Annotated in this window: 44 protein-coding genes and 18 pseudogenes (1 of these 62 running past the window's edge); 35 read left to right on the plus strand and 27 right to left on the minus strand. The window is 58.7% G+C overall.

Translation table 11 applies throughout. The features are described 5' to 3' along the window. Positions 1–27: 27 nt before the first annotated feature. Positions 28–961: pseudogene (locus BHD07_RS23775) on the minus strand (polysaccharide biosynthesis/export family protein). Positions 962–1,462: 501 nt separating this feature from the next. Between BHD07_RS23775 and BHD07_RS23780 the strand changes: the two are divergent. The 6 genes and pseudogenes from BHD07_RS23780 to BHD07_RS23805 form a co-directional block, all read left to right on the plus strand. Then, positions 1,463–2,509 (plus strand): GSCFA domain-containing protein, encoded by a 1,047-nt coding sequence (locus tag BHD07_RS23780; RefSeq protein WP_338283364.1) that lies wholly within the window; start codon positions 1,463–1,465, stop codon positions 2,507–2,509. Further along, positions 2,506–3,294, plus strand: coding sequence for a hypothetical protein (locus BHD07_RS23785; protein WP_338283365.1), 789 nt, complete (start codon positions 2,506–2,508; stop codon positions 3,292–3,294). Before BHD07_RS23780 ends, BHD07_RS23785 begins: the two co-directional genes overlap by 4 nt. 605 nt (positions 3,295–3,899) lie before the next feature. Continuing rightward, entirely contained in the window at positions 3,900–5,504 is a 1,605-nt protein-coding gene (locus BHD07_RS23790) for a calcium-binding protein (protein WP_338283366.1), read from the plus strand. 187 nt (positions 5,505–5,691) lie between these two features. Beyond that, complete coding sequence (gene tnpA, locus BHD07_RS23795; RefSeq protein ID WP_338283367.1) at positions 5,692–6,066, plus strand: IS66-like element accessory protein TnpA; 375 nt, start codon at positions 5,692–5,694, stop codon at positions 6,064–6,066. A gap of 50 nt (positions 6,067–6,116) precedes the next feature. After that, positions 6,117–6,422, plus strand: coding sequence for an IS66 family insertion sequence element accessory protein TnpB (tnpB, locus tag BHD07_RS23800; RefSeq protein WP_338283369.1), 306 nt, complete (start codon positions 6,117–6,119; stop codon positions 6,420–6,422). A gap of 49 nt (positions 6,423–6,471) precedes the next feature. After that, a pseudogene (locus BHD07_RS23805) lies at positions 6,472–6,718 on the plus strand (transposase domain-containing protein); the annotation flags it as partial. A 121-nt stretch (positions 6,719–6,839) separates the two neighbouring features. Here BHD07_RS23805 and BHD07_RS31975 read toward each other — a convergent pair. Then, positions 6,840–6,989 (minus strand): annotated as a pseudogene (locus BHD07_RS31975) (AAA family ATPase); the annotation flags it as partial. Between BHD07_RS31975 and BHD07_RS23810 the strand changes: the two are divergent. Beyond that, positions 6,979–7,924, plus strand: a pseudogene (locus BHD07_RS23810) (IS110 family transposase); the annotation flags it as partial. The pseudogenes BHD07_RS31975 and BHD07_RS23810 sit on opposite strands and share 11 nt — an antisense overlap. A 187-nt stretch (positions 7,925–8,111) precedes the next feature. Here BHD07_RS23810 and BHD07_RS23815 read toward each other — a convergent pair. Continuing rightward, positions 8,112–8,363, minus strand: a pseudogene (locus BHD07_RS23815) (recombinase family protein); the annotation flags it as partial. Between the two features lie 271 nt (positions 8,364–8,634). Between BHD07_RS23815 and BHD07_RS23820 the strand changes: the two are divergent. From BHD07_RS23820 to BHD07_RS23830, 3 genes and pseudogenes are all read left to right on the plus strand, one after another. Then, positions 8,635–9,846 carry a capsular polysaccharide export protein, LipB/KpsS family gene (locus BHD07_RS23820; RefSeq protein ID WP_338283370.1) on the plus strand — a complete coding sequence of 404 codons (1,212 nt, stop codon included), beginning with the start codon at positions 8,635–8,637 and terminating at the stop codon, positions 9,844–9,846. Between the two features lie 80 nt (positions 9,847–9,926). After that, positions 9,927–10,814: pseudogene (locus tag BHD07_RS23825) on the plus strand (integrase core domain-containing protein); the annotation flags it as partial. Positions 10,815–11,321: 507 nt separating this feature from the next. Continuing rightward, positions 11,322–13,307 (plus strand): hypothetical protein, encoded by a 1,986-nt coding sequence (locus tag BHD07_RS23830; RefSeq protein ID WP_338283371.1) that lies wholly within the window; start codon positions 11,322–11,324, stop codon positions 13,305–13,307. Between the two features lie 118 nt (positions 13,308–13,425). Here the strand turns inward: BHD07_RS23830 and BHD07_RS23835 are convergent. The 7 genes and pseudogenes from BHD07_RS23835 to BHD07_RS23865 all read right to left on the minus strand — a co-directional run. Next, positions 13,426–13,731: pseudogene (locus BHD07_RS23835) on the minus strand (integrase core domain-containing protein); the annotation flags it as partial. 147 nt (positions 13,732–13,878) lie between these two features. Continuing rightward, positions 13,879–14,133, minus strand: a pseudogene (locus tag BHD07_RS23840) (IS3 family transposase); the annotation flags it as partial. A gap of 43 nt (positions 14,134–14,176) precedes the next feature. Beyond that, a complete protein-coding gene (locus BHD07_RS23845) occupies positions 14,177–14,452 on the minus strand; it encodes a hypothetical protein (RefSeq protein WP_127711580.1) in 276 nt (91 codons plus the stop codon). A gap of 19 nt (positions 14,453–14,471) precedes the next feature. Then, a protein-coding gene (tnpC, locus tag BHD07_RS23850) for an IS66 family transposase (protein ID WP_338283372.1) occupies positions 14,472–16,108 on the minus strand; the annotation gives its coding sequence in 2 pieces (ribosomal slippage) (positions 14,472–15,784 and positions 15,784–16,108; 1,638 coding nt in all). A 45-nt stretch (positions 16,109–16,153) separates the two neighbouring features. Next, the gene (gene tnpB / locus BHD07_RS23855; protein WP_027997154.1) at positions 16,154–16,501 is read right to left on the minus strand and encodes an IS66 family insertion sequence element accessory protein TnpB; all 348 of its coding nucleotides are present in this window, start codon (positions 16,499–16,501) and stop codon (positions 16,154–16,156) included. After that, positions 16,498–16,893 carry an IS66-like element accessory protein TnpA gene (tnpA, locus tag BHD07_RS23860; protein ID WP_338283374.1) on the minus strand — a complete coding sequence of 132 codons (396 nt, stop codon included), beginning with the start codon at positions 16,891–16,893 and terminating at the stop codon, positions 16,498–16,500. Before tnpA (BHD07_RS23860) ends, tnpB (BHD07_RS23855) begins: the two co-directional genes overlap by 4 nt. A gap of 79 nt (positions 16,894–16,972) precedes the next feature. Beyond that, a pseudogene (locus BHD07_RS23865) lies at positions 16,973–17,375 on the minus strand (transposase); the annotation flags it as partial. A 232-nt stretch (positions 17,376–17,607) separates the two neighbouring features. On the opposite strand from BHD07_RS23865, the pseudogene BHD07_RS23870 reads away from it, so the two are divergent. Continuing rightward, positions 17,608–17,833, plus strand: a pseudogene (locus BHD07_RS23870) (IS630 family transposase); the annotation flags it as partial. A 254-nt stretch (positions 17,834–18,087) separates the two neighbouring features. Here the strand turns inward: BHD07_RS23870 and BHD07_RS23875 are convergent. The 5 genes and pseudogenes from BHD07_RS23875 to BHD07_RS23895 form a co-directional block, all read right to left on the minus strand. Then, a pseudogene (locus BHD07_RS23875) lies at positions 18,088–18,180 on the minus strand (ABC transporter permease); the annotation flags it as partial. A 5-nt stretch (positions 18,181–18,185) separates the two neighbouring features. Further along, the gene (locus BHD07_RS23880; RefSeq protein ID WP_338283375.1) at positions 18,186–19,484 is read right to left on the minus strand and encodes a capsular polysaccharide export protein, LipB/KpsS family; all 1,299 of its coding nucleotides are present in this window, start codon (positions 19,482–19,484) and stop codon (positions 18,186–18,188) included. Between the two features lie 87 nt (positions 19,485–19,571). Next, the gene (locus BHD07_RS23885) at positions 19,572–20,489 is read right to left on the minus strand and encodes a nucleotidyltransferase and HEPN domain-containing protein (RefSeq protein ID WP_338283459.1); all 918 of its coding nucleotides are present in this window, start codon (positions 20,487–20,489) and stop codon (positions 19,572–19,574) included. 812 nt (positions 20,490–21,301) lie between these two features. Continuing rightward, positions 21,302–21,820, minus strand: a pseudogene (locus BHD07_RS23890) (IS110 family transposase); the annotation flags it as partial. A 620-nt stretch (positions 21,821–22,440) separates the two neighbouring features. After that, positions 22,441–22,605 (minus strand): annotated as a pseudogene (locus BHD07_RS23895) (sigma 54-interacting transcriptional regulator); the annotation flags it as partial. Between the two features lie 292 nt (positions 22,606–22,897). Here BHD07_RS23895 and BHD07_RS23900 point away from each other — a divergent pair. Beyond that, positions 22,898–23,001 (plus strand): annotated as a pseudogene (locus tag BHD07_RS23900) (LuxR C-terminal-related transcriptional regulator); the annotation flags it as partial. Between the two features lie 86 nt (positions 23,002–23,087). Here BHD07_RS23900 and BHD07_RS23905 read toward each other — a convergent pair. Beyond that, complete coding sequence (locus tag BHD07_RS23905) at positions 23,088–23,870, minus strand: helix-turn-helix transcriptional regulator (RefSeq protein WP_338283376.1); 783 nt, start codon at positions 23,868–23,870, stop codon at positions 23,088–23,090. Between the two features lie 1,028 nt (positions 23,871–24,898). Between BHD07_RS23905 and BHD07_RS23910 the strand changes: the two genes are divergently transcribed. Continuing rightward, a complete protein-coding gene (locus tag BHD07_RS23910; RefSeq protein WP_338283377.1) occupies positions 24,899–25,336 on the plus strand; it encodes a VOC family protein in 438 nt (145 codons plus the stop codon). A 57-nt stretch (positions 25,337–25,393) separates the two neighbouring features. Further along, positions 25,394–25,581 (plus strand): annotated as a pseudogene (locus BHD07_RS23915) (hypothetical protein); the annotation flags it as partial. 323 nt (positions 25,582–25,904) lie between these two features. On the opposite strand, the gene BHD07_RS23920 reads toward BHD07_RS23915, so the two are convergent. The 4 genes and pseudogenes from BHD07_RS23920 to BHD07_RS23935 form a co-directional block, all read right to left on the minus strand. Beyond that, positions 25,905–26,942: a calcium-binding protein gene (locus BHD07_RS23920; RefSeq protein ID WP_338283378.1), complete on the minus strand. Its 1,038-nt coding sequence runs from the start codon at positions 26,940–26,942 to the stop codon at positions 25,905–25,907. A 1,139-nt stretch (positions 26,943–28,081) separates the two neighbouring features. After that, positions 28,082–28,234 (minus strand): annotated as a pseudogene (locus BHD07_RS23925) (IS21 family transposase); the annotation flags it as partial. A 32-nt stretch (positions 28,235–28,266) separates the two neighbouring features. Next, the gene (locus tag BHD07_RS23930; protein WP_338283379.1) at positions 28,267–28,851 is read right to left on the minus strand and encodes a tyrosine phosphatase family protein; all 585 of its coding nucleotides are present in this window, start codon (positions 28,849–28,851) and stop codon (positions 28,267–28,269) included. Positions 28,852–29,320: 469 nt separating this feature from the next. Next, a complete protein-coding gene (locus tag BHD07_RS23935) occupies positions 29,321–30,433 on the minus strand; it encodes a histidinol-phosphate transaminase (RefSeq protein WP_338283381.1) in 1,113 nt (370 codons plus the stop codon). 128 nt (positions 30,434–30,561) lie between these two features. Here BHD07_RS23935 and BHD07_RS23940 point away from each other — a divergent pair, with 128 nt between their 5' ends. The 11 genes from BHD07_RS23940 to BHD07_RS23990 all read left to right on the plus strand — a co-directional run bounded on the left by BHD07_RS23940 (position 30,562) and on the right by BHD07_RS23990 (position 42,910). Beyond that, positions 30,562–31,329 (plus strand): SDR family NAD(P)-dependent oxidoreductase, encoded by a 768-nt coding sequence (locus tag BHD07_RS23940; RefSeq protein WP_338283383.1) that lies wholly within the window; start codon positions 30,562–30,564, stop codon positions 31,327–31,329. Between the two features lie 305 nt (positions 31,330–31,634). Continuing rightward, complete coding sequence (locus BHD07_RS23945; RefSeq protein ID WP_338283384.1) at positions 31,635–32,768, plus strand: ABC transporter ATP-binding protein; 1,134 nt, start codon at positions 31,635–31,637, stop codon at positions 32,766–32,768. Between the two features lie 33 nt (positions 32,769–32,801). After that, positions 32,802–33,917, plus strand: a complete 1,116-nt coding sequence (locus tag BHD07_RS23950; protein WP_248449160.1) for an ABC transporter substrate-binding protein — start codon at positions 32,802–32,804, stop codon at positions 33,915–33,917. A 68-nt stretch (positions 33,918–33,985) separates the two neighbouring features. Continuing rightward, positions 33,986–34,930 (plus strand): ABC transporter permease, encoded by a 945-nt coding sequence (locus BHD07_RS23955; RefSeq protein WP_338283385.1) that lies wholly within the window; start codon positions 33,986–33,988, stop codon positions 34,928–34,930. Then, complete coding sequence (locus BHD07_RS23960) at positions 34,927–35,727, plus strand: ABC transporter permease (RefSeq protein ID WP_324763982.1); 801 nt, start codon at positions 34,927–34,929, stop codon at positions 35,725–35,727. The genes BHD07_RS23955 and BHD07_RS23960 overlap by 4 nt, the downstream gene beginning before the upstream one ends. A 39-nt stretch (positions 35,728–35,766) precedes the next feature. Continuing rightward, on the plus strand, positions 35,767–37,095 hold the full coding sequence (gene hisD / locus BHD07_RS23965; protein WP_324763981.1) for a histidinol dehydrogenase: 1,329 nt from the start codon (positions 35,767–35,769) through the stop codon (positions 37,093–37,095). Between the two features lie 3 nt (positions 37,096–37,098). Then, positions 37,099–38,112, plus strand: coding sequence for a zinc-dependent alcohol dehydrogenase (locus BHD07_RS23970; protein WP_338283386.1), 1,014 nt, complete (start codon positions 37,099–37,101; stop codon positions 38,110–38,112). 54 nt (positions 38,113–38,166) lie between these two features. Beyond that, complete coding sequence (hutC, locus tag BHD07_RS23975) at positions 38,167–38,898, plus strand: histidine utilization repressor (RefSeq protein WP_338283387.1); 732 nt, start codon at positions 38,167–38,169, stop codon at positions 38,896–38,898. Positions 38,899–39,010: 112 nt separating this feature from the next. Then, complete coding sequence (locus tag BHD07_RS23980; protein WP_338283460.1) at positions 39,011–40,231, plus strand: hypothetical protein; 1,221 nt, start codon at positions 39,011–39,013, stop codon at positions 40,229–40,231. 1 nt (position 40,232) lies between these two features. After that, entirely contained in the window at positions 40,233–41,378 is a 1,146-nt protein-coding gene (locus BHD07_RS23985) for an alpha-hydroxy acid oxidase (RefSeq protein ID WP_338283388.1), read from the plus strand. Positions 41,379–41,998: 620 nt separating this feature from the next. Continuing rightward, positions 41,999–42,910, plus strand: coding sequence for a PhnA-like protein (locus BHD07_RS23990; RefSeq protein WP_338283390.1), 912 nt, complete (start codon positions 41,999–42,001; stop codon positions 42,908–42,910). 468 nt (positions 42,911–43,378) lie between these two features. Here BHD07_RS23990 and BHD07_RS23995 read toward each other — a convergent pair whose 3' ends face one another. After that, positions 43,379–44,575 carry a sensor histidine kinase gene (locus tag BHD07_RS23995; protein WP_338283391.1) on the minus strand — a complete coding sequence of 399 codons (1,197 nt, stop codon included), beginning with the start codon at positions 44,573–44,575 and terminating at the stop codon, positions 43,379–43,381. 475 nt (positions 44,576–45,050) lie between these two features. Between BHD07_RS23995 and BHD07_RS24000 the strand changes: the two genes are divergently transcribed. Continuing rightward, the gene (locus BHD07_RS24000) at positions 45,051–45,233 is read left to right on the plus strand and encodes a hypothetical protein (protein WP_338283392.1); all 183 of its coding nucleotides are present in this window, start codon (positions 45,051–45,053) and stop codon (positions 45,231–45,233) included. A gap of 545 nt (positions 45,234–45,778) precedes the next feature. Here the strand turns inward: BHD07_RS24000 and BHD07_RS24005 are convergent. Next, on the minus strand, positions 45,779–46,246 hold the full coding sequence (locus tag BHD07_RS24005; RefSeq protein WP_338283393.1) for a MucR family transcriptional regulator: 468 nt from the start codon (positions 46,244–46,246) through the stop codon (positions 45,779–45,781). Between the two features lie 124 nt (positions 46,247–46,370). Here BHD07_RS24005 and BHD07_RS24010 point away from each other — a divergent pair, with 124 nt between their 5' ends. The 3 genes from BHD07_RS24010 (at position 46,371) to BHD07_RS24020 (ending at position 48,564) form a co-directional block, all read left to right on the plus strand. Beyond that, positions 46,371–47,549 carry a low temperature requirement protein A gene (locus tag BHD07_RS24010; RefSeq protein WP_338283395.1) on the plus strand — a complete coding sequence of 393 codons (1,179 nt, stop codon included), beginning with the start codon at positions 46,371–46,373 and terminating at the stop codon, positions 47,547–47,549. A 350-nt stretch (positions 47,550–47,899) separates the two neighbouring features. Further along, a complete protein-coding gene (locus BHD07_RS24015) occupies positions 47,900–48,133 on the plus strand; it encodes an AbrB/MazE/SpoVT family DNA-binding domain-containing protein (RefSeq protein WP_338283397.1) in 234 nt (77 codons plus the stop codon). Beyond that, positions 48,130–48,564, plus strand: coding sequence for a type II toxin-antitoxin system VapC family toxin (locus tag BHD07_RS24020; RefSeq protein ID WP_338283399.1), 435 nt, complete (start codon positions 48,130–48,132; stop codon positions 48,562–48,564). The genes BHD07_RS24015 and BHD07_RS24020 overlap by 4 nt, the downstream gene beginning before the upstream one ends. A gap of 47 nt (positions 48,565–48,611) precedes the next feature. Here the strand turns inward: BHD07_RS24020 and BHD07_RS24025 are convergent. Together BHD07_RS24025 and BHD07_RS24030 are read right to left on the minus strand one after the other, a co-directional pair. After that, positions 48,612–48,927, minus strand: a pseudogene (locus BHD07_RS24025) (integrase); the annotation flags it as partial. 99 nt (positions 48,928–49,026) lie between these two features. Then, positions 49,027–49,902, minus strand: a complete 876-nt coding sequence (locus BHD07_RS24030) for a LysR family transcriptional regulator (RefSeq protein WP_338283400.1) — start codon at positions 49,900–49,902, stop codon at positions 49,027–49,029. Positions 49,903–50,007: 105 nt separating this feature from the next. On the opposite strand from BHD07_RS24030, the gene BHD07_RS24035 reads away from it, so the two are divergent. From BHD07_RS24035 to BHD07_RS24045, 3 genes and pseudogenes are all read left to right on the plus strand, one after another. After that, complete coding sequence (locus tag BHD07_RS24035; protein WP_338283401.1) at positions 50,008–50,280, plus strand: hypothetical protein; 273 nt, start codon at positions 50,008–50,010, stop codon at positions 50,278–50,280. A gap of 653 nt (positions 50,281–50,933) precedes the next feature. Continuing rightward, positions 50,934–51,119 (plus strand): annotated as a pseudogene (locus BHD07_RS24040) (hypothetical protein); the annotation flags it as partial. A 37-nt stretch (positions 51,120–51,156) separates the two neighbouring features. Continuing rightward, positions 51,157–51,540: a DUF4112 domain-containing protein gene (locus BHD07_RS24045; protein ID WP_338283402.1), complete on the plus strand. Its 384-nt coding sequence runs from the start codon at positions 51,157–51,159 to the stop codon at positions 51,538–51,540. Between the two features lie 227 nt (positions 51,541–51,767). Here BHD07_RS24045 and BHD07_RS24050 read toward each other — a convergent pair whose 3' ends face one another. The 3 genes from BHD07_RS24050 to tnpA (BHD07_RS24055) all read right to left on the minus strand — a co-directional run bounded on the left by BHD07_RS24050 (position 51,768) and on the right by tnpA (BHD07_RS24055) (position 52,837). Further along, positions 51,768–52,055 carry a hypothetical protein gene (locus BHD07_RS24050; protein WP_338283403.1) on the minus strand — a complete coding sequence of 96 codons (288 nt, stop codon included), beginning with the start codon at positions 52,053–52,055 and terminating at the stop codon, positions 51,768–51,770. A gap of 69 nt (positions 52,056–52,124) precedes the next feature. Beyond that, positions 52,125–52,454, minus strand: a complete 330-nt coding sequence (tnpB, locus tag BHD07_RS31980; RefSeq protein ID WP_445190496.1) for an IS66 family insertion sequence element accessory protein TnpB — start codon at positions 52,452–52,454, stop codon at positions 52,125–52,127. Further along, complete coding sequence (gene tnpA / locus BHD07_RS24055; RefSeq protein WP_338283404.1) at positions 52,451–52,837, minus strand: IS66-like element accessory protein TnpA; 387 nt, start codon at positions 52,835–52,837, stop codon at positions 52,451–52,453. The genes tnpB (BHD07_RS31980) and tnpA (BHD07_RS24055) overlap by 4 nt, the downstream gene beginning before the upstream one ends. Positions 52,838–53,270: 433 nt before the next feature. Between tnpA (BHD07_RS24055) and BHD07_RS24060 the strand changes: the two genes are divergently transcribed. From BHD07_RS24060 to BHD07_RS24070, 3 genes are all read left to right on the plus strand, one after another. Then, on the plus strand, positions 53,271–54,788 hold the full coding sequence (locus BHD07_RS24060) for an FAD-dependent oxidoreductase (protein WP_338283406.1): 1,518 nt from the start codon (positions 53,271–53,273) through the stop codon (positions 54,786–54,788). A gap of 574 nt (positions 54,789–55,362) precedes the next feature. After that, positions 55,363–56,058 carry a GntR family transcriptional regulator gene (locus BHD07_RS24065; protein WP_338283407.1) on the plus strand — a complete coding sequence of 232 codons (696 nt, stop codon included), beginning with the start codon at positions 55,363–55,365 and terminating at the stop codon, positions 56,056–56,058. Between the two features lie 412 nt (positions 56,059–56,470). Continuing rightward, positions 56,471–56,815: the 5' portion of an amino acid synthesis family protein gene (locus BHD07_RS24070; protein ID WP_338283408.1), read on the plus strand. It continues 258 nt past the right edge of the window; the window shows 345 of its 603 coding nt (coding positions 1–345); its start codon is at positions 56,471–56,473; the stop codon falls past the right edge of the window.

Raw genomic sequence — 56,815 nt, forward strand, 5'->3', positions numbered from 1 at the left:
CTAAGCGAGTAATGAGATAGGAGCCCGTTATTTCAAATAAGCGGGTAAATCAATTCCAATGTGGATATCGACAGAGGGGTGGCACGAGGCGTAGATGACGTCGCGATTCTTGACGGGGAAGGTCTGACCGACGATGAGGCTGTCCGGTTTCGTCATGTCGAACCGGTAGACGACCGGTAGCGCCCAACGCGGTCGGCCTTCATGCCCTTGCTCAGCAGCTTGTGAAAACGCTCCTGCCTGAGCAGGCTCATGACGATATCGGGCTCCTCGTAGCGGAACACGAAGTATCCCTTGGCATCCACCGTCCGATCCGAGCCGCCGCCGGCGAGCGCAACGGCCTCCAGCAGGTTGAGATCGTTGGCGCCGAACTCGACGCGCTGATTTGCCCGCACCTGGCCGAGCACGGTGAAGGTGCGCGGACCGAAGGACGGCCGACGGCACCGGACATCGTGACGATGCGCGACGACGTCGACGTCGACGTCACGATCACGTCCGGCTCGACGGCCTTCTGCTTCAATGCATCGAGGATCGCCTGGCGCGCCTGCTCGAGCGTCAGGCCGGCAAAACGGACCGATCCGACATAAGGAATTGCCGCCTTGTCATCGGGCTGGACGACGAGATCGATGCTCGTCTGCTTCGATTCAGTTGTGGAAAACAGCCCGTCGCTGCCCGCCTCGAAGATCGTGACCTTCAACTGGTCGCCAATGCCGATGACCACCTGACCGACGCCGCCGCCAATGCCGAAGCGGCGGCTGAGGGTTGTGGAAACATATTCGGAAACGAGTCGCGCCGACTGGCCATCGACATCTACAATATCAAATACCGTCGCGTTCCTCCTGCCGATCTCCGAGCCGGACTGGCCGGCATCCGAAACGATATCGGTTGTCAGAGGGCCCTCGCCCGGCACGGCCTGGCATCCCGCAAGCGCGGTACAAAGCAGAAGGCCAGTCACTCGTTTCACTACGACACTCCAGTTTCGACAACGCAGCTTGGTGCGAAGAAGCATTCAACTTCCCCGTGACCGTCGCACGGAAGTGCTCACATTAGGATAGGATGCATGGCCCCGGCCGCCCCACCCCTGCGACATTTTGTCCGGATGTGCCACTCCTACGCTGGGCGGGATTTTTATTGCAATCATCAGGCGAGTGGTGACATAGGAGCGAGCTACCAAGCAAAGCATGGAGTTTAATTTCAATGTGGATCTCACTTACGACTACCAAACAGACGCGAACGCTCGTGAATCTTAACTCCGTTCTCCATTTGAATGAACACCCGACAGGGACGCAGATCATTTTTGCTGCGAATTCAGAAAAAATGGCCATCTACGTCCAAGAGCCTATCGAGTCCATCGAAAAGATGCTGAAGGCGCGCAGGCCACGGTATTGATGCGGGCGTTTCTTCATTGAATTTCGCTTCTGCGTAGTGTTATGTGCCGACTATCCAAGAGCCACTGGGGGCGAGAATGTTGCCATACGAAGGGCTGTCAGCGCGGCAGTTTTGGAAAACCGGCGTTCAGCCATTCGCCTCAGACACTATCCAAGAGATTTACAGCCCGAAGTGGCCCATAGACCGCCTTCGCATTGCCACCGCAGGGAGTTGCTTCGCACAAGAGATCGCCAAGGCGATGCGAGCGAGGAAGTATAACGTTCTTGACGTCGAGCCGAGGCCACCGGGTATCCCCGACAAGCTCGCCAATGAGTACGGGTACGGGCTTTATTCGGCTCGGCATGGCAACATCTACACCGCCCGACATCTTCTCCAACTCACGCAGGAGGCCTTGGGCCTCCTCGAAATCTCACCGCGTCTTTACGTGCTGGAGAAAAAGGGCCGCTACTTCGATGCCTTCCGGCCGACAGTCGAGCCAAAGGGCCTTCCTTCGGCGGAAGAAGTTGTTGAGCAGAGGTACGACCACCTGAGCCGCTTCCGATCGCTCCTCTCCCAATGTGACCTATTCATCTTCACACTGGGGCTGACGGAAGCATGGTTCCATAAGCATGCCGATATCGTCTACCAGATCGCTCCCTCCCGCACCTCCGGCACTTACGATCCGGATCAGAACGAGTTCAGGAATCTGCGTTTCAGCGAGATCGTGAGCGATATGCTTGCGTTCCGTGAATTGGCGAAGAGCGTTAATCCCGGCATGCGCTTCTTGCTAACCGTTTCTCCTGTACCCCTTGTCGCCACAGCCGTCCCGCAGCATGTGCTGGTTTCCACGGTCCGCTCCAAATCGGTACTTCGCGCCGTGGCCGGGGAATTATCCGAGAGCTTCGACGATATCGATTACTTCCCCTCTTTCGAGCTCCTAAGCACGCCCTTCCTAGGGACTGGTTTCTTCGAGGAAAACAAGCGGTCTGTGAAGCGCACGGGCGTTGAGGCGGTGATGAGGTCATTCTTCGCTGCTCACGAAGGAACTGAACAGAAAACGACGACAGGCACGGCCACAGCTACGAAAACCGTGGAAGACGTTGTGTGTGAAGATGCACTTCTAGAGGCGTTCGCTCCCCGATGATTAGAATTGCTTGCCTAGGAAATTCTCATAACGCTGCCTTCAAACTAGGCTGGGACGAGATAAAGGCTTCCTACCCAAATGTGACTATCGACTTTTTCTCTGGCGCGGCTACCGCCATGAAACATCTTGAAGTTCGAGAAGGCTGCATTTTCCCGACCAAGGAGCCCGTCAGGGAGATGTTCGTCGCCTATGCTGGTCGGGATTACATCTCGCCTGACTATGATATGTACCTCCTCGTCGGCATGGGGTTCGGTCTCGTTCCACTAATGAGCCTATATTGCATGCACAGACCTCCTCGTCTCTATTCTCGCGGGAGCGGGGTGCATTTGATCTCCGAGGAACTCTTGGCTGCCTCCAGAGCCGCCCTCATCGAGGGTTCTCCGGCCGTTAGAGCCTTGGACCTCGTTAGAAAAATAGTTGACCGTGCGCCGGTATTCATGGTGCCAAATCCACTTCCCAGCGTCGAGATCCTGAGCAGCCCAGATGCATCCCACTGGGGGAACGGTGAAGTCCTCGAGGATTGCCGTGCCTACCTTGACCAGGCTATTTCACGGCTGGCCTCTGTCCATTACATCCCTCAAATCGCGATGACGAGGGAAGGCGACTATTTCACGAAGCCGCACTACACCAAGGACGCGCGGCTCCTGAAAGCAAGGTGGACGAGACCCACCAACGAAGGCGACCTATACCACATGAACGCTGCTTATGGTGCCGATTTTCTCTCGGCGATATTCAGCCGTGCGGGCGTTTTGGCGTTAAAGCTGACGGATGCGCAAACGACGTGAGGCGCCAGTTCTGCTCTCAACGAACAGGTCGCGGTTGGTCAGCCCGATCGTAAAGTTTCCGTCCACTCCCGCGGTGCGGTTGGGTGCACTTGCCGTCTACGACGGCTGCGCTGATGGCACCCATCAAGGAAAGCATTCACTTGCACAACGACGATAAAGCTGCCGTAGCTCTTACCTTATGGTCGCTGATCCGTACAACGACGCGATCCCCAAATTGCTTCGATTAGGCCTTCTGCGCCAACCAGCCAACCAGCCAACCAACGCTACGTTGATGATCTTAGGATTGGCTGAATCGTGTGAACCTGGACCCGGCATCTTGAATGACTTCAGGCAATTCGCTTTGTCCAAGCGGAGCTCCGCGGTGGACCCCTGCTCAATGCTCATTGACCCCGGTGATCGGGGGAGTTGCAAACCGTCACGAAACGACGCACCGAGCGGTCCAGTGTGTGCGGTCCTTTGCTTATAGGCCCTCACCCGATTGGACTATGTGACAAAGACAAAGATTTCTGTTATTAAAACAACTATTAAGTGCGTGAAACGAATGCCAATATTTTACTTATATTACTAATTATATTAGCCGGGACACCCGGCTCGCGGAGGAAAACATGGCAACCATTACTTATCATTTCCCAGGCGGAATCTATCCTAATCAATATAATCCTCCACTCGCAGGCATTGCTGTGAACCCTTCCTTTGCCGAGCTCGTCGATATGAGCGCAGCTAGCCGCTCGACCACCAGCAGCTCGGAGGTGCTTTATAGGCTCGATAACGGTCTAAAAATAAAGCTGGTCGGCACTGGGATCAGCTTCAGTTCGACCGGGGATGCTATAGGCGGGACAATTACCTCCATCGAGGTCCTCCTGAATAACGGAACAACTCTGATTCAGTCGATCAACGGACTCACTTTGTCGCTCGAAGCTTTTGCAGACGCTGCAGCGGCATTCGACCGGTTCGACCTTGAGAACTGGCTTCTGAGTGGCACTGATACCATCAATGGGTCGGCCGGAGACGATGAGATTTCAGGCCGCCTTGGCAATGATATTCTGAGTGGCAATGGTGGCAACGACTTAATCACCGGAGGCGAAGGCGACGACACCTACGACGGCGGAGCTGGATTTGATGTTCTCAACTTCCAGGACGCTTACGATGCTCCATCGGCGACAAGGGGCATCAACCTGAACGCCGAAACTGGCGCGGTTATAGACCAGTTCGGTTTCTCCGAAACCTTCCAAAATTTCGAAGAATATCGAGGCAGCCAATTTTCGGATACGATGATCGGATCCTCGATCGATGAATCTTTTATCGGCTTTGGGGGGCGCGACACGATCGATGGGGGCGGGGGCATAGACACCATTCGGTACGACCGGGACTTTCAGCAGGGCGCCACCAAGGGCATCAGCATCAATCTCACCATGAGAGTTGCGACGGACAGCTTTGGGTCTCAAGATACTTTGTCCAACATCGAGAATGTCCGCGCCACGAATTTCAAGGACATGCTTGTAGGAAGTTCAGGCGCCAACTTGCTCCGAGCATTTGCCGGCGCTGACACTCTCAACGGGGGGCGCGGTGCTGACAATATGCGCGGCGGTCTTGGAGATGACTTATACTACGTTGATAATAGCGGCGACATCGTTGATGAGAAATCAGACAGTGGCGCCGGTCTGGATACAGTCCGATCGTATATTTCCTTCAGCCTTACCAATAGCAGCGCCGTGGTAGGAGCCGTCGAGCGGCTTGCACTGATAGGCAACGACGCAATAAATGGCACTGGAAATGCCCTTAATAATAAGCTGACAGGAAATAACGCGGCGAACACAATTGACGGCGCCGATGGCAACGACTTCATCGATGGCGGCCTCGGCAATGACACTCTAATCGGTTCTGCCGGGCTAGACACATTCTTTTTCAACACTGCGCTCGATGCAGCCTTAAACGTCGACGCCGTTAGCGACTTCAGCGTGACCGATGACACGATTAGGCTCGAGAATGGGGTTTTCACCGCAATTTTGGCCACAGGAGTTCTGTCGACGGCGCAATTCACCAGCAACACGACGGGTTTCGCAGAGGACCTCGACGACCGCATAATTTACCAGAGCGACACAGGAAAATTGTTCTATGACAGCAACGGCAATGCCGCCGGTGGTTCGGTGCATTTTGCGACGCTAAGCGCAAACCTAGCCCTCACTTCTGCGGATTTCTTCGTCGTATAACTCGGGTTGTCTCGGCCCTGCAAAAGCGCCCTTTCCACTCAGGAGGGGGCAATATAGCGTTTGGGGGTAAGCGTCCGGTGGTGGGGTTGGTTGTAACCACCCGATTGGCACCGCCTGCCGGATAGCACCTTGATGGCCTAAGACACGTCATTAGCGACTTAGCGACGTGTCTTAGGCGAGGTATGGGATGCGTGTCGAAATTCTTGGTCAGGAACGGCGGCGGCGTTGGGGTGACGCGCAGAAGCTCGACATTGTCATGTCGATTGGGCTCGACGGTGCGACGGTCACTGAGGTTGCCCATCCGCACGATGTGAGCCGGCAGCAGATTTACGCCTGGCGGCATGAGCTGAAGAAGAAGAGTTTGCTGCCGTCCACGGCCGATACGGTCTTCCTTCCCGTAGACACGTCCGCCATTCACGGCGCCCCGCTTGTGCGTGAGGAGGTTGCGCGCGTGGCTGCAATGATCGAGTTGCGGTTGAACGATGGGCGCAGTCTTCGCTTCGACAGTGGCGTCGATGCCGCCGTTCTGACTCGGCCCATCCGGGCGGTTGAAGCAGCATGATTGGACCCGGAACCGGTGTTCGAGTGTATCTCGCTTGCGGAGCCACGGACATGCGCAAAGGGGTGGATGGTTTGGCTGCGCTTGCGCAGGATGTGCTGCGCCAGAAGCCGACGGGAGGTGCAGTCTTCGCGTTTCGAGGACGACGGGGCGATCGTTTGAAACTCCTCTATTATGATGGCCAGAGGTTCTGCCTGTACTATAAAATTTTGCAGAGGGGGCGTTTTCCATGGCCTTCAGCAGCCGATGGAACGGCCCGGCTGACTTCTGCGCAACTGGCCATGCTTTGGGAAGGATTGATTGGCGACGGCCCAACTGGGGCGCTCCGCCGGCGCGTGTCAGTTGATTTATCTCGCTGAATCTGGTTGTTTTTATAGATACTCGTCCTGACCTATGGCAGTCAGGATCATGTCGAACGCGGGCCAAAATCTTCCCGACGATCCGACCTTCCTGAAGGCGATGATCGCCGCCTTGCAGGCGGAAAATGCGAAAATGTCGGCGACGTTGCAGGCGCATGACCAGGTGATCCAGACCTTGCGGCTGCGCATTGCCAAGCTGAAGAAACAGGTCTTCGGCAAGTCCTCGGAGAAGATCGAACGGGAAATCCAGCAGCTGGAACTGGCGCTGGAGGATCGTTTAATCGCCGCATCGGAAAGCAGCACCAAGCCGCTCGATGAGGTCGATGAGGCAGTGCCTGCCGCGCCTGTGGCAAGCACACTCGAAAATGTCAATGCCGGATGAAATTTCCCCAAAAGTGCCGAAGTAAAATTCCCCAATTACGCCGCCCCGGACGACGTGGAGAATTGGGTATTTTTCGGCGGCCTGCCGCGTGGGCGTGACGGCGGGGCGAAGGACGGTGGTGCTATCAATGCTTTTGAACGGACGTGTTCCGGCATCAATTCGGCATGCTGGCGCAACCCGGAAGATTTAGTCACTATCCTGAGCAATCCCGCACTCAGCTTGGAGCGTATTGGCCTGGAGGCGGGACCAATGTCCCAATGGCTTTTCGACGGACTGGCGAAGGCCGGCCTCCCCGTGTTCTGCATCGAGACGCGTCATACGAAGGGCATCCTAAAAGCTTCGCAAACGAACAAAAGTGACCGCAACGACGCTCGGGGCATTGCGCACATGATGCGGGTCGGTCTTTTCAAGAATGTGCACGTGAAGACGCTCACAAGCCAGAAGCGTCGTGCCCTGCTGACGGCTCGCTCGCTGCTGCAGGAAAAGGCGATCGCGCTCGAGAACGATAAGCGTGGGCTCCTGCGCAACTTCGGGCTTAAGGTCGGCGTGGTGTCCGCAGGGACGTTCGAGGAGAAGGTACGCGAGCTCGTTGAGGCGGACGCCGATCTGCTGGAGATCATGGAGCCTTTGCTCGCTGGACGGCGCAAACTGCGCGAGGAATTCGCCAAACTGGACAAGAAGGTTGTCCAGGAGGCGAAGCGTGATCAAGTTTGCAAGCGCCTGATGACAGTGCCCGGGGTTGGGCCAGTTGTCTCGTTAGCCTATGTCGCGACGATCGACATTCCCAGCCGGTTCCACAATTCGCGGTCGGTGGGAGCCGCTCTAGGCCTCACGCCGGTGCTCAACCAGTCCGGCGAAAGCAAAAAGGATCGGCCATATCTCCCTATGCGGAGACGCGATGATGCGATCGCTTTTATATGAGGCGGCGCAGACGATGCTGACACGTTTGGTGAAATGGTGCTGGCTAAAAGCATGGGCAATGAACATTGCCAGGCGGCATGGCAGAAAGAAAGCCAACGTTGCATCGGCGCTCAGACTTGCGGTGGTGATGCATCGAATGTGGGTAGACGGCACAGAATTCCGGTGGACGCGGGAAGCGGCCGGCCCCATGCCCGTGTAAGAAAGTTGGGTCTCACGAAATCAGGGAAAGCATATTCAAAGTTCCGCCTCGCGGCGGAAGACGTCCTTCGCGGACGATGGTGATGTGAGTTCGTGCGCGGCGCTATACCGATGATGACACGTCATCAGGTTGCAGCATAGATTGGACCACTTCATCTACTGAACCCCATGGTGGGAGGGCTGATTGCCGATCCCGGAGAGATGCACGGGCCGCGAAGAAACGTCGAACGCCGCACCAAGCTCGAAAAGCGCTTGACCTCGACCCGCCGATTAGAGAAGCGCCGCTCGGCAAGGCTAGCCTCGTAGCGCGCCTGCCGCAGTTCCAAATCGTGAATATGGCGCTGATCTTCCTGCCGCTCCCGGTGCATCCGCTCTGCTTCAAAGATCGCCTCGATTGCTAACGGTTCTACCGCGCGCAACAACTCGCGCGCAACCGCTGCGGGAGAGTATCGTGCCGGCGGGCAATCTCGGCGACGCCAGAACCGCTCGTCTCAACCTTCCCGTTGAATCCATTCAGGCCCACCGCTCGGTATGAGGCGTCAGCTATAGGAGCGCTTCATCGATTATTAATACCTGAGTTACGGCGCACGGCACCTGAAATTCCGCAGCCCAGGGCGCATGCTCTGCGGCTCATCGCAGTTCACGGTGTGTGGGGGAGTTGTTTTAGGAGGGCGATCCCTGCTAGACGTCCGACCGAACACGGAGGCGCGCATGGTCCAGGCATCCACGATCGCGGTTGAAGCGGCGAAGACACCATTCCGAGTTGTCGGCGGTATCGCATCGCGGTACCTGCCGAAGCGCGGCAAGCCCCCGTTGTACTTATTTGGGTTTAACGATTGGAAGACATTCGTCCATGACTGGTTTCCAGAACGTAAGGTGATCTTCGCCCCGATGAACCTCTGGCCCGTCGAATTCGAGATCAATTGGAAGTGGCGGATTTTGTCTGACCCGCGCGCAGAGGTGCTAGCTTGGCAGTACAAAGGTCCACCACAATTGAAGGTCTTTTGCCAAAGATACGGCGTCCCTTTTCACTATGTCGAAGACGGGTTCATTCGCTCGATCTCGCTTGGAGCACTCCACACGGCGCCGCTGTCATTGGTATTCGACAAGCAGGACATGTATTTCAACTCAAACGCGGCCAGCGACCTGGAGACCATCCTCAAAAGTTACGACTTCGAGACTGATGTGACATTGGCTGACCGCGCTCGATCGGTCATGGGCAAGCTGCAAGCAACCAAGCTGAGCAAGTATAATTCGTCAGACTTCGTTGACATCGAAGCGGTCTACGGCCCGAAAGACCGCAAGCGCGTTTTGGTGATCGGTCAAGTGGAGCGAGACGCGTCCATAGCTTATGGTTGTTCCAAGCGCTACTCGAACAATGACCTTGTCTGGTTAGCGAAGCGCGAAAACCCAGATGCGCAGGTCATCTACAAGCCGCACCCAGAAGTGCTGCAAGGAACAGCTGAGGCCGTGTCCGACCCTGATCTCGTCCGCGGCGCTGCGCTCGTCATCGACCAAGACGTGACGCTAGCAGATGCTATGCAGACGATTGATCACGTTTATACCATAACTTCTCTGGCAGGTTTCGAAGCATTAATGCGCGGGATCAAAGTCACGACATTGGGGTGCCCGTTCTATTCCGGCTGGGGCTTGACGGATGACCGCCAGCCAAACAAAAGGCGAGGCCGCAAGCTTACAGTCACACAGTTATTCGCCGCCGCCTATATCCTCTACCCCCGATATTTCGATCCCATAACTAAGAAGTTCATCGAGATCGAGGACGCGATAGAGCTGCTTGCATGGATGCGAACACACCAGCCAGCGCAGAAAGCTCCATCGAAAATCGAGCAGCGATCCAACGATACGCTTCGCTTGTTGGCCGAAGCCTTGGCTCCGGAGATTCTGCGCATCGTAAAATCCTGACAAGCACCCGTTGACAAACCCAGGTGATTGATCGCAGGTTTGATGGTGCATTGTTTTCCCGGGATGGAAGGATGCACTAGGGGCAGCTTGTTCAGGGCAGCGCCACAACGACAGAGGCGACGCGTCGAGAAAAACAGAATAGTCAAGGGAGCCTGAGGGATCGGCAAAGCGCTACGGCATCAACCAGAAGACCGTCTCCAATGGAAGAAGCGGACGTCGGTTGCCAATTTGCGACCGGCCCGCGGGAACCGAGATCTACGATGTTCTCGCTCGAGGAAGAGGCAATCATCGTTGCTTTTCGCAAGCACACGCAGCTGCTGCTGCTGGATGATTGCCTCTACGCCCTCCAGCCGACAATCCCGCACCTGACGCGCTCCTCGCTGCATTGCTGCTGCAACATCACGGCATTTTCCGCCTGCCCGAGGTCGAGGGCGACAAGCCAGGCAAGAAGAAAATTCCGAAATTCAAGCGCTACCCGATCGGCTATTTCCACATCGACATCGTCGAAGTGCGCACGGCCGAAGGTAAGCTCTACCTCTTCGTGGCCATCGACCGGACCTCAAAGTCCGCATATGCGGAACTGCATGAGAAGGCCGCCAAGATAGCCGCCGCCCAGTTCCTACGCGACCTCGTGGCTGCCGCACCGACGACGGCATCCAGTTCACCAACCGCGAGTAGGACCGGGCATGGCTTCGAGCACATCTTCGGCCGCGTCTGCCATGACAACGGCATCGAGCACCGGCTCACGAAAGTGAAGCATCCCTGGACGAACGGGCAGGTCGAGCGGATGAACCGCGCGATCAAGAGGCCACCCTCGAGCCGTTCCACTACGACCATCACGATCAACTCCGCCACCACCTCCAGGACTTCATAACAGCCTACAATTTCGGCCGCAGACTAAAGACGCTCAAGGGGCTCACCCCTTCAAATACATCTGCAAACGCTGGACAAACGAGCCCAAACGCTTCAGGCTTGAACAATCCATCAAATGCAGGACTAAACACTTACCTGGAGCTTGCTCTGGCTTATGCGAGCAGCTAAAAATCGCGATGTCTGTGAATTCGAACGCTCAGACGCGGGGCCCCTTCCTTCGTCACGAGAGAAGGGGCCCTTTTCCTTCTAAGCAGAGACCCGTAATCTGGCGGGTTTTTGGCCCGGGATCCCACTGAGTTGCGGCTCTCTTTGAACTAGCTTCGAGGTACAACTCGACAGAGGTGGGACTTCCTGCAGACCATGCTGCGGCTCGCGGTTAGACGAACGGGAAAACAAACTCTTCCCATTCAGAGGTCTCTTTCTCTAAGCTAGTCACGCATGAGCGCGATGGGCTACCAATGACCGATCATATACGCCGACATTTTCTCCAAGGGATAGGCGCTGTAGCCGCAATACCCATAGGGTCCAAGCTCACGAGCCAAGCTTCATCTCTCGAACGGACAGCTCTGGGCAATACGCTTCACGTCCCTACCAGAAATGCAATGAAGGCCATTGCTCCTGTGAAAGACGCAACGATTGTTCTTACCGAACCGGGTCGGGAAGGGATATTCAAGTTGCGTTCCGGCAACTACTCCTCACACATCGCCGCCGACCCTCTCGAAGGGGTATTCATTAAAGTCGATTCTGCTGCTGCCTCAGAATGCGCTTTGGTGCGAATATGTGACGAACTGGACGTCTCCTGGTTTGGAGCTGTGGGCGATGGCTCCGATGCGACACCAGCGTTTGCCGCTGCTATCTCCCTCTCACATTTCCTTGGGCTGAATCGCATCGTCTGCAAGGACGCCACAAGGCAATTTAAAATTGTAGGGCTTAATATCGCAACTAACATAGTGATTGATCTTGGCGGCGCTACGGTGTTGGGAGACTTCGGACCTTGGGGCAGACACTCCAGCAATGGAACTCCTATCTACTGGACCAGGAACATCTTCCATTCCGTGGCGGCGGAAGCTCCTTCCGTGAAACTTAAAAATATGACGCTAAACGGTCAGTCTGATCCGGGATTCCAAATGATTGGCGGCGTGCCAATGATCGACTTCCGAGGCGGGGCATCGCCTGGTCGTTGCGTCATTGAAATTGAGAGTGTGACCGTCACTAGAGGATCGAACCGAATTTATACTGCGGGCAGTGGCACTAGCTATCCAAGACTCTTGCTCGATGCCAGAAACATGGAAATCCTTGTCTACAATGCGGATGAGTTGTGGATCAACGACGTGGAGATCCGTTCTTGTCCTGGCGAAATGATCCAAGTTCAGTCGGATGACGAAAGGACGAGAGTTCGCATCGATAAGCTCTTCGCTACCAAGGCCCGCGATAGCAACCCGTCGTCCCGGTGGTCCGGCTCCGCTCTGAACGTTCTCAACTGCCATCCAACGAGTGCGATTAGGAATAGCCGGTTTTATTATCTCGCTAAGTCAGCACTCAATTGGGAGTCCGCCGGAGGGCTTATAGAAACCTGCGAGTTCGAGAACGTCAGCGACAGCAACGCAATCGATTTCAACGAAGCATCTTCTTATAGATTCAACCAAGTCGTGGTTCGCAATTGCTCCTTCCAGGACATTTCGGCGGTGGGTATTCGCGCATCGTCGTCCAATGCTCTGTTCGAGAGCAACACGTTTGAGAAAGTGAATATTTGCATTTCGTTTGAAGGCGACGTCGTCGGTGAGGCCACTAGAGGAAGCTGGCTGAAGACCAACGATATCACGCTTGCGAACAACTTCGTTCGAAACTGCTGGATAAAATCATTCGATCCTAGTCACCCGGACAGGGTGGGAATCCGAGTTCTGGGCAAAGACTCCACCAACCCCATTTCTGTTGCAATCGAAGGGGCGGCCATCGTCGACCGGCAACCTACGGACGGTAAAGCCCGGTATGGTATATATGCAAAAAATGCCCGACTTCGACTCTCAGGCTACTTTGGAGACGGTGTTGCTGCGCTGATCTATCTGAATGGAACGGTGGTCGTAAGAGGCCAAGATATGATTGTAGCTCCTGAAGTCGGGCAAACGGTTCATACATTTCAACTAGCGAGTGTAACACTCGGCAGAAAGGCATTAATCCTCGATAACATAGTTCGCCAGACACCGCTTGGCGCAGGCAATTACGATTTCTGCGTGGGCTCCTCTAACGTGGATGTTGACGCAATCCACATAAATAGCTCTCCTGATTTCGCCGGCGTTTCAAATTACAATGCTGCGATTTCAAGAGATGGCAAGCTAGCCGGAACCGCGACCTGCAGCTCAACACGTACGGAGGCTGGACTATCGATAAGCACCACGGTAACGGTCACCGGCGCTCGGCTTGGGGATAGGGCGGAGGCTTTCGTCAGCTCGAACCAGAATGGCCTGGTCATATCGGCTTATGTGAGTTCCAACAACACCGTCACAGTTATCTATTTCAATCCAACCGGTAGGGCTATCGATCTGGCCGCTCATAAGGTAACGGCGTGGGTATGGAAGCCGCCAACTTAAGGTGGGGCATCAGCGTCAGTGATTTCTGAGCGTCCAACGTGAAGTGTGAACACGGTCAATCGGCCGACAAAAATCGCAATGGCAACTTAGGAGGATAAAGCGAATCTAGTGCAATTGTATGATCGAGACCGAAGAACAGGCTTTCGTCGCGCATCCGCCCGTTGAAGGACTCGATATAACCGTTCTGCATCGGCTTTCCCGGTGCGATGTAGCGCCACTCGACCTTGTGCTCCTTTGACCACGCGAGGATTGCGTTCGACGTGAATTCCGCGCCATCGTCGGAGACAATCATGCCGGGCTTGCCGCGCCGCTCGGGGAGCGCCGTCAATTCGCGAGCAACACGACGGCCGGAGATCGAGGTGTCGGGGATCGCTGCCGGGCATTAGCGCGTCACGTCATCGACGATGTTGAGCACGCGAAATCTGTAAGGCCGTATGTCCTTCTTCGGGAGTGAGGCGGCTCGCCCTAGACTGTTCTTCCGAGGGTTGCTCGGACAGGCCGGGCCGATCCTCATAACAGGAGGACGAGCCGCCTCACTCCCGAAGAAGGACATACGGTCTTACCGAAATCTTCTTCCGCAGGCGAACTGATCATGGACGAAATCCAGCGACCAGCGGGAATTGGCCTTCGCTTCGACCAGTATCGGCGCACGCGTGCCGACAGCACGCCGCCTGGCTTTCCGCTTGCGAACCGAAAGCCCTTCCTCGCGATACAGCCGATAGATGCGGTTGACGCCGGACGGCTCTCCCACCCGCCTGAGCAGGACGAACAGCCGCCGGTAACCGAAACGCCGTCGCTCGTTGGCGAGGTCGCGAAGCTTCTTCCGCCGTTCGCCCTCTGACGTATCCGTCCGGTGAGGACCGCGGGGGTTACTGCTTCGAACCTTCGGTTTTTGTGACAGGCTTGGGTGGCGCGTCACCCATTTCTCTGCGCACGTTGATGATGTGCTGAAGATTATCGATGCCGTCCTCCGTGAAGACAACGATAGGCTCGCTCAATTCTGAGGCTGGGAAGCTGTCGTAGGCGCTGAGGCGTCCGTCCTCGGAGAACATTCCGATGGAGCAATCGTGGAGAAAGTCCTCGTCCTCCTCGAGCATTTCGGCCACGTATTTGAGGGTGTAGAGAGAGGTGTTGCGGTATCCCATCGTCGGTCCAATTCTTCGGTCAGGCAGCCTTTTCGGTAGCCACTTTCAAAGAAGACCAGTTCCACGGCAACAACTCTTCGAGCCGTGCGACCGGCATGTCCGCAATGCGGGCGAGAACATCGGCAAGCCATGCCTGTGGATCGACGTCATTGAGCTTAGCGCTCGTGATCAGCGTTGCCATGAGGGCGGCGCGGTCAGCACCACGATCGGAGCCGGCGAAGAGCCACGACTTCCTGCCGAGAGCGAAGCCACGCAGCGCCCGTTCGGCGGCATTATTCGTCAGGCAGACCCGGCCGTCACCAAGGAATGCCGTGAACCCGTCCCAGCGCTTCAGCATGTAATCGATCGGCTCAGTGACCGGTGAACTGCGCGACAGCTTTGTTCGCTCAGATCGAAGCCAGGTCTGAAGCTCATCAACGAGCGGACGGCTGTCCTTCTGACGTCGTTGCAGGCGTTCGCTTGGGGCAAGTCCGTTGATGTCACGTTCGATATCAAAGAGAGCGTCGATGCGCTTGACGGCCTCGAGCGCAACCGGCGAGATCGCGGCAGCATTCTTGCCGCGTTTGGCGTTGGTGGCGATGTCGGCGAGCACGAAGAATTTGCGACGCGCATGTGCCCAACACAGCGCCTGCGTCAGCGGAACGGGATCGCGATCCACCTTGAACAGCGGATTGTAGCCGCCATAGGCGTCCGCCTGCAGAAAGCCGGTGAAGTTCTTCAGATGGCGTTCGGGATGCTCCTGCCGCCGGTCGCGCGAGGCATAATAGAGTGCCGCCGGCGGGGACTGTCCGCCGAACGGCCGGTCATCCCTGACGTAGGTCCAGATGCGACCCGTATCGGTCTTGCCCTTCGCCAGGATCGGCACGGTAGTGTCGTCGCCATGCAGCCGCTCGGCGGCCAGCACATGCGCCTCGATCAGCGCATGCAGCGGCTTGAGCGCCGCGGCGCAGGCCCCGACCTGGTCGGCAAGCGTCGACAGGCTGAGATCGATACCCTCGCGGGCATAACGCTCGCTTTGTCGGTTCAGCGGCTGATGCTGACCGAACTTCTCGAACAGGATCATTGCCAAGAGGTTCGGCCCGGCAAAGCCGCGCGGCGTCACATGGAAGGGTGCCGGCGGCTGGGTGATCTTCTCGCATTCGCGGCAGGAGTACTTCTCCCGCACGGTCTGGATCACCTTCCACTGACGCGGGATCACCTCCAGCGTCTCGGTGACGTCTTCACCCAGCTTCGCCAGCTTGGCAGAACCGCAGCACGGGCAGCTCGCCGGGGCGGCAATGACGACGCGCTCGCGCGGCAGATGCTCGGAAAACGGCTTGCGCGATGGACGCTGCGCTCGAAGGCCCTGACCGTCGAGGAACGTGCCGCCATCTCCGCCGCCAGTTCGTCTTCGCTGGCGTCGGCCTCCAACTCCTCGAGCTGCAACTCCATCTGTTCGAGAAGCCGGGCCTTGCGCTCCGAGCGACTGCCGTGGATGTCGCGCTTCAGCTTCTCGATCTCGAGCCGCAGCCGGGCGATCAGCGCATCCGAGTGTGCGTTCACGGCCTGGGCGCGGGCGGCAAGTGCTTCGGCTTCGCGGCGGGCTGCACGCTCGGCGAGGATCATCGCGTGCGCACTGGCGAGGTCGTCGGGAAGCAGATCGGCCGCATCGGTCATGGCGGGATGGAATCATATTCGCTCCCGCCATGCCAGCGGTTTTGCTCATCCCGCCGACGTCGGACGCCAGGTTTTTTGCGGCATTCGCCAGTCGATGCCTTCAAGCAGATAACCGAGCTGCGCCGGCGTGATCACCACCGTGCCGTCGGCCGCCGACGGCCAGATGAAGCGACCGCGCTCGAGCTTCTTTGTGAACAGGCAGGCACCCTGGCCATCGTGCCAGATCACCTTGATCAGGCCGCCGCTCCGGCCCCGGAAGACGAACAGATGGCCGCTCATCGGATCGCGCTTCAACGTCTCCTGTACCATCAGCGACAGGCCGGGAAAGCCTCTGCGCATGTCGGTATAGCCCGTCGCCAACCAGACCTTCACACCGCTCGGGACCGGGATCATCGCCGCTCCAGCACATCGAGGATGCGGGCCAAGGCTTCGGTGTCGACGTCGCTCTCGACGCGCAGGCGACGGCCACCACCAAGCTCGATTGTCACTAGGCTGGTCTTGTTGCGCGGTCGGCAGATCGGTGGCGGCTCCGCGGGCGTCCGCGGCGCTGGCAATGCCTCGACCACCTCCACCGGAACGAGATGCGGAACGGACGGCGCGGATATCTGGCAGAGTTCCTTGCGCCAGCGGAAAAGCTGGCTCACATGAATGCCGGCCGATCGCGCGATCCCGGAAACGCGGGCCCCCGGCTCAAATGTCGCCGCGACCAGCCGCTCCTTCTCCTCCCGCGGCCAGCGCCGACGCCGCTCCACCGACGTAATCACCTCAACAAGCTGCTTTGTCATAGGACTACTCCTAGTGTTTGCACTAGGACTTGCAGCCTTCAACCGGCCTCATCAAGACGGCACTCACCGGAGGGGTACCCTCTGACGGTCGGCGTGACCGATAGCGCACCATCTTCCGGTCAGCGGAGATGATCTGGCAGGCCCGCCGCTCCGAGAGGCCGATGACGGCCTTCAGATGCGCGACGGCTTCACGCTTGGCGGCGGGCCCTACCATTTTTTTGCAAGAAGCTTGCGGAGTGCGGCGGCATCCAGCCATCCAGCATCTGCTCGGCGAGCAGCTTCTTCAGCTTGGCGTTCTCCTCTTCGAGCGCCTTCAGGCGCTTCGCCTCGGAAACCTCCATGCCCCCGTATTTGGCTTTCCAATTGTAAAATGTCGCGTCCGAAATCCCATGCTTGCGGCAGAGGTCCGCCACCTTCGCGCCAGCCTCCTGCTCCTTCAGTACCGCAATAATCTGCTCTTCCGTAAATCTCTGCTTCTTCATGCGTCCGTCCTTCAATAGGCCGGACTCTAATCCCAAACTGGAGGAAATTGCCCGTGGCAGGTCAGCGCCAGAGGAGGGGGCGGGCACTCTCAAGAGGTTTGGGACCTAGTGCCGCATTAATTCGCGGCGCCACGATAATACGATCTCTGAATGACGCGGATGCATCCGAGCTTCCATGGTTTCGATATGCCGACGATGGGCTCGTGCATTACCGGAACAACCAACAAGCCGAGGCCCTCAAGGCGGAGCTGAGTTCTCGGGTAAGCGACAAGGACACATCTATGTCCAGCAAGTTCTGGTGCCAGAACTCAAAATCGGCGACATCGTCATCCTCAACAATCTCGGCTTCCATAAAGATCAGGAGATCCGCGTTGCCGTCCGCAAGGTCAGCGCCCGTCTATTCTCCCTGCCGAAATATCCCGATCGGAAAGCTCTTCGCCAAGATCAAGCACTGGTTGACTGGTTGACTGGTTACGTGAGGCACAGGCCAGATCACTGGCCCTGGCTCAAACGTTGCCGCGGCTAGTCGCTCCTTGTCCTCTCGAGACCAGCGCCGCCGCCGTTCGACCGACAAATCACCTTAACAAGCTGCTTTGTTATAAAACAAGTGCTAGTGCTTGCACTAGGACTTGCAGTTTTCAGCCTAGGTTAGCAAGGCGGCCGTCACCGGAGGGGTACGCAGGATGTGGGCCGTCGAGTCGAGCAGCGCCTAGACATAGCCGCCGGGCTTCGAGCCGAAGCGCGTCGCCATTTCGTGAACCAGAAGGGCGCCGACGACGCGGAAATGGGTGGCGAGATCGCCCATGTCAGTCACCCGAACGGATAGAGTATGCGGCCGATGATCCGGTACTTCCGCTCAGATAGGCTGCGGAAGAAGCGGATCGGGTCGGCCCTGAAGTCTTCGACATCGCGATCACTGCCAATCTTGCGGATCACCGGCGTGACGAAGGCGGTCAGCAGATGGCGCCAACCGAAAAGGCCGTAAGGCCCCCAGGCGCGCCATTGCGGCCGCGGCGGGCCAAGGCCCTGCGGCGAGTCGAGCTGTCTTCTGATCGCGGCCACGGTTGCTTCGAATGAGGTTTGCGCTCCAGTCTCGGGATCGAAATAGCGAGGATAAAGCAGATAGGCGCCAGCGAAAAGCGCTTCGATGCTCAGGCATCGCCCGCGGCGCGGGTTCGGCTGGCGGTCATCCGTTAAGCCCCATCCGGAGTAGAAGGGACAGCCGGCGGTCGTAACCCTGATGCCGCGCAGGAGCGCCTCAAAGCCGCCAAGCGAGGTGATCGTATAGACGTGGTCGACGGTGCGCATCGCCTCGGCCAGCGGCAGGCTCTCGGTCACGAGTTCGCAAAGATGTGCCACTTCGGTGGGGTCGGACCTTGCCGGGCGGGCGCGGCTCAGCACGTCCGGATGCGGCTTGTAGAGGATCTGGGCGTCCGCTTGCTCTGAAGCCGCGAGCCGCACCAGGTCGTTGTTGGTCATGCGGCTGAGGCAGCCGTAGCGGATCGAAGCATCGTCCTCCACCTGGCCGACGACCAGCACCCGCCTGCGCGTCTTCTCGCCATAGACCTCCTCGGCGGTGCGCCGGCGCGCGCCGTTATATTTGCTAATGCCGCTTTCGATGAGAAGCGCGATGCCAGCGCGCGCACGCTCCATCAGTGCCGCATCAGCTTCGAAGTCATAGGTCTTCAGCAGCACCTCGAGGTCGGAGGCATGCCGGCAATCGAAATAAAGCGCCCTGCCGTCGAGCGCCAAGGAGAGCGGAGGCGTGCGGCTGGCGCTCGGCCGGGCCGAGCGAAGGAAACCGTCCTCAATGAAAGTGACGGGAATATTCCGCGCTTTTGCCAGAGCCTCCACTGGGCCCGGCAGCTCCGGCCCCCAGGCGAGAAATTCGGCGTCCTTCTCGGCCAGGATCCGCGGCTTCCAGACGCGCTCGAATTCGCGCTCGCCGACATTCATGGGGAGAAAGCGGAAGTGCCTGTCGGGGAAATATCGCTCGAAAGACTCTCTCTTCCATCCGATGATCTGGACGGCAAAGGTCGTCACCGGCTCCAGTGTGGGAGCGGAGGGAATAGTTGCGAAATCTTCCCTTTGTCGTCGCGTTACCGCCATCGGCGCCTTGGATCCGAAAAAGCAGACTGCTATCTACACACCCTGCGGTCGATCCGCCAGTCTCAAGCGCTTACCAATTGTCACAAATTATTGGTCTCGGACGGTCGCCCGTTCAAGCTCTCCGAGTCGTTCGGTGCAAATCATCTCGACAAGGCTGAGGAGGTGTTCGGTTCGCTCGAGCAGCCAGCTAAGCGCCTCCTCGCTTATCTCGAAATGCTTCGAATAGCGTGCTTTTACATAGGCCTCGTTTAGAATGTTGAACCAGCCAATATGGCGCTGATGATCGCGAGGCCATACCTCTGCGATGCGTCGGTCTTGCCCGTCTGCGAGGCCGCGCAAATGCTTCAGATTATGGGAAGCAGGGCTATAGTTCGTCAAAACAAGCAACAGAGCGGCATAGGCTTGTTCAATCGATTGATGTAGCAAGAAGGCCGCCTCCTTCAAATCATTCTCGCCGACGCAAAAGGCTGCCGTTTTTATAAATACCCTGGCATGAGGCAGCCGATCGTCGAAATGCTCTTTGGCTAGTCGGTAGGCCTCGGTTGGCGTTTGTGGCTTGGGCTCTGCGAGTGGCGTGTCGTCCAACTCGTAGATCGCGACGCCATCGCGGCGGATGTCAACGAAGAAGGGTTGCCCTTCGTATAAGGCCGTATTCACCTCCCGACGCGAATGGACAATGAGGCTTACCGGCGTCTGAACGTCCGACAGATGCATCAGCCGGTCCTCAGCCTTTGACCAGTAGGTAGCAAAATCCGTCAGCCGCCGGTCGTTGACCACGACCAAAAGATCGTAATCGGATTTGTAGCCCTTCCTCGTGTGCGGTTCGTCGACCCAAGTACCGCGGGCGTAAGAGCCATACAGAATGATTTTGAGAAGACGACCGCGTTTCTTGAAATTGCTCGTCCCGCCCTTCAGCGCGTCTTCGAATTCCTCGTGAATGACTTCGACGATACGAGCGAGCTCCCGCTGCTTCTTCTCCGGCAGGTGCTCAAGGCTCGATCTCATCGATGACTGTGCGTTTTTCTCTTCGGCCATTCCCTTGAATCCACTGACTGAATCACTGCCATGGTAGATCGCAGTCGGTCTTGTGCATACCCGTAAATTCCTGTTGATCACGCGATACCCGGCGATCTGCGGTGGCCGCCGCGCGAGAGGCTGAATGCAGCCGTTGGCGGTTTGCGGTGTTAAGCGATGCTGTTCTCGGAGGTCTCCTTATGAAGGAAAGGGGGCAGGAACTGTCAATTCAGCCTCGGGCGTTGCGCCGAATGGACGCATCATTTGGCGCCCCGAACTGAAGCTTAGAAGCGTGGCGATCGCCGGATCGTCTTCGCGCCTTGAACAAGTAGGAACGCATGTCGGCCGCTACGATCATTGCAGACATTGCAAGTTGTTAGTGCAGCGTAGACGGGGTAGACCTGGACGCCAAGCGGAGCAACTTGCCGGGCGCAGTCGGTCCCGGCTTCCGCCCTTCGGGCGGCGCTTCTCTAATCGGCGGGTCGAGGTCAAGTGCTTTTCGAGCTTTCCACTTGGTGCGGCGTTCGACGTTTCTTCGCGGTCCGTGCTTCTCTCCGGGATCGGCAATCAGCCCTCCCACCATGGGGTTCAGTAGATGAAGTGGTCCAATCTATGCTGCAACCTGATGACGTGTCATCATCGGTATAGCGCCGCGCACGAACTCACATCACCATCGTCCGCGAAGGACGTCTTCCGCCGCGAGGCGGAACTTTGAATATGCTTTCCCTGATTTCGTGAGACCCAACTTTCTTACACGGGCATGGGGCCGGCCGCTTCCCGCGTCCACCGGAATTCTCTGTCCCGTCTACGCACATTCGATGCATCTCCTCGAACGTCCCTGCAGACACCACGCCGACCTTAAGCCCGAAGTCGCGCAGGAGCCCACCCATATCGTTCTCGAGCGCGATCGCCTTTTCCTGCAGCAGCGAGCGAGCCGTCAGCAGGGCACGACGCTTCTGGCTTGTGAGCGTCTTCACGTGCACATTCTTGAAAAGACCGACCCGCATCATGTGCGCAATGCCCCGAGCGTCGTTGCGGTCACTTTTGTTCGTTCGCGAAGCTTTTAGGAAGCCCTTCGTATGACGCGTCTCGATGCAGAATACGGGGAGGCCGGCCTTCGCCAGTCCGTCGAAAAGCCATTGGGACATTGGTCCCGCCTCCAGGCCAATACGCTCCAAGCTGAGTGCGGGATTGCTCAGGATAGTGACTAAATCTTCCGGGTGAGATACCACCTTTTTCTCTTGGCAGGTCCTTCCGCTTGCATCGACAATACAGACGCTCGTTTCTTTGACAGAGACGTCGAGGCCGGCGTAATGTTGCATGGCTGCGCTTCCTCTTTCTGATGCTTGTGGCTGTTACGAACAGGCCACGTTTTATCATCAGCTCGGAGCGCAGCACCTTCCTTCTGGTCGGCGAAGATGGGGCACGAAGCCGATTACCCCATCTATGCTAAGCCTCCTGCGGCTGCGCTGTTAACCGGTCAAGTTGCGCGCGAACTGGCTTCGACGCTGAAGCGTCTGCGCCTGGTACGCTCATTTCACTTGGCCATGGCCCTGGCGGGCCAGCTGCAGCATCCCAGGTCATCACGGTGCTGCGGGGAGGGGGCAGGTTCACTGCTCTCGCAAACAGGCTGGAGCTCGGTTTCGTCGTTCCGCGGCAGGCTGTATGAGGCAAGATAGGCGGTGACTTCTCCCAGCCAGCAGTCCGGTTTTCGATTTCTTGGCTCCGGCCACATCGATCAGATCGGCGCCAAGATTGGCACCCCGCACTTCGATGACGGAGTTGCAACCAACAAATCGGTTTGGAGGCCATCACCTCTTACGGCCTAAGGTATGCGAGGAGAGGCCGGTCGTTGTGTGGGTCACTCCGTCGTGGTTTGAGAAGTCGTGGTCAGACGAAGCAGGTCTCGCTCCGGTGCTGCCCGGCGATGCGCTGACCGGCATCAGGACCGTCTTTGAGGAGTTCGTCGGCATCCCGACGGGAAATCGCATGGGACGAGCCGACACTCGCTGCATGCGCCTTTCAAGTGGCCGAAGAGCTCGCTCTCGATCATATCGGGCGAGACGGCACCGCAGTTGATCGGGGATAGCAAACAACGAGAGCGGGGCTGTGTGGACGATACGTTGACGGCGCTGGGCGCGACGCGTCATCCCGACCGGCCCAGCCTGTCGCGGCTTCGCCACGCACGGGCTGCCCGCAACACGCTTCTTGACCGTTGGGTGGAAGGTCAGAAAAAGATGACCTCAGGGTTAGCATAAACTGGAGCGGCGACGATCGGCTTGGATGTTGCTCCTGCTGAAGTTCACCGAAGGCTCATATTCGGCGCAGAGGAGAGAGATGCGTCCAAATAAATGGGCGGCATTTTTTTCTCGTTTCGGTCAGCTCTTGGTTTTGATGCGATCGCCCGCAAGCTGAAACTCGGCGAAGGCACCGTGAAGATCCACAGGGCAGCACTGTTTCGAAGCCTGCAGTCAGGAACCGCCAGGAGGCCGCCGCGGCTGGGAGACCGGCACTTCGATCTTCGCGAAGGCCGAACGTCATTTTCCGAGATCTTTGGCGATTTGAGTTCGATTGGGAACGCGTAGGACGTTACCGAAATTCACGTCCGCCGCCTGAGCGGTGCGGAGCGTGATCAGCGTTACTCCGGAAGTGGCGCGACGCCGCCTCCGTCCGGTTGTGAACATTCATCTTTCTATAGATGTTGCGGATATGCACTTTGACAGTATTTTCGGAAAGCCCGAGACGATCGGCGATGTTTTTGTTCTGCGTGCCAATACAGATGAGATCGAGAATCTGCATCTCGCGCATCGTCAGAAGGCCTTCGCCAAAGTCGGTCTTGCGTTCCAGATCGCTGTCTTCCGAAGACGCCTGCTTTTGCGCGACAAGGCCGCACTCTGCGGACCCTCTCGGCGCCTGGCGCCGAAGCAACGCGGCGGGAAAATGCTCACCGCCCTTCATCAAAAGCTCGATGGCGGTAAGGCATACGTCGAGATTGAGATTCAGGGGCAGCACGCCGTGAATCAAACCTGCGTTGACAAATCCCGCGATCGACGAGTCGAGCTCGTCCCCATTCTGCACCATGAGACCGATCGCGGCCCTCGGATGGTACTCCTGGATCGTCCTCAGTATCGATGGAAATGCTGCCACCGGCAGGCGATAGAGCAAGACCAGGCTTACGTCGATAAGATCGCAGTCCAGGAGACGGTCGGCATCGGAAAGGCTTATAACGTCCTGACCTTGAAAATGCACGCTGATCGCCTGCGTCAGACATTCGGCGAGCAGGTCGGATTTCGCGAGCATTACAATCTTGCTCTTCTTCGACGATACCTTTTTGTTATCTTCAGAATTGCTCAAGGTCGAGTTTATTCGCATTTACCCCTCCTTGTAGCTAACTATTTATTAGGTAATATTGACCTCAACCTAAATATGTAAAAATGCCATCGAGCATAGCTCTAGATGCGCTATCGAATTGCTTATTGCAATAATTCAGATGATGGCAACAATTATAGTAATTTAACGTTCAGTAGACCGCTAGTGCCGCGACCCAATACTTGGCGATAATTGCATTTTATAGATACAACTATCGACCACCATTGTCATTATCGCCCAGTTTCGAAAGTTATCGGGCCGTTCATTTCTACTCAAAATGGACTAGCTCAGATCGTCGGCAATCAGGGTACAGCGCCTGAGGAGCGATTTGCTTATCCCCCTCGCCTTGGACGGAATCGTACGAGCGTATTGAACCGTCCAAGGAAACCGTCGCGGTATTCCTCGGCCGAGCGACCTCGACGGAGGTTTGGCGCGCATCATCTGTACCAGAGCGCGCAGGTTCTTCATTCGGTGCCAGTGTTCGCCGGCAAGAATGTCGTTCTGTGCCTCGCGCTCCCGGCGCGCCGTGGCATCCACATGGAGAGAAGCAAGGTGCGGCTGTTACCGTCGGGGTGGACCAGCCGGTGCGCGCTCACGAGCATCGTCCTGCGACCGAGGCTCGGAAGATCGTGCTTGACCTCATACTCTGCTAAAAGTTCGCCCGACTGGCGCATCTCCTTATGTGCCGTCCCTCACAGCGGAAGTCCCATTACAGCGACACCATGTTTGATTTTGCACGCGATAATCTCCTTTTCATCGCACCGACGCCGACCAGATCACCGTGTTCAAGAACAAAGGCGGTGCACATCTCGACCTTTTCACCGCCTCCGCGGTGGCACAGACGCTCAACTCGAGCCTCAGAGGCCGTTTGAAAACAGGGTGGCAGTTCAAGGCGATCCATGAGTCAAGCTTCTGATGCGGACAGCCCGGATGGCCACTGCCGGTGTTGGGCACCTCAAGCATGCGTTGTAAGGCCAGGCGACACCCTGTAGTTAGACTAAGACTAGAACTACACCTTGGAGATTGGAAACATGGCGCTCAAGCGGATGGACAACGTTGGAATCGTCGTTGAAGACCTCGGAGAGACGATTGATTTCTTTCTCGAACTCGGGCTCGAGCTCGAAGGGCGGACCACGATCGAGGGAGAATGGGCCGGACGTATCACCGGACTGGGCCATCAGCGTGTCGAGATTGCCATGATGCGCACGCCGCACGGCCACAACCGGCTCGAGCTCTCCTGCTTCCTCACGCCCCCTGTCGTCGCAGATCACCGGAACGCACCGGTTAACGCCTTAGGCTACCTCCGCGTCATGTTCGCCGTGGACGACATCGACGAGACGCTTGAAAAGCTCCGCACGCGCGGCGCGCAGCTCGTGGGCGAAGTAGTCCAGTATAAAGAAGCGTATCGGCTCTGCTACATCCGAGGGCCTGAAGGGCTTCTCATCGGGCTCGCCCAAGAACTCAGCTAAGCGCAGACGAAGACAAAGGGCGAAGAGTAACCAGTGTCAGCGAGCGCGTCCGGAAATGTTCTGGCGCGACGCTGGGGCGTCGAGCGGACCCTCGGCTGGATGACACGATGGCAGCACCCGTCCGCGATCACGAGGCCCGGATCGACGTGCAAGAAGCCATGACGCCTTGGGCGGTCTTCTGCTGCGATGTATCAGCCACTGACGTTTTTCAAAGGGACTGTCAGGCGAGGCCTGCATGCCGTTGAAGCCACCTTGCGGCCCTCGATCGAACTCTTCGACAGGTTGGTCGGGCATCCTCATCGCCTAAAAGCGCAAGCTTGCAGCCTTCGGCGTATAATGCTTTGATTAATTCAGCCATTCGAGCCTCCTGTCGGCTCCACAATCTGAGTTTTGGCGTTCGCATTTGCTACCTAATTTCCGGATTTGTGCCGCTTTCCCAGTCCGGAGGACGGCTCACTTCCACCTCAGAGGCTGTTTCGCACAAACGGTTTGGTGAAAATCGGCGCGGGAGTTGATCATTGCACCGCGCCAGCCTGATTTGTCGCTGAGTTACCATTTCGGCCTGCGATCAAAGGAAGAAATCGTCGACGCGCAGGCTCGTGACGCCGTTCACCCTGATCTGGAAATCGGCGTAGCCGTCGCCATTGACGTCGCCCGAGATGATCCCCGAGCGGAAATTGAGCTCTCCGGCCTCGCCCGAGAAGGCGTTGCTGCCGACATAGGTAAAGCTCTGATTTCCGCTCCAGGTCGTATCGGCGTCGATCGTTGAAAGGTCGATGACGTCGTATTCGGCCCGGCGGAAGTCGGTGATTACGTCGCGGCTGCTGCCGACCGCCGTTTCCCCGATCGCGTTGAAATCGAATGTGTCCGTCCCGGTGCCGCCTGCCAGATAGTCGAAGCCGCTGCCGCCGCGCAGGATGTCGGCGCCCGAGCCGCCATAGAGATCGTCGGCGCCGGCGCCCCCATCCAGGAAATCGTTGCCGCCGAGTCCCTCGAGAATATCGTCGCCGCCGAGCCCGCGCAGCGTGTTGGCAGCGGCGCTACCAGTTATGTCGTCATGGCCGTAATTCGTGCCGGTGGCGTTTTCGATGCTGATCAGGTCTTCGCGGCGACCGGTCGCGGTGGTTGCGTACTGGTAGCCAAGGTCGATGGTGACCCCTCTGCCACGTTCCGAGCTCCAGGTGTCCTGGAATTGGTAGCTGATCGTGTCGATGCCGCTGCCGCCGTTGAAGTAGTTGTTGAAGCCGACGGAGAGGAAGGTGTCGTTGCCACTTTCGCCGTAATAGTCGCTGGCGTAGCCTTCGATCTCGAAGCGGTCGTTGCCACTGCCGCCATAGACGATGTCGTGGGAGCTCGCATCACGTGCACGGATGTCGGCAATGTAGAGATCGTTGCCGCCGCCCAGATAGATGTCGTTGCCGCCTTCGAAGGAGTTCACCACGAGGTCATTGCCGTAACCCGCATCGACGAAATTGTATCCGCCGTAGCTGTCTGTCCGGTTCAGGTAGATGTCGTCGTCGCCGTCATAGGCGTAGATCTCGACCGCGATATAGCCGTTCTGCTTGATGATGTCTGCGTAGTTCGTTCCGTAGATGCGCGCAGCCATTGCTGGACCTTTCACAGAAGCCGTTGAAATCAATAGCTGATCATCGGGCAGCGAAGCTGAATGGCCGGTGAACCGATTGCGGCGCTTTCGTGATTGATGGGCCTAGGATTGCGGGACGCCGAAGTGCAGACCAGATGGGCAATCTTGCCGGAAGATCATTTCTCGGTCAGCTCAAACCTCCTGAAGCGAAGCTGTCTTTCAGGCAACTCCCAGCGCGGGCCCGATCGAACATCGCGATGCGCCAGGATGGACACCTGGGACTCAAACGATGGCGCCAGTCACTATTGCGACTTCTGAAGGAGCGACCGCACTTTCGGCCTGACGACCTGCAGGGGTGTCTGCCGACCGGCATGTGTTGGTCTTCTTGGTCGTCCGTCAGCCTGCTCTTTCGCACTTGATCCGGATCTGAGGGATCGCTCACTCTCAGCTCGCTTCGGATGAGCTTGTCGGTCCTCATCGGAGCCTTTCCCATTCACCACAAACCGTCGCAGCGATTGCCGCCAAGGAACGCGGTCTTCATCGCGAGCCTCCAAATTACGTCTTTATCCCGAAATGCAGAGGTGTCGAGAATTGCTGCCGCTGCATATCGATGTCGTTTAGCCGCAAGCGTTCCGCGGGCCGCGCCACGCTTGCACTTCGCCTGCCTGGCAGGGCAATTGAACTTGCCGCGCCAGACACCTCATCCCGCGAACGCAGAACGTCTTTGCGTCGGCAAAGGCGGGCCTTGCTGCCTATCTGCCAATCAACGGCGTTGGTGCGCTCGGCAAGCCGCGATTGGCCTCTCGGTCATGGCCATCCATGGGTGAGTTTGGCCATGCTCGAGTCCTGTTCATAGCTATTTCAGGCAGCGCCTATTGAACGGAAAGGCCAGCCGATAAGCTCGGTGGAGACGGAGCAACTTGCCGGGCGCAGTCGGTCCCGGCTTCCGCCCTTCGGGCGGCGCTATACTAAGCCTCCTGCGGCTGCGCTGTTAACCGGTCAAGTTGCGCGCGAACTGGCTTCGACGCTGAAGCGTCGGCGCCTGGTACGCTCATCACTTGCCATGGCCCTGGCGGGCCAGCTGCTGCATCCCAGGTCATCACGGTGCTGCGGGGAGGGGGCAGGTTCACTGCTTTCGCAAACAGGCTGGAGCTCGTTTTCGTCGTTCCGCGCAGGCTCTGTGAGGCAGATAGCCGCGCATTGAAGCGCACCTCCCGCGTAGCTGCGTCGTAGTACTCAACCAGCGGCTTGGCATGATCCAGCAGTACCTCACGGGGAACACCGCCAAACCGCAGGAAAGCTCCTTCCAACCCCAAACTTGTTCCCAGTGGCCGCGCATGTGCGGTCAGTTCAGAACCGCCATTTGCAACTCGGCCTGTCGACCCAGCGTTGTCATCCACTCGGTGAACTGCGGTCGGCTTTTGATTTGCCGGCCATAATGGCGGCCGAGCGCTGTTGTCAGGTCGCCCTTGCGTCCAAGTTGCTCGTCGGCGAAACGGATCATCTGCGAATTCGGCCACGCTTGCGGCCGGATCACGATCAAACGGGCAAACAGGTCCTCGGCAGACTCATCCGGGTTCGCCTGCGCCATCAGTGACAGCATGGCGGCCGTCGAGCGTGACACGCCCATATGGCAATGGACGAGCAGATGGCTTGAGCCATTTGCATCCTGCCTTGACTGAAAATCCGTTCCGAAGCGGAGGATCTCTGCCACATGGTCCGGATTGGGCGTCACACGCCCAGGCGCCTCCGCAATGATGTCGTGGAAGCGTAGCGTGGTGCGCTGGTGTTTGCCGTAGGTCTGGAAGGCGTCCAACTCCGGATACTCGGGATCGATCAGGGACAGGACATGGGTGACGTTGCGTGTGCTCTGGCCCGGCAGTTCCTCAATCCCGCAAACTGTCAACTCCGGTGTGAAAATGACATCCATATCCGTTCAATCCCGTTTTCTGCGGTCTATCAGCGCCATCGCGCTCCTGAGCGACAAGCTAACGAATTTCACATACATCGGTTTGGGCGGCCGCGATAGGCGGGATCCAAATACTCACCCCGATCTGTTTTGCGAATCAGTCCGGCCGGACCTGTCGGTCCTCAATGTCACGGCGACGTTTAGAAATAAGAACCGGACTTGGCGGGAATGCTCCGCCCGAAACGCGCGCCATTTCAGGCGGTGCAGGGTGTGGCCAGCCTTCCCTCGGCATGTCGCCGCGCTGCAGCGATCAGAACTGCCAGCCAAAACTCGCCGCGGCCACGCTCAAGAAACGCTAACTGGCCGCGCGGAGATAGGGCAGGGAGGTTGAATGCACCGCACTCGAAGTGCGGCATGAGCGAAAGCCAGTAAAGGTTCCAATCACTTATCCGGACGACCATCTGTGCTTGCCGTCCGCTTTACGCCTGCCTCACCCGGCGGCCTCAGCCTTCTTCAACGCGTTGATGAAGTGATCGTTTTCCGCAGGCGAGCCGATGCTGACGCGAATATAGGTCTCGAAGCCGGGTTGTTTCCAGGGTTTGACGATGACGCCTTGCCGGAGCAGTGCTTCGGCCAACCGGGTTGCATCTGTGCGTGCGTCGAAGAACAGAAAATTGCATTTCGACGGTGCAATCCGGTAGCCCATCGTCGCGAGCTCTGTCTTCATTCGTTCGCGTTCGACCAGAGCAAGCTCGACAGAACGGTGAAGGTGATCGGTATCATCAAAGGCGGTGAGGGCGGATACCTGGGCGATCGCATTGGTGTTGAACGGAGTGCGCGCACGATTGAAAAAATCGCAAAGGCTGCCGTCGCTGACAATACCATAGCCGATGCGCAGGCCTGCCAGTCCGTAGGCTTTCGAGAAGGTACGTAGCACGACCCAGTTCAAGCCCGTCACCTTCAGCATGTCGGCCGCACTTGGATAGTCGTCTCCGGCTGCATATTCCGCATACGCCTCGTCCACCACGATGAGCGTTTCCGGATCGAGCGCGGCGATAAACTTTTCCAGTTGGAGCGGTGTCAGCCATGAGCCGACCGGGTTCATTGGGTTCGAGAACATCAGCATGCGAGGCTTGCGGGCAATTGCGGCGAGAACGGCGTCCATGTCGACGGTGAGGTCCGGTGCAACGGTGACGCGATCGACTTTTCCGCCCATCAGGGTCGTATAGTCTTCATGCAGGGGGAAGGATGGATAGAGCGTTACCACAGTGTCGCCCGCGCGCACCACGGAGCGGCAAATCACGGCGATCAGATCTTCCGAGCCGTTGCCGAGGATAACCTGATTGTTCTCGACATCGAAGCTGGCAGCCAGGCGGGCGCAGAGCGCGCGGCCCTGCGGATCGGGATAGAGCCGGGCTAGTTCGCCGATGTCGGGAAAAAGCCCACGCAAGGCGGGCGAGGGGCCGAGAGGGTTCTCGTTGGAGCCGAGCTTGGCGACTTCGTCGACATGATACTTCGACCGCACCTCTTCGAGCGTCAGTCCGGCATTATAGGGGGCGATCGAGCGGATTTCTTTCCGTATGGGGGTTGATGGGTTTGCCATTTTACCGTCTCCATGAGGTACCCTTGCTATGCGCTATTCATAAGCCGGGATTCATGATCTGTATATATGTATAGACATGTTGTCGAGATAATGATGTCATCCAGGTTGGAACCAGGACAGGAGCCGTCATGACCCGCCCGATCTTCGACCTTTCCGGCCGCCGCGCCCTCGTTACGGGAGCAAGCCGCGGCATAGGGCAGTCTATCGCTTTCGCTCTGGCCGAGGCCGGTGCGCACGTGGCGGTGACCGCGCGAACGGTAGAGGGCTTGGCTGAGACCCGGGCACTGATCGAAAAGGCCGGCAGCCGCGCGGTGGCGCTTGCCCAGGACGTTCGCGACGTTGAGGCTTGCGCAAGCGTCACGAGAGCAGCGGCTGAGGGTTTGGGCGGTCTCGACATCCTGGTCAATAATGCCGGGTTCGAGAATGTCCGGCCTTCCTTCGATGTGGACGAGGCGCTCTGGGAAGCGATCGTCTCGACCAATCTGAAGGGCGCCTTCTTCTGTGCCCAGGCGGCGGGCCGGATCATGGCGGACGCAAACGGCGGAGCGATTGTCAATCTCTGCTCCCTGACATCCTATGTCGGCATTCCGACGGCGGTACCCTACGGCGCCTCCAAGTCCGGCCTACTCGGCGTAACGCGTGCCCTGGCGACCGAGTGGGCAGCGCACAACATCCGGGTCAACGCCATAGCGCCCGGCTATTTCCGCACCGCCATGACTGAGGGCTTCTACGAGGACGAGGACTGGCAATCCCGCATGCTGGAAAAAATCCCTCAGCGACGCTTCGGCAAGGAGAGTGACATCGGCGGTGTCGCGGTTTTCCTCTGCAGCGATGCGGCTGCCTATATAACGGGGCATTGTATTCCTGTCGACGGCGGCTATCTCGCCTCCATCTGATCCGTGCGCGAGCCTGCATGAATGCTCCGTGTGGGGTGCAAACCGTACGACGGACCCGTCTTGACTGCTTGTCATTCTGTCCGTCGCTAGCCAAACTGTCAGCGGCATTGCGCCTTCCTTTCGCATCTGCACAAATAATTGGCATGTAGAATTGCAGTGCAAAAAATGCGCAATGCCGGTTGACGACACTTGTACTGATATGTATAGACAACTAGACGTAAAGGCTCGTCGAGTGCCTTCCCGCCGGGCCAATAGAATAAAGCTTCGCCGCGGTTTCATCGGTCGGAGCAAGACAGGGGAATTTGATGGGCGTTGTTGCTGCTGGTCTCCGTCCGCCCGGATCCGTCAATCCGGTCGCTGTTTCCGTCAAGGACGTCGGCATGGCTTTCGGCGATGTTCACGCTGTCAGGAATGCCTCATTCGACCTCCCGAAGGGGCGGTTCCTGACCATTCTCGGCCCGTCCGGATCCGGTAAGACGACACTGCTGCGCATGATCGCCGGCTTCGACCGGCCGACCCACGGTGAGATCTTCATCAATGGGCGGCCGGTCAGTGCCGTGCCGGCGCACAAGCGCGCCATCGGTATGGTGTTCCAAAAGCTCGCGCTTTTTCCTCATATGACTGCGGCCGAAAACGTCGCCTTTCCGCTCAAGATGCGACGCCATGACGCCCGCACGATCCCGGAAAAGGTCGCGCGCTATCTCGATCTCGTGCGCCTCGGGGGCTATGGCGGCCGGCGGATCAATGAGTTGTCCGGCGGTCAGCAGCAGCGTGTCGCTATCGCCCGTGCGTTGGTGTTCGAGCCGGACCTGCTTCTGCTTGACGAACCGCTTGCTGCGCTCGATCGCAAGCTGCGCGAGGAGATGCAGCTCGAGTTCCGCCGCATCCAAAAAGAGCTCGGCGTCACCACGATCAATGTCACTCATGACCAGCGAGAGGCGCTGGTGGTTTCCGACGAGGTCATCGTCATGAATGGCGGTTCCATTCAGCAAAAGGCCCGGCCGGTCGATGCGTATCGCGCGCCGTCGAATGCTTTCGTCGCAAACTTCATCGGCGTGACCAATTTCATTGAAGGCAACGTTGTCGAACTTACTTCAGCGCGAGCCGTGTTCGAAGCCAACGGTGTGCGTCTCGTCGGGATCCCTGCCGATGCTGCCCTTGCGACCGGCATATCCTGCAGCGGCGCGGTTCGTGCGGAACAGATCCGCATCGCGCCGAAGGACAGGCCACTCGAGGGACTCGAAACGGTGGTCGACGGCCAGGTCGTCGATTGCATTTTCGAAGGCGAACGCGTCGTTTACGAAATTCAGGTTCCGAGGCTGGCCGGCGTGCTGATGCGGGTCTTCGACCACGATCCAGAATCTCACTTGCAGTTCGGTCCGGGCGACGAGGTTCGTCTCGGCTGGAATGCCAGGGATATGCATGTCTTTCAAAAATGACCCCGAGAAGGTCCAGCCAGAGGAGAATGTCTAATGCCGCATGAAAAATTCCTGTCCGCGCAGATCCGCCGCCGGACGTTGCTTGCGTCGATCGCCGCGGCTGGCGCCTCGGCGGGTCTCTCGACGCTCGGCGCCAGTCGCGCCTTTGCCCAAGAACCGGAAAAGCCGGCCGAGATCATCGTTCGCGCCTGGGGCGGCAGCTGGGTCGATGCGCTCAAGGCTGGCGTGTCCGACAGCTTTACCAAGATGACCGGGATTGCCGTCCGTCACGACCTGACCGAGGACAACGAGATCCAGCCGAAGGTCTGGGCCGCTGTTGCCCAGAAGCGTGTCCCGCCGATCCACATCAACTGGGATACGACCACGAACGCGACAAAGTCGGCGCTGCGCGGGGTCACCGAGGACCTGTCGGACCTGCCGAATCTCAAGAACGCCACGGATCTTGCCAAGCCGGTCGGTCTCGACGGCTATCCGATCGTCAATACCTACGGCTATGTTTACGTGCTCGCCTATCGCCCGTCGGCCTTCCCGAACGGCGCACCAAAGTCCTGGAAGGATCTGCTCGACCCCAAGCTCAAAGGTCGTATCGCGCTGTATAACGACGGCATCGGCTTCCACTTCCCGGCCCAGGTCGCCGGCGGCGGTAAGCTCGAGGACATTCCCGCCAACATGCAGCCGGCCTGGGATTTCATTTCGAAGATCAAGGAGCAGCAGCCGCTGCTCGGCGAGGACCCGGATTTTACCACCTGGTTCCAGAAGGGCGAGATCGACGCCGCCTGCACCATCTCGACCAATGCGCGCGAAGCCAAGAAGAACGGCATCGAGATCGCCTGGGTTGTGCCGGAGGAAGGCGCAAAGTTCGACACCGACGGCCTTTGGATCCCGAAAGGTCTGCCCGAAAATGAGCTTTACTGGGCCAAGAAGTACATCAATCACGCCCTGACCAAGGAAGCACAACAGATCTGGCTCGACGGTCTCGGCCTTCCCGGCGTCATTCCCGGCATCACGCCGCCGGCCGATCTCGTGGGCGATCCGTCCTACCCGACCACGGAAGAGGACTTCAAACACCTGATCCGTATTTCGTCCAAGGTACAGGTCGAGAACGAGAGCCAGTGGTTCGCCAAGTTCAAGGAAATCATGCAGGGCTGATGCCTTGTGTGCCCGCCGCGTCCCTTCTCACGGCGGGCAACATTCTCTCGTGAAACAGGATCGATGCCATGCGCGCTTCCCGTGCCGCATATCCCTTGACGTGGCGCGTCATGGATATGCTCGAACGCCTTGCGGCTTTCGTCTGGCCCTCGAGCTTCCAGCGAGGCTTACCCTACCTCATGCTGATGCCCTCGATTGTGCTCGTGGGGCTGCTTGTGCTCGGCCTCGTCCAGATTGGCGACACGAGCCTGAGAACGCTCGATACCAATACCTTCCTGATGTCGGAGAGCTATACGCTCGCCAATTATCAGCGTGTTCTGACCGAGAGCTTCTTTGCGACCGTGGCAGGCCGTAGCCTGATTGGTTCGATGATCGTGACCGTGATCACGCTGGTGTTCGCGTTTCCATATGCTTATCTCATGGTGCGCACGCCCTCGTCCACGCTTCGCAAGTTTCTGCTGGTTGCGTTGTTTTTGCCCTTCTTCATCGGACAGGTTGTGCGCGCCTATGGCTGGCTCATCATTCTCGGCAATCAGGGCATGGTCAACGAGGCGCTCGGTCTCGTAGGCGTCCCGCCGATACGGCTGCTCTACAATTACCCTGCGGTACTGTTCGGCCTCATTCAGTACATGCTGCCTTTTGCGGTGCTGATGCTCGCACCGGCTCTGACCGCGATCCCCAGCGACCTCGAGGCGGCAGCGGCCTCGCTCGGCGCGGGCTGGACCCGCACTTTTCGCCACATCGTTCTGCCGCTTTCCCGACCGGGGCTCGTGGGGGCCGGCCTAGTCGTGATGACACTGTCGCTCACCGACTTCGCTATCCCCGCCATCCTCGGCGGCGGCACGCAGGACTTTATCGCCAACGCGATCTACGACCAGTTCTTCCGCACCTCCGACCAGGGCATGGGTGCTACGCTGTCAATGATGCTCGTTGCGGTCGGGTCCATGCTCGTCGGCGTCGTGTTCATGGTATTCGGCGCAGGCACGCTCGCAATGACAGGAGGCCGTAAATGACGGGCAGCAAGAGTAAATCCTTCGTTCTATGGGCTTTCGTTGCGACTGCGCTTGTGATGTTGTCTGCGCCCACTGTCGTGGTGCTCGGAGCCTCGTTTACGGCCGGAAACATCATCACCTTTCCGCCGGACGGCCTATCGCTGAAATGGTACGGGGCGATCGCCCAGGCAAGTGACCTCAGGCAGGCTTTCCTGCGTTCGCTGATCGTCGCCACGATATGCACCGTGGTCTCGATCCCGGTCGGCACGCTCGCCGGCATCGCGTTGGCCAAATATCGGGTGCGGTTTGCTCGATCGATCCAGATCTATCTGCTGTTGCCGTTCACCATCCCGCTGATCGGTTCCGGCATCGGCATGATGCTGGTACTCGGCAACATAGGCGTTCTCGGGCGGTTGTGGCCGGTGGGTATCGCCTGCGCCGTCATTAACCTGCCCTTCATGGTCTGGGCTGTGACGGCCAGTGCCAGCAATCTGTCGCCCGACCTGGAACTGGCTGCGGCCAATTGCGGAGCGCCGCCGCTGCAACGCTTCCTCTATATCACGCTGCCGGCGGTCCTGCCGGGCGTGATCACGGGATCGCTGCTGATGTTCATCCTCGCGCTCAACGAGTTTCTGGTCAGCCTCCTGCTGGTGGATGCTCGAAGCGTGACGCTGCCGGTGCAGATCTACAATTCCATCCGCTCGATCATCACGCCCGACCTGGCCGCCATCTCCGTGGTGTTCATCGCCTGCGCGGGTGTTGCGATCGCGCTGCTCGACCGGCTCGTCGGTCTCGACATCTTCCTGAAATCGAAATGACCCTTCGGCCCTGCGAGGGCTAGATACAAGGACAAGACGATGACCAACGTCTCTTTCTACGAATACTCCAAGCTGAACCTCGAAGAAAAGGCCGCCCTGCTGCGCCGTTCGGAAACCGACATATCGACCTTCATCGAGAAGGTCGCGCCGATCCTGGAAGCCGTCCGCACCGAGGGTGACAAGGCGCTTGCACGATTTGGCCGCGAACTCGACAAGGCCGATGTCACGGAAGCCAATCTGAAGGTTACCGCGGCCGAGTTCGATGCGGCCTTCAAGCTGGTTGATGCAAGCGTGATCGAATCCGTTCAATTCGGCATAGACAACATCCGCAAATTCCATGAGGAGCAGAAGCCTGAAGCCATGTGGCTGAAGGAGATCCGTCCCGGCGCATTTGCCGGAGACCGCTTTACGCCCATTCAGTCGGTCGCGCTCTACGTGCCGCGCGGCAAAGGTTCTTTCCCGTCGGTGACTATGATGACATCGGTCCCGGCCGTTGTTGCGGGCGTCTCCAATCTGGCCATCGTCACACCGCCGGCACCGGACGGTTCCGTCGATGCTGCGACGCTGGTTGCCGCACGCCTGGCCGGTGTCGAAACCGTCTACAAGGTGGGCGGCGCGCAGGCCGTTGCTGCCGTCGCCTATGGCACCGAAACCATCAAGCCGGCGCTGAAGATCGTCGGTCCCGGCAGCCCGTGGGTGGTCGCCGCCAAGCGCTTGCTCTCCGGCGTCATCGATACTGGTCTTCCTGCCGGTCCGTCCGAAGTGATGATCCTCGCCGATGATACGGTCCATGGTGGTCTTGCCGCGCTCGACCTGCTGATCGAGGCGGAACATGGCCCGGATTCCTCCGCCTATCTCGTTACCCACAGCCGCCGCGTCGCCGAGGAGGCGCTCGCAGCCCTTCCAGAACACTGGGCGAAGATGACCGAACAGCGCGTCGCGTTCTCAACGGCCGTGCTGAGCGGAAAGACCGGCGGCATCGTTCTCACGTCGTCCATCGAGGAAAGCTACGAGTTCGTAAACGCCTATGCGCCGGAGCATCTGGAGCTTCTCTCGGAAGAGCCCTTCATTCATCTCGGCCACATCACTGAAGCGTCCGAAATCCTGATGGGTCCCCATACTCCGGTCAGCATCGCCAACTTTTCGCTTGGGCCGAACGCCGTATTGCCGACCAGCCGCTGGGCCCGAACGTTCGGCCCGCTGTCGGTCAGTGATTTCGTCAAGCGCAGCTCGATCGGCTATGTCACGGCACCGGCCTATCCGGAATTCGCCAAGCATTCCCACAATCTGGCGATCTACGAGGGTTTCTCCTCGCATGCGCTTGCCGTATCGCCGGTGCGCGATCGCTATCTGAAGCAGGGCGCCTGAACCATGAAGGCTGTGCGGCTCTACGACGCCAAGGACTTGCGGGTGGAGGAGGTCGCCGAACTGTCGGCTCCGCCGCCAGGCTTCGTCAACCTTGAAGTAAGGGCTGCTGGCATCTGCGGTTCCGACCTTCACAACTACCGAACCGGCCAATGGATCTCGCGCCGGCCCTCGACGGCAGGCCATGAATTTTGCGGTCGCGTGAATGCGATCGGAGAGGGCGTCAGCCACGTGGTGCGGGGAGACGTCGTCTCTGCGGACTCGCGCATGTGGTGCGGCACCTGCCCGGCTTGCACGAGCGGCCGCAAAAATGTCTGCGAGGCCTTGGGTTTCGTCGGCGAGATCTGTGACGGTGGCTTTGCCGAGGCGGTGCAATTGCCAGCCCGACTGGTCGTGCGCCACGATCCTGGGCTTTCGCCCCATATTGCCGCTATGGCCGAACCGATGGCGGTCGCCTTGCATGCCGTGCGTCGCCTCGCCATTCCGGCAGGCGAACCGGTTCTCGTCATCGGCTGCGGCACGATCGGCGGGTTGAGCGCCCTTCTTCTCTCCCGGTTGCACGCCGGTCCGCTGCTCCTGGCCGATCTGAACGCCGACAAAGCCGCTCTTGTCGCCGATGTGACTGGTGGCGCGGTCGTTGCTCTCGACAGGGCGGTGATCGAAGAAGCACTTTCCGGCGCAAGGGTGCGCTATGCGCTGGATGCCACCGGCAGCATTCAGGCGATCGCCCGGGCTCTCGACATCCTGTCAGCTGGCGGAGCGCTGGCGCTCGTCGGCATTGGCCACGGCAGGCTCGATTTCGACCCGAACATCCTAGTGGAGAGGGAGATGTCACTCGTCGGCTGCCATGCCTTTGCAGACGAGTTGCGCGAGAGCGTCGGGTTACTGGTCGATCTCGCACCCGCGCTGCGACGTTTCATCGAGGTGCTGCCGGCGCTCGACGATGTGCCCGAGGCTTACGAAAGGCTGCTGCGGGGCGACAGCAAGGCGCTCAAGACGATCATCGAGGTGGCGGGCTAAGTCCGGTCCGCCATGTCATTCCGGATGCCGAGGCGGCGGTGGAGGCAGTGAACCATGAATACGCTTTCAGATTCTGCATCGCCGCTCTACGCCAAGGTGAAGGACTTCGTCCTTAGCAACATCGGCAGCGGCAAGTGGGCCCGCAACAGCCGGCTTCCGTCCGAAAACGAGCTCGTCTTGGCACTCGGCGTGTCCCGTATGACCGTTCACCGGGCGCTGCGGGAGCTCACTTCGGAGGGGCATCTGCGCCGCATTCAGGGCGTCGGCACCTTTGTCGCTCCGCCGCGGCCCCAGTCGACGTTGATCGAGATCAGCAACATCATCGCCGAGATCAGAGCACGCGGTAGCCGGCACCGGGCCGAGGTGTTCGTGCTCGAGCGCATAGCACGACCGGAACCAGAGCTTCTGCTCGCCTTCGAGTTTGATGCAGTGAAGCCCGTCGACCATTCTGTCGTCATTCATTTCGAGAACGACCTGCCGGTCCAACTCGAGGAGCGCTACGTCAATCCCAACCTCGTTTCCGGCTATGTCGACCAGGACTTTGCCGCAGTCGCCACTTATGACTACCTGCAGAATGCAACGCCGCTGACCGAGGTGGAGCACCTCATCAGCGCTCTGCCGGCCAGTGCTGACCAGGCTCGCCTGCTGAACATTCGCCCGGGTGACTGCTGCCTGGTCCTGCACCGCAAGACCTGGACAGGTCCGGTCGTCGCAACTGTGAATACCTTCACCTATGTCGGCAGCCGTTATTCGCTCGGCAGCCGCTATCTGCACGGCGGCAAGTGACCGCCGTTCCTATCCAAAAGACCCATTCGGAAAGAACGCTATGAGCCAGGCCACGAGCCGCACCGCGCAAATCAGGAAAATCGCCAAAGCCAGAGACGGCATGGCGGAACAGTTGCTGGCCGAGCTGCTGCGAGACCTTTTCAGGATCGAGGCAAAGAACGTCGCGATCAATCACGACCAGTATAGTCTCAATTCCCTCAATGGATTCTTCGATACCGAAGATGGCGCGTTCTTTTTCAAGTTCCATCAGGAAGAAGGCGAGGAGGCCATGAGCGGCGAATATTACCGCGCCGACATCCTGGCCCGCGCCGGACTTCCCGTAGATCAGCCATTGCTGATGTCGACTCTTCCGGGCGAACAGATCCTCGTCTATCGCCGACGCACTGACCCGCGTTTTTCCGATGTGCTGCGAACGCTGGATCTGAATGACGATGCTGCCGCGAGAGAAAGGGCTGTTGAGGCCGAACGCAGGCTGAGCGAAGCCGTGCTTCAGGTCTATCTCGATACGCTGCATCCGGTGAACGCGGGGGAGGTTGCGGCCGAGCCGATCCACCGGCTTTTTTACGAACGGCTCATCGACCCGTCGGCAGGTACCTATCCGGGCGGGCGAATGGCGAGCTTTTATGTCGGCAAGGAGTTTACCTTTCCAAACCTGACGATCGATTGGGAGACGCTTTCGCGCTGTCGTTTTGTGGTGAACGGCATCGAATACCGCGACAGCCTCGGTGCCCTCTTCGATGCCGCGCATGAGCGGTTGAACCCCTTGCGGCTGACCGATGCCGGAGGAGTGGTCGCGCATGGCGATGCCCACAACGCGAATGTCTGGTACGAGGAGCGCGATGACAGGGCACGCTTGTCTTTTTTCGATCCCGCCTTTGCCGGCGAGAACATCCCGACATTGCTCGCCGAAGTGAAGACGACCTTTCATAACACCCTCGCCCATCCGCTGTGGCTCTACGATCCTGCCATGGCGGCTGAGCACTACACGGCCAGCGTAATGCTCGATGGTAGTCTGCTCCGCGTCACGACCGACTTCATGCCAAGTCCCGCCAGGCGGGCGCTTCTCGACGTGAAGGCAGAGGCACTATGGCGTCCACTGCTCCACGAACTGAAGGCGCGGGGCATGCTTCCGGCCGACTGGCGCCGGGTCATCCGGCTTGGCCTTTTCCTCTGCCCGACGCTGGTGATGAACCTGCGGGCCGGCGCAACGACTCATAACGCGATTTCCTCCCTGATAGGCTTCTCCGTCGCGGTGATGGCCGGAAGCGAGCCGGCTGCGGGAGACGATTTAATTTCAAGATTCATCGACACAATCGATCCGGACAACGGCTGACATGGCGCTGGTCAACATCCACGACTTTCGCGATCTCGCCCGACGGCGGCTGCCGAAGATCTTCTTCGACTATATAGACGGTGGCTCCTTCGAGGAGGAGACGATGCGGGCGAATCGCTCGGACTTCTCCCGCATAACCCTGCGCCAGAACGTGCTAGTCGAGCCGCAACCGCAGGACCTTTCCACGGCTTATCTCGGGAAACGTCATCCCCTGCCGTTCATGCTCGGGCCGGTCGGCTTCCTCGGCCTCTATTCCGGCAAGGGCGAGGTCAAGGCCGTGCAGGCGGCGCATGCCGCGGGCATCCCCTTCTGCCTTTCAACCTTTTCCATCGCTTCACTAGCCGACCTTCGCACCGTCACGGAAGGGCCGCTGCATTTCCAGCTCTATGTGCTGGAGGATCGCTCGCTATGCGAGGAATTGCTCCAAGCGGCAGAACAGGCCGGCGTCGATACCCTGTTCGTAACGGTGGACACAGCCATTACGGGCATTCGCGAACGGGATGTGCGAAACGGCTTCCGATCGCTGACGCGGGTGACGCCGGACCTCTTCGCCCGCCTCGCGCTGAAGCCGCGCTGGCTCGCACAGGTGGCCCTTGCCGGCATGCCGTCGGTTAGGGCTATTGAGCACCGGCCGGAATTCGGTCGCGGCGCGTTTGAGCAGGCGGCCAATCTCTCGCGCCGAATTGACAAGACGCTGTCGTGGAGGGACATCGCCTCGCTACGCGAACGCTGGACGGGCAAGCTCGTAATTAAAGGCGTTCTCACGCCCGCGGATGCCGTACGCGCTCGCGATCTCGGTTGCGATGGGGTGGTGATTTCCAACCACGGCGGACGTCAACTCGACGGTGCCCCGAGCACGATCCGCGCCCTGCCGAGCATTCGCGCCGCCGTGGGAACCGACTTCTGCCTTATGCTTGACGGCGGTATCCTCCGGGGCGCGGACGTCATCAAGGCGATCGCACTCGGCGCAGACGGCGTGATGCTTGGCCGAGCTTATACCTATGGCCTCTCGGCCGCCGGGCAGGCGGGCGTGGCCGAGGTGATCGCCATCCTCGAGCGGGAGATTGCGATCAGCCTTGCATTGATGGGGATTGCCTCCATCGAGCAGCTCAAGGCTCTCGGCGCGGAAGCCGTCTCGACATTATGATGGGAGAGCTGCGCAGCTTGCCGGCGACGAAACGCTGATGCTGGTGGAAATTGAAGATGCGTTCAGCAGTGCTGGATTCACCTACCGGTTAGGGGGACGCGCGTGTCGCCGGGACACGGCTTTCTAAGCTTGGGCGTCCAGAAGTGTCCCGAACGGCATTATGCTAGAAAAGCCGTTCCCCCCAGCAAAACTGGTAGAGACTGTGTCCAATTTTCTAGGAACGTAGCCACATCGTCATCGCTGTAGCGAGACCGCCCTGCAAGGACGTAGCAGGTGCCCATCCGGGAAAACCCCGATCTTGCGGAGCAGGTCCTTCGCGCGGGCCCAGACTGACACAAAAACCAACCTCTTGGTGAGGAGCTCAGCGGCTTCGCAACTACGGCGGAGCCCTTCCTCGATGATCATTTCAGGTGGGGGCGAGTATCGGGCGTGGGACCGATGAGCGGAAGTTGAGGCATCCCTCGTTTGAGGGGATCAGGGAGAGGGCCGACGATAGACGGTGTTTGGCATAGCAGCCTGCTCCCGGATCGATCTAGGTGAGCTTGCCCTCCACCGCGGCCAAGGAACTCTTTCGCAGGTACTTAGTTTAGACAAGCTGCATAAAAGGGAGGAGCACCATCATGAGCGATCCTGTCGCCGTTCATCAAACCCGCGAGACCGTTTACGCTCCTGATCTCTCGGCAAATACGGTCATCAACGAAATCTCTTGGGGAGCGGTGTTTGCGGGCGTCGCGCTCGCGCTTGCGGTCCAATTTCTGCTGAACCTCTTGGGCGTCGGCATCGGAGCCGCCGTGATCGATCCGACAACGAACGACAACCCGAACCCAAGCACTTTTTCGATCGCCGGCGGTCTCTGGTTCGTCGTCTCTGGCATAGTTGCGGCCTTCGTCGGCGGATATATCGCCAGCAGGGTTTCCGGCCGCCCTAGCAAAACGACGGGAAGTTACCATGGGCTGACGAGTTGGGCCGTCACGACATTGATCGTTCTTTATCTCCTTACGACCTCCGTCGGCGCGTTGGTGGGTGGCGCCTTCAGCGGTCTGAGTAGCATCATCGGGGGCGTCGGCAAGACTGCCGCCACAGTCACCTCTGCCGCCGCACCGGCAATCGCCACGTCCGCGGATCCAATGGCCGACATCGAGCGGCAGGTCAGGAGTGCGACGGGAGGCAACGATCCGGCAGCACTCCGCGACGCAGCAGTCGCCGCTGTGCAGGCAGCAGTCACCGGCGACGAGGCGACCGCGGAAGAAGCACGAAATCGCGCTGCTGATGCCATTGCAAAGGCACAGAACATTCCGGTGGACCAGGCACGCGCGCAGGTTCAACAATACGAAGAGAGTTACAAGGCCTCGATCGAACGGGCCAAACAACAGGCGACCGAAGCCGCGGATGCGGCCGCCACCGCAGTTTCTAGCGGGGCCATCTTGGGCTTCTTCTCCCTCGTTGTTGGCGCGGTCGCGGCTTGGTTCGGTGGTGCGTTTGGAACGCCGCGTACTCTGGTCACGACTGATGCCACGCGTCGTGCCGGCTAGTAAGTGGCCCCGATCTCCCGCAGCTGCGGGAGATCGGCGGTCGGAAACGCGTTTGGCTCCCCGCGCTGGAACGGGGAGGGCCGAGTGCTCACCATCAGGTGTCGGCGGCTATCAATGTTCCGCAAGAATTGGCGTAGTCGGCTGGAAGAACTTCCGACCGAAGAACGTCGCGGGTTCGTGATCGCCCCAGCCGACTCGAAAACGAGCGATGGAGCGATGCTCATCTCTTGTTTGGAGGGCATTCTGGTCTCTGCCGTGCCTAACTGGCAGCGGTTAAAGGATAGCCCCCTGGTAGCTCCACTTCTCCTGATTGGTCGGCCTAATATAGCCCGCAAGTGCCGCTTCAGAGGTTGGGATTCCCCCGCTTCCAGGAGATAATGAAGTCCTCTGTAACAGATCTCTTGATGAACCTGTGGGGCGCTCACATACGCGGATGTCAGCTTAATTTTCGAAGATAGCTGGACGGTGCTACTGTGCCAGACGGGACAATGGCAAGATGATGTTCACTGATAAACCGGTCGGACGCCAGTCATAGTTGAGGGCACCGCCGAATTGGCGGATCACAGTCTGCTCCACCAACGTGCTGCCGAAGCCCTTGGAAGCAGGAGGGGAGGATATTTCTCTCCCCCCCTCTTCACTCCAAGTGACGCTCAGGGCGTCGCCGTTGATCTGCCAAACAATGTCCACCCTGCCATTGTCGCCGCACAGCGCCCCGTATTTGGCCGCATTGGTCGCCAGTTCATGGAAGACTAGCGCAAGTCCGTTGACCGATTGCTCGCCGCATAGAATGGTAGGGCCTGCAAGAGAGAACCCGCTCTTGCCGGGGATTGCCGCAGGCTCGTGAGGCGCGATGACGATGCTTATTAGGTCCGCAAGATTGGAGGCCGCCCCTTGGACGTCGCTAAAAGATGGCTTCACCAAGGAATGGGCAGCGGCGAGCGCATGCAACCTGCCAGACAACAGCGCGACTAAGTCATCCTTACTGTCCGTGCTGCGGGCGCTGATGCGGATTATGCCGTCTACGATAGCGAAAAGGTTTTTGAGCCGGTGGCTCATCTCTCTGGTGAGCAGTTCCTGCTGTTCAAGCGCCTGCTGGAGTTCCCGTTCGGATCGGGCCATCTTCAGTGCTACGCCGATGAAATCGGCAAGCTCCTGCAGCGTGGCTCCGTGACCGCGGTGGAAATACCCGATCCTGTTGGCGACGACCCAAAGGGTCCCGAGTGGCTCCGTCCGTCCTATATATAGGGGAACGAGCAAAACCTCTGGCAGCGACAAGCCCGCTGGTATCCAGTTATAGACGCGTTCCGGATGGATCGCCAGTGTTGGTGCGCTGCGGTCGAGCGTAATACCACACGGCGAGTAATCGCGGGGAGTAGTCGCCCCGTTGAACGGCGACAGAATTCCCTTCAGATTATGCCAGCGGAACACCGGGAACGACTCTGTCTGTTCGAGCAGGCTGACACCGGCGGAAATCGCGCCTGTCAGTTCCATGGCGAGTTCGACGAACTTTGGGAGCATTTCTCCAGGCGCATCGTGCATGCGTCCGGCGAGCTGAAGTAGTGCGGCCTTCTCCTGCGCGGCATCGCCGCGTGGCACTGGCCGCTCACTCAGGTCGACCGTGTAGACCGCCGAAACGTCGGGCTTGGGCACCTTCACCGCTTCCATCTTCTCGCTTCCCTCTCGGTGCGCGCAGACCCTCAAGCGTCATCGGTATCCTATTTACACGATGGAGGCAAAACAGCAGACATGGGGCCGAGTCTTCAAGACGCACCTGTTTGTGACGGTCATCTGCGCTCGCTTAACTGCCCCAGTCACGCCACTTGGGCACGTGTGGCATTGTGCAGGAGCTTGCGAGACGGTGCAAGCGCTTGCGCGCCAACATGCGCTGGCGCCAAAAGATGGAAGTGGTTGAGATTAATTCGCTGTTCAACCTTTAAGCATAGCGTGCCGAGCACATTGGTTTAGATCCGCGTTTGTATTGATGAGCGAATTTCAGAACAAAACTATTAGACTTATGACGGTCTGCGACGGCGAGGATTCAGTGACTGATCCTTCCCAGCGCCGGCGAAACCTTCTTTCGTCGACCCTGGAACTTTACCGGGCTCTGGGAGGGTCTTTTGAGGAACTCGAGTCAGCCATTATGAAAGAGGAAACAGGCACCCTCCGGCGCCTCGACCTCGTAGTAGGCGATCTGATGAAGGAATTGGCGGCTATCTGTCACATCTACGACATGGACATCATGCAGGCCGGTCACAACACACTCGACAAGCTGATATATGAGGAACGGTCTTTTCCAACGACGGAATTGGACCGGAGCATCTAAAGCAGCCGTTGGGCGCGCTCGTCAGGCGCTGCAACAGGTTTCGCCCACCTACGTCTCCGAATCGGATGTCACTGAGATCAACAAACTCAAGACGCATAGATGAAGCCCTGACCGTTTCCGGTCAGGGAATTTCGTTGGAACTGTCGTTCTGCAGTATGAAGCAAGGACACGGAAATACGGTCCGCCGCAAAGCCCACTACAAGCATTGGCAATGCTAGAGGGTGTGTCAAGGCATGGTCGATCTTATACGAAGGTATTATCTGCACCAGTAACAATTTAGGGGTTTTTGTATTCTTGTTTACTCTGCGACGAATCGACCGGAGCGCGCTTGTCCGGCGAAAATAGCCCAAGCAAAGGCTTCATCGAACGGCAAACGTTCAGTGCCAAGCGTGCCCAACACCATGGTCGACAGGAGGATCCAAGGATGCAACCCAGAACGGTCAGGACCGGTCTTCCTGATGTGCTGGCCACCACCACTAGCATCGCGCGAGCGGCCGAGGCGGAACGTTATTGTCGCTGGCATGCGACCCGCATCCTCCACCGCGTTAACCGAACTTCAAACTTATCTTCTTGCGAACAGGCGCAGGGGCATCAGCCGGCGTTGATGCGTGTCTCTTTCCGAGCCCCATCGCCCGTGCGAGTTCCGAGCGCTGCAGAGCATAGTTGCGGGCGGTCATCGGGTAGTCGGATGGAAGCTTCCATTTTTCGCGATATTGCTCCGGCGTCAAACCGTATTTAGTCGTTAGATGCCGCTTGAGAGATTTGAATTTTTTCCCATCCTCCAGGCAGACGATGAAGTCGTCGGTCACGGACTTCTTGATCGGAACTGCGGGGCGTTGCTCCTCAACTCCTGACGGGCTCTGCGCTGACGCAGACGTCTCGCCCAGTGAGACGTAGGTTTGCTGGATAAGGTGGGGGAGTTCGTCTGGGGCAATGATATTGCGGCTCAAATAAGCCGATACGATGCGACTGGTGAGCTCAAGCCTTCGTCCATTTGCGTGCGCTTCTGTCAATGATCTTCTCCGCAGCCTGTTACAAAAGATCGAGCCACCAGCGTGCAGATATTTCGGTCGGAACGAAGGCACCTGACCCAGCGCTGCGCTATATATCTCTGCTCTCATCGTTTCGAAGGGTTACATGGCCGAAAACAAAACGCACTGGCTCCGGAAAGAAAATACAGATCAGACGAAGGCGAGCTTTCCTGAGCTCTTTTTCGATCTCGTTTTCGTTTTTGCCCTGATACAGCTTTCCGAGAGCCTTTCGGATGAATTCAGTCTTGGCATCGCCGCCGAAGCAGTACTCTTCATCTTCGCGCTTTGGTGGGTATGGATCCACACGACGTGGGTCATGGATCTTCTGGATACCGGGATCTCACCGGTCCGCCTGCTGCTCTTTACGCTGATGTTCTGCGGCATGGTAATGGCCATCGCGCTGCCGGAAGCCCTCGCGGGCATGGGACTTGTCTTTGCGGTAGCCTATTCGGCCATGCAGGTCAGCCGCTCGCTGTTCAGCCTCTATGCGTTCCGAAGAGGCGACTTGGCCTCGTTCATGACCTTCTTCCGGATTACCGTCTGGCTTATTATTTCAAGCATCTTCTGGATCACGGGAGGTCTGTCCGAACCGAATCTGCGCGTCGTCCTGTGGATCGTGGCACTTGCTCTGGAATACGTAGGTCCGATGGTCAGATACTGGGTACCACGTCTCGGAGCTTCGCCGCGGGAAACGCTCGACATCGACGGGGAACATCTCGCTGAACGCAGCGCGCTTTTTGTCATTATCGCGCTCGGGGAGACCATACTGACGATTGGCAAACACACGTTTGAAAACCTGGACACTGAAGGTACGCCTCTGGTGCTGTGTCTTTCCTTCCTGACTACCGTTCTCATGTGGTGGATCTATTTTCACGACGGCCAGCAGCGCGCTGCTGACAAGGCGGAGGATACGTCTAAACCGCAAACCACCGCGCAGTATCTTTTCACCTACGGTCACCTTCCGATCGTAGGCGGCATCATCTTCACCGCCGTCGCAGAAGACTTCAGCCTGGCGCATCCTTACCAATCGGGAACATACAATAGCGCGCTGGCGCAGCTCGGCGGACCGATCCTGTTCCTTGCAGGGACAATGTGGATGAAAGGGGTGTCTTCGCGCGTCCTGCCTTATTCGCACGCCTGTGGCATCGGCTTGCTGGCAGCCAGTTTCACGCTTGTGCCTTTCATCGCCAACTCCGCGATCCAGGCGCTTTCAGGTGCGATACTGCTCATGGTAGCCGTCTGGGAGTATGTCGCGCTGAAGCACTTGCGGCGCAGCGCCGCCTGATTGCCACGGCTTCCGTTTCTGCTGAGAACTGGGACGGTAATCTCGCAAGTAATCTATGGCTCCCATCGACGGCGACGCCGCTGCTCAGGACAAGTGATGCGGGAGAGTGGAGGGAGTTATGACTCAGCGTTCATCTGCAATATCCGTTGCTCGCCAATTCCGCTGTGGCTCCGGGGGGAGAAACGACGACGCAGTCACTGCTTCTAGGTACGGCTACGATGTAGTGGCGTTCCGCCGGTCATAGCTCATGACCCCTGTCCAAAACCGACGAGGTGGGATTCCCAGCTATCCCTGAAATCGCCTGCACAAAGTAATACCTTCCGTGTATCTGGCATTACCTAGGAACGCAGATGACAACGACAGTTACAGCTAAGGGGCAAGTGACCATTCCTAAACGGGTGCGCGATTTATTGGGCATCGTTCCTGGAAGCAAGGTTGACTTTCGCCGTGCTGCCGACGGCACCGTCGTACTGACGCGTGCAGACAAAAAGCAGGCAGCGAGCCGCTTTGCGAAGTTGCGGGGTCATGCCGGCAAAGGACTCGATACCGACGCCATTTTGGCCCTCACCCGTGGCGAAGCATGACGTTCATCGACACCAACGTCCTCTTGGACGTCGTCACAAACAACGACAATTGGGCAGATTGGTCGATTGCTCAACTCGAAGCGACGAGTCTAAACGGGTCCTCGCTGATCAACGATTTGGTCTACGCGGAGCTGTCGGTCAGATACGATCGTGTTGAGGGCCTTGAGGTATTTCTTGAGGAGGCTGGACTGGAGATGACGCCAATTCCTCGAGCCGCGCTTTTCCTCGCAGGAAAGGTGTTCACGCAACATCGCCGGGCAGGAGGATCAAGGACTGGCGTCCTACCCGACTTTTTCATTGGCGCGCATGCTGCAGTTAGCCAGCTTCCGCTTCTGACCCGCGATATCGGACGGTATCGCACCTACTTTCCGACGCTGTCGCTGACCACGCCACACCCCATAGCGTCTCTGAATCGGTGTGCCCGTTCCTAGACAATCAGCCGAGCCGCTCGTCCGTTCTTCCGTTCCACTGTGTTGTATTAACACGCCGCCTGGCTCACCGACTTATGCAGTGACTGCTGCATCGCTTCGGGCAGGGGAATTCCGAGATTTGCCGCCTCGGTCAGATATCCTGATCTCAACCCATGTGCCGAAAACAGCGAGGGATCGAGCCCCGCCTGTTTGCAACGAGCTTTCAGGATCAGGTTGACCGACTGCGGCGTCAGCGCCCGCCGGTCGATATTGCCTCATTGATCGGTACGCCGAAATATCGGCCCGTCATTGATACGGCTTCCGCCTGCCACCGTTTCAAGGCGGTCACGGGCCGATCAGAAGCACGTGTTCGTTATCGTCGGCATTAGCGTAACGCCCTCGACATCCGTCGCGCAAACGCCGTACCGACTTCGCCGACATAGACGAGCTCACCCCCCTTGCGTGCTACCATCCTGGTTCGGTTCAAAGGGGATCGCGCCCATTCGATCCCAAAAAAAGAGAGGCATTTGCTGCGAGCAGCTCCGAAAGCCGGTCTGCGACCGTGCGCACGGCTTCCCGGCCGCGTTCGTCGTCATGCAGGACCATCCAGAGGTCATGCCCGAGCTCATCGATCACCCGCCCCGCCCGGACGAAGCCTGGATCGCTATCGCCGATGAAACATGGCATCACGCTGATGCCCGCTCCCGCCTTCACTAGATCGAACATCATCCGCGGTGAGTTTACCCAGTTCGTGATGTGCCGGCCCGGCTGTTCGAATGCCCACCGTTTCCACGGCTGGTTGGCGACGTCCGTACCCAGCGAAACCCAGTTGCAATGGCGCCGGTGGTCAAAACCTTGGGCGCAGTAGGGCGCATAGGCGACGGCGACGGAACGCCGGACCGCGACATTGCCCAACTGCGGCCGCTCCGGGGCGAGCCCAATGTCCACGTCGCGGTGTGTCAGGTCGATCGCGGCCTCAGTTGTCTTGAAACAAACGCGAAATGCATCGTGCGGTGTCCAAAGGTGCCGAAGGCTTGTTGCCGTGAAGCACGACACCGTGTTGTCCGAAAGAAGCCGTACGATCGGCATCGAATGCACCGTCTCTTGCCAATCGACGATGTCCTGCGCTGCCTCCTGCATCGCCCTCACGCGGTCCAGCAATATCTGCCCGTCCGGTGCGAGCTCGTACCCCGTCCGCGCCCTGACGAACAGCGCTCGTCCCGTGGCACGCTCCAGCGCCAGCATCCGTCGCCCAATGGTCGGCGCACTGATCCCCGTCTTCGCAGCGGCACCCGCAAGCCCGCCTTGCTCGGCGACGTGCAAAAAGAGACGAAGATCTTCCCAGTTTTCGACTTTCATCCGGTTCGACTTTCATCCATGAAAGATGGCTTTCGTTCGTGCCTCTACAGTTGCATGGCCTCTCGAACCATCTTCCGGGCAACGCCAGATGCCCGGAGAAACGAGATGCTACTTGAATGGACGATCCTATATAGGGAGCTGGTAAGCCAACAGCGCAAAAAATGCTGCGACGCGTTCGCCGATCCACTCGACGGCGCCGAATGGGAAGGATTCGGCTGGCTCGTGAAATGGATCGCGCGGTCTGCGGTGCGCCGTTCGCAAGCCGGTGACCACAAAGGGCAGGGCACGCTCGATGAGACGTGCCGCGCGCAACCGTCCGCGGCGCCCTTGGGCTTGCCTGCGCCCAGCCCGATCGGCTCTCGCTGCGCACTGAAGTGAGGCCGTCCTCCCGCCGCGCTCTTACTCGATCGATGCGAACAAGCATCCAAGCAGCAAAAATTTCCCCGGATCATCTGACGTTGGGACAGTGCAATTATCGCTGCTGTCAGAAGGGTGAGCGCAAGCAATGGCCGCGATCCACTCGATTACTTCGGCGCGTTTGAAAGGACGCACAGCTTTTCCTCCCACCGGAAACGTCGATCTTCACGATCCGGCATATTCCTCGTCTCGAGGAGCTGGAGCGGGAGCAAATCCAAGAGAGGGAGCGCGACCGCGACGAGCGGGATCGTTAGAGAGGTATGCAAAACGATAACCGGCAAACAGTAGGTAACCCAGACCAACGAACTGAAGGGCGACGAGTGCTTCCTCCGGCAACCCACGGCCGTGAAAAACACTTACAGCGCCTAAATATGGCTTCCGCTGCGACCCATTCATGAATTCCGGTAGCCAGGGGTGAAAATCAGTCCCTGTGGGAATTTTATGAAAAGTGACCATGCGCGGAAGGATCGTCAATCTTGCATCTCAATCGCACGAGCGTTGTGTGCAATATCGCAGGGGAGCGCGACTCAACTCCGCTCCACAGTCGTGGAGCTCCCCGGGTTCGATTCCCTTGAAGGCGAGGGTTAGAAATCGACCTTCCCACCAAAGCGGCGGGCGCAGCCGTATCGATGCGGCGCACTGGACGCAGGTCAAATCCGACCTCGATCCGAAGCGCTTCATCCATCCGCACGGTCCCGGCGTTTTTGGCAAAGACGACCGCTTGGGAGGATTACTGCGATGGACAGCGTCCGCTTGAGCAGGCGATCAAGCGGCTCGGCAAGCAGAAGTCGGCCGCATGACATTTGAACGCCGGCGTGTTGGGACCACATAAGAAGTATGAAAAAGCAGACGATACCGATTGAGCAACTCGCACGCCTCCGGCGTATACGGGGCCTGGCCCGGCTTATGGACACGGCGCTCCGAATTCCCGGCACCCGCGTCTCGCTCGGCGCGGACTCCGTGCTCGGTTTGATCCCCGGCATCGGCGATTTCGGCGCTGCGGCGATCAGCCTCTTCATCGTCAACGAGGCGCGCCGTCTCGGCGTGCCGAACGACAAGCTTCTCAAGATGCTGGTCAATGTAGGATTCGACACGGTCGCGGGGAGCGTCCCGGTGGTCGGCGACGTCTTCGACGTCTATTTCAAGTCCAACCGCCGCAATCTCCAACTGGTGCTCGACCACTTCGGACTCGATCACGCTGATCTTGATCGATCGCGATGATCAACGGCCGCCGGCCGGAACGGTCATATCGAACACCGCGGCATTGTCCTGAACTTCGCGCAGGCCTTGGTAGGAGGCGTGGCGCTTCTCCACGCAGCAAAAGCCTTCTTATTTGTTCTATGCAGATCGATGCGGACCAAAGCTGGAGCTGCTCAGCGCATGGAGGCGAGCGAAACCATTAGCAAGTCGGCAGATGATGTTGGCCGTAGCTACTGGGCTTCGGACCGTTACTGTTGTTCTGGCAACTCGTCTGGACGGATCACGGGCGTTCTTCCGACGTCAGGAGCAGGCTCGACCATTTCGGTGTCGCCGACTGTTGGAGGCTTCAGAACTCCGTCGCAATCATCAAGTTTTTCTGTGAGCGTCCCCCGATTGGCGCCCGCACCCGGAGCGACGCGGCAACGCTCATTCTGCGCGCCAGTTCCGGGGTCATTGGAGAGTGCTGACGTTGTGAACAGGGCGGCGATTGCAAGCAATGGGGCGGCGACGAAATCTCTGGTCAGTTTGTACCTCATAGGACTCGTCCTTCAGTTTAGGCGCCGCGGAGTTGCAGCCCTTCCGTGGCGATAGGGAAGTTGGGATCTCTAGAAAACCCGAGCTCGCCAGCAATAGTTCCGGTGAGTAGCTGCCAAGCGAACGCCAGTCACAGACAGCCCGTAATGGGTGGAGCGGCCTATCGGAGGAACCATTCGGCGATCGCCATTCGCGACGCGTTGCTGACGCCTTCGCTTAAGGTGGGCCTTCGCACCCTGGCCATCGTGCCAAATCACCATGATCAAGCCGCCGCTCCAGCCCCGGAAGACGAAGAGAGGGCCGCTTATCGGATCGCGCTTCAAGGTCTCCTGTACCATTAGGACAGGCGTATAGCCCGTCGCCAACCAGACCGACCCCACACCGCTCGGGACCGGGATCATCGCCGCTCCAGCACATCAGAAACCCGGCCGAGCGCTTCGGGGTCGACGTCACTCTCGACCCGCAGGCGACGGCCTCGGCCAAGCTCGATCGTGACGATACTTGCCCTTTTGCGCGGCTGGGAGACCGGCGGCTCCGCTGGCGACGACGGCGGCGGCTCGACGATCTCTACCGGAATGAGCTGCGGGACGGACGGCGCGGATATCTGACAGAGTTCCTTGCGCCAGCGAAAAAGCTGGCTCACATGGATACCGGCCGTTCGCGCGATCTCGGAAACGCGCGCCTCCGGCATGAATGTCGCGGCGACGCGCCGTTCCTTCTCCTCGCGAGACCAGCGCCGACGCCGCTCGACCGACGTGATCACCTCAATCTGATGCTTCGTCATAGGACTACTCTTAAATGGGGTATTCAGCTTGCGCTGCATCTGTGGTGGGTGAAGAGAGGTGCTGCGCTTCGAGCTGATGATAAAACGTGGTCTGCGAGGCCTTTCCTGCACCCCGAGCTTGACGCCGTCTACAACGCCATCGAAATGCCGTGGAGCAACGGCCAGGCGGAGGGCCAAATCAACCGCCTGAAGACAATCAAGCGTGCGATGTATGGCAGAGCTGGCCCGGAGCTGCTCAGGGCACGCATGCTGCCGCTCGATCAAAATCGCCACCACACGAAGTGAGGAAGACCCTAATTAAAGGCCAAGCGACACCTTGATCCCGCCTCGCCGATGATTACGGAACCCGAGAGGAAAGCCGGCTGGGCAGCGTCTCCGCGGAACTTTTGCGCTCGTTTTAAATTTAGCCAATGCTCGTTCCGAAAGGCCCATCATGAACGTAAGCGACGAAAGAACCGTCTCGCTGTGGGCGACGGTCAAAGCTGCGCCTGACGCGGTTCCACTCATGGAAAACGATCAGGCCGACGTCATCGTCATCGGCGCCGGAATTGCCGGTTTGTCGGTAGCCTACGAGTTCGCCATGTGTGGGCAGAAAGTCGCTGTTATCGATCGCGGCGAAATCGGCAGCGGGATGACCGCGCGGACAACCGCTCACCTTTCATCGATATGCGATGACTATTTCTCCCAGCTGATCGAGCTGCGGGGGCGCGAGCTGGCCCGGCAGTTTTATCAAAGTCAGTCAGCCGCAATTGACCGTATCGAAGCGATCCAAAAGAGCGAGGGCATAGCCTGCGACTTCAGACGTGTCGACGGCTTTTTATTTCCATCATCCGGAGCGGAGGATGCCAGTCTCGAGCGCGAGCTCGACGCAGCACTCCAAATCGGGGTCGCGGTAGAAAAAATCGTTGGTTTGCCGTTTGTTGAGTTTTCAGCGGCGCCAGCCCTCCGCTATGGCCGTCAGGCGACGTTCCATCCGCTTAAGTATCTACGTGGGCTGGCTACCAGCATTTGCGCGCGTGGCGGCAGGTTATACTGTGATACAGTTGTCGAAAAGGTCGAGGAAGCCGAAGACGGCGTCCGCGTGTCAACGAGCTCTGGGCTCAGCGTCACCGGAAGATGGGCCGTTGTCGCAACTAATTCGCCGATCAATGACCGTGTCGCCATCCACACCAAACAAGCGCCATATCGGACCTACGCGATGTCGTTCGAAATCGACCGCGGAGTCGTTCCGGATGGGCTCTACTGGGACATGGAAGATCCGTATCACTATGTCCGCCTGCAACCCGGTGAGGGCGCGAGCGACTTTCTCCTGGTAGGCGGCGAGGACCACAAAACGGGTGCGGTTGACGATGCTGAACGGCGGTTCGCCGCTTTGACGGCCTGGATCAAGCGCCTGGTGCCCAATCTCGGCGCTGAAACCCATCGCTGGTCCGGCCAAGTAATGGAAGCCATCGACTACACTGGTTTCATTGGCCGCAATCCGGGGAACGAACGTGTGTTTGTGATCACCGGCGACTCCGGCGAAGGCATGACGCACGGAGTTGTCGCTTCGATACTGATCCGGGACCTGATCCTTAAAGGCAGCAGTCCGTGGCGGGACCTTTACGAGCCGTCTCGTAAAACCACGGGAGCGATTGTGGACTATCTCGTGGAGAACGCCACGGCGGTTAAGAATTTCGCAGAGTATGTTGCGCCTGGCGAGGTCGACTCCGTCGATAAGCTCCAGCCAGGACAGGGTGCCATCGTCCGCGAGGGCTTGACCAAGGTAGCCGCCTTCCGCGCCGAGGACGGGACGTTATACAAACGATCCGCGTCCTGCACGCATATCGGCTGCCACGTGCATTGGAATTCCCTTGAACGTTGCTGGGACTGTCCTTGCCACGGCTCGCATTTCGCGGTCGACGGCACGGCCCTGAATGGGCCCGCCGTCTCGCCTTTGGCTGACCTCTGATAGTTACGAGCATTGAGGTCTCGGCCGCAAATTCTACAGGTGAGTAGTTCATCTTGCGACGCCAAGTCGCCCATTTCACAACCTCGATATTTAATCTCTGAATTGCTGTCCGCGACAGTCGCCGGTTATCGCCCACAAGTCAGTTCGAGCGCCGCTAATGTCCGTGGCGAGTGGTAGGAACCCTCATCCTCTCAATCGATAGGGCAGGGCAGGCGTTGGCACATTCGATGCCGTTCGGGGCCGTCCACCCCAACAGAAGCGGTGCGATCAGAGCTTTAAATGGTCGTGCCTCGGCGTTAGGTCATGGCTCTCCTTGATGTTGCGCACTGAGCCAGGCTCGGGAACCTTATCACCGGGCGCAAACTAATGCGAATGTTTGCTGCCCGTGTTGTCCTCACGCGCTCAGTCCCGTCGTTGAAGCGATCTCGGAGCCGGGTGGCCCCGCCAGATCTTGAGCGCAGGCTGCTGGAGATATCGCTCGGTTGATCGCCATTGAAGAATTTAGGCATACGAGTATTATGGTACACCGTAATATCACTACCATCGGCAGACGAACCGATATTGAGGTAAGAGGATGAACGCTGATTTCCGGGAGACCGACATCCGAGTAGAGCGTCCGGCCAAGACATTGAGGGAATTAGCACTCGAAAAGGTCCGGGATGCGATTGTAGACGGCTATTTCAAACCTGGCGAACGTCTCGTCGAGCGTGATCTCTGCGGTCAATTGGGCGTGAGCCGCACGGTCGTCCGTGAGGTGCTACGTCATCTCGAATCCGAGGGGCTCGTAGCGAGCTTACCGAACAAGGGACCGATCGTCGCGCTCCTCGACTTGGATGAGGCAAAGCAGATTTATGAAATCCGTGGCGCCCTCGAAGGAATGGCTGCGCGGCTGTGCGCGGAACGACGCGACCCGGCCATCGCGGAGGCTCTCGAAGCGTCGTTGAAGGGCATCCGCGAGAGCTATGCCGCCAAGGACATGCATGGCGTTCTCAGCCAGACTTCCGCTTTCTATCAAACATTGTTCACCCGGGTTGATCGGCACGTCGCCTGGGGCGTCGTGAATCTTCTGACCGTCCGGATCAACCATCTGCGCTCCATGACGATCAAGACCAAGAATCGCGACGTCGAAGGACCTGCGCAAATGGAAAAAATCGTCGATGCGATCAGAAGGGGCGACGGCGAAGCGGCCTGCAGAGCCGCCCTTGACCATGTCGCCCGCGCCGCTGCCATCGCCGAAACGCTCATCGCCGCTCAGCAGACGGGCGAGTGAATAGTCACGGTGGAAGGCAGAATGGCCCTGCCTTCCCTGAGGCGATGCTGTCGACCTGGCCCAGCCCGGTTATCCGGGAGTCGGTCACCGATCGCTTCTGCAAAGGCGACGGCATTGTAACTGAGCCCGCGGCACCTCCTTTTCCTGAAATAGCGCCCCACACACATCGGACGTCTGTGCAGCGGCCGCCGGCGACCAGTTTGGCGTTCGCCCTGGGTCCATCTGACAGGCTTCGCGCACCCGCGCCGCGACTTGAGGTTGGCTTCTCTCCCGCCAGTCGCCGACGCAAGGCGATTTTCTTCAATGCCCATCCGTTGCTCCCGACGCTTCTGGTTCGGATTCCAGGGGCGCTTGACACTGCAATACTATGGTATACCATAAGACGTAATAGATATGTTGGGAAGGATTTCCAATGGCCGTTCAGATCCGCAAAACGCTGCTCCAAATCGAAACGACCTTGATCGAAGGAGGCAAGGCCACCCCGCAGCCGTTGAAGCTGTTTTCGGCGCTGGCGGTGGTGAAAAATCCGTGGGCGGGGCGGGGCTTCGTGGAGGACCTCAAGCCGGAGATCCATGCGGCAGCACCTGTGCTTGGGGAGCTCCTGACCAGAATGATTATCGACGCCGTGGGCTCAGGCGAAGCGGTCGAAGGCTACGGCAAGGCCGCCGTTGTGGGGCTTGACGGTGAGATCGAGCATGCCTCGGCACTCATCCATACGCTGCGCTTCGGCAATCACTATCGCCAAGCGGTCGGCGCC

It is taken from the genome of Sinorhizobium sp. KGO-5 (assembly GCF_036245905.1).
Lineage (GTDB): Bacteria > Pseudomonadota > Alphaproteobacteria > Rhizobiales > Rhizobiaceae > Sinorhizobium > Sinorhizobium meliloti_A.

Excerpts from the sequence above, each read along its gene's own strand:
- BHD07_RS23780 (WP_338283364.1), top strand. The coding sequence starts at position 1,463 with ATGTTGCCATACGAAGGGCTGTCAGCGCGGCAGTTTTGGAAAACCGGC.
- BHD07_RS23785 (WP_338283365.1), top strand. The coding sequence starts at position 2,506 with ATGATTAGAATTGCTTGCCTAGGAAATTCTCATAACGCTGCCTTCAAA.
- BHD07_RS23790 (WP_338283366.1), top strand. The coding sequence starts at position 3,900 with ATGGCAACCATTACTTATCATTTCCCAGGCGGAATCTATCCTAATCAA.
- tnpA (WP_338283367.1), top strand. The coding sequence starts at position 5,692 with ATGCGTGTCGAAATTCTTGGTCAGGAACGGCGGCGGCGTTGGGGTGAC.
- tnpB (WP_338283369.1), top strand. The coding sequence starts at position 6,117 with ATGCGCAAAGGGGTGGATGGTTTGGCTGCGCTTGCGCAGGATGTGCTG.
- BHD07_RS23820 (WP_338283370.1), top strand. The coding sequence starts at position 8,635 with ATGGTCCAGGCATCCACGATCGCGGTTGAAGCGGCGAAGACACCATTC.
- BHD07_RS23830 (WP_338283371.1), top strand. The coding sequence starts at position 11,322 with ATGAAGGCCATTGCTCCTGTGAAAGACGCAACGATTGTTCTTACCGAA.
- BHD07_RS23845 (WP_127711580.1), bottom strand. The coding sequence starts at position 14,452 with ATGGGATACCGCAACACCTCTCTCTACACCCTCAAATACGTGGCCGAA.
- tnpB (WP_027997154.1), bottom strand. The coding sequence starts at position 16,501 with ATGATCCCGGTCCCGAGCGGTGTGAAGGTCTGGTTGGCGACGGGCTAT.
- tnpA (WP_338283374.1), bottom strand. The coding sequence starts at position 16,893 with ATGACAAAGCAGCTTGTTGAGGTGATTACGTCGGTGGAGCGGCGTCGG.
- BHD07_RS23880 (WP_338283375.1), bottom strand. The coding sequence starts at position 19,484 with ATGGCGGTAACGCGACGACAAAGGGAAGATTTCGCAACTATTCCCTCC.
- BHD07_RS23885 (WP_338283459.1), bottom strand. The coding sequence starts at position 20,489 with ATGAGATCGAGCCTTGAGCACCTGCCGGAGAAGAAGCAGCGGGAGCTC.
- BHD07_RS23905 (WP_338283376.1), bottom strand. The coding sequence starts at position 23,870 with ATGCGAATAAACTCGACCTTGAGCAATTCTGAAGATAACAAAAAGGTA.
- BHD07_RS23910 (WP_338283377.1), top strand. The coding sequence starts at position 24,899 with ATGGCGCTCAAGCGGATGGACAACGTTGGAATCGTCGTTGAAGACCTC.
- BHD07_RS23920 (WP_338283378.1), bottom strand. The coding sequence starts at position 26,942 with ATGGCTGCGCGCATCTACGGAACGAACTACGCAGACATCATCAAGCAG.
- BHD07_RS23930 (WP_338283379.1), bottom strand. The coding sequence starts at position 28,851 with ATGGATGTCATTTTCACACCGGAGTTGACAGTTTGCGGGATTGAGGAA.
- BHD07_RS23935 (WP_338283381.1), bottom strand. The coding sequence starts at position 30,433 with ATGGCAAACCCATCAACCCCCATACGGAAAGAAATCCGCTCGATCGCC.
- BHD07_RS23940 (WP_338283383.1), top strand. The coding sequence starts at position 30,562 with ATGACCCGCCCGATCTTCGACCTTTCCGGCCGCCGCGCCCTCGTTACG.
- BHD07_RS23945 (WP_338283384.1), top strand. The coding sequence starts at position 31,635 with ATGGGCGTTGTTGCTGCTGGTCTCCGTCCGCCCGGATCCGTCAATCCG.
- BHD07_RS23950 (WP_248449160.1), top strand. The coding sequence starts at position 32,802 with ATGCCGCATGAAAAATTCCTGTCCGCGCAGATCCGCCGCCGGACGTTG.
- BHD07_RS23955 (WP_338283385.1), top strand. The coding sequence starts at position 33,986 with ATGCGCGCTTCCCGTGCCGCATATCCCTTGACGTGGCGCGTCATGGAT.
- BHD07_RS23960 (WP_324763982.1), top strand. The coding sequence starts at position 34,927 with ATGACGGGCAGCAAGAGTAAATCCTTCGTTCTATGGGCTTTCGTTGCG.
- hisD (WP_324763981.1), top strand. The coding sequence starts at position 35,767 with ATGACCAACGTCTCTTTCTACGAATACTCCAAGCTGAACCTCGAAGAA.
- BHD07_RS23970 (WP_338283386.1), top strand. The coding sequence starts at position 37,099 with ATGAAGGCTGTGCGGCTCTACGACGCCAAGGACTTGCGGGTGGAGGAG.
- hutC (WP_338283387.1), top strand. The coding sequence starts at position 38,167 with ATGAATACGCTTTCAGATTCTGCATCGCCGCTCTACGCCAAGGTGAAG.
- BHD07_RS23985 (WP_338283388.1), top strand. The coding sequence starts at position 40,233 with ATGGCGCTGGTCAACATCCACGACTTTCGCGATCTCGCCCGACGGCGG.
- BHD07_RS23990 (WP_338283390.1), top strand. The coding sequence starts at position 41,999 with ATGAGCGATCCTGTCGCCGTTCATCAAACCCGCGAGACCGTTTACGCT.
- BHD07_RS23995 (WP_338283391.1), bottom strand. The coding sequence starts at position 44,575 with ATGGAAGCGGTGAAGGTGCCCAAGCCCGACGTTTCGGCGGTCTACACG.
- BHD07_RS24000 (WP_338283392.1), top strand. The coding sequence starts at position 45,051 with ATGAAAGAGGAAACAGGCACCCTCCGGCGCCTCGACCTCGTAGTAGGC.
- BHD07_RS24010 (WP_338283395.1), top strand. The coding sequence starts at position 46,371 with ATGGCCGAAAACAAAACGCACTGGCTCCGGAAAGAAAATACAGATCAG.
- BHD07_RS24015 (WP_338283397.1), top strand. The coding sequence starts at position 47,900 with ATGACAACGACAGTTACAGCTAAGGGGCAAGTGACCATTCCTAAACGG.
- BHD07_RS24020 (WP_338283399.1), top strand. The coding sequence starts at position 48,130 with ATGACGTTCATCGACACCAACGTCCTCTTGGACGTCGTCACAAACAAC.
- BHD07_RS24030 (WP_338283400.1), bottom strand. The coding sequence starts at position 49,902 with ATGAAAGTCGAAAACTGGGAAGATCTTCGTCTCTTTTTGCACGTCGCC.
- BHD07_RS24035 (WP_338283401.1), top strand. The coding sequence starts at position 50,008 with ATGCTACTTGAATGGACGATCCTATATAGGGAGCTGGTAAGCCAACAG.
- BHD07_RS24045 (WP_338283402.1), top strand. The coding sequence starts at position 51,157 with ATGAAAAAGCAGACGATACCGATTGAGCAACTCGCACGCCTCCGGCGT.
- BHD07_RS24050 (WP_338283403.1), bottom strand. The coding sequence starts at position 52,055 with ATGAGGTACAAACTGACCAGAGATTTCGTCGCCGCCCCATTGCTTGCA.
- tnpB (WP_445190496.1), bottom strand. The coding sequence starts at position 52,454 with ATGATCCCGGTCCCGAGCGGTGTGGGGTCGGTCTGGTTGGCGACGGGC.
- tnpA (WP_338283404.1), bottom strand. The coding sequence starts at position 52,837 with ATGACGAAGCATCAGATTGAGGTGATCACGTCGGTCGAGCGGCGTCGG.
- BHD07_RS24060 (WP_338283406.1), top strand. The coding sequence starts at position 53,271 with ATGAACGTAAGCGACGAAAGAACCGTCTCGCTGTGGGCGACGGTCAAA.
- BHD07_RS24065 (WP_338283407.1), top strand. The coding sequence starts at position 55,363 with ATGAACGCTGATTTCCGGGAGACCGACATCCGAGTAGAGCGTCCGGCC.